This window comes from Aurantibacter sp., from assembly GCF_039941195.1.
In the GTDB taxonomy this organism is placed as follows: Bacteria; Bacteroidota; Bacteroidia; order Flavobacteriales; family Flavobacteriaceae; genus Aurantibacter_A.
The window spans coordinates 1-57,274 of sequence record NZ_JBDVFA010000062.1 but is presented as its reverse complement, the minus strand read 5'-3'; the positions used below and the strand labels follow the sequence as shown (position 1 = coordinate 57,274).

The following is a 57,274-nucleotide window of genomic DNA, read 5'->3' as shown; positions in this document are numbered from 1 at the left end:
AAGGTATTGAAAAATTTGAAGGTTCCGGTGTGTATTACAGTGCTACTTCTATGCATGCGAATATGTGCAAGAACAGTGAAATTGGTATTGTTGGCGGTGGTAATTCTGCAGGGCAAGCAGCGTTGTTCCTAGCAAACTACGCACACAAAGTATATGTGATAATCAGAAATGAGGACATTGGCGCTAAAATGAGTGATTACTTGGTACAACGCATTATTGCATGTGAAAACATCCAAGTTTTGACGAGCAGTAATGTCGTTCATGTTGATGGCGACACTTATTTGGAAAAGGTTGACATCAAGAAAAATGAAAGCTTGGTTGATAATAATATTAATTATCTTTTCACTTTTGTAGGAGCAAAACCGTGCACCGAATGGCTACATAATATTATAGATACCGATGAAAAAGGCTTTGTTCATACAGGATTAACAATTTGTGATAATGCCTTAAGTTGCGAAGCGGAATATGAACATAGAAAACCGTACTCTTTTGAAACAAGTCAACCCGGACTTTTTGCCGTTGGCGATGTACGTTCAGGTTCTGTTAAACGTGTAGCATCAGCAGTAGGTGAGGGCTCTATTGTGGTGAGCGATATCCATAAGTTTTTAGCTATGGAGAATCAACCCAAAACTGTAAAATAACCATAGAATCATGCCAAGAACTATCATCGAGAATATCGTTATCGCCCAATACAAAGACCAAACCTTTTTTGAGTTTTGTAAGTACACTACCATTCGTTTTTTTGAAATTGTTTATTTTGAAAAGGGTACGGGGACGATTAAAATAAATGGTAAGACTATAAGCTATTCTTCTAACAGTATTTTTGTTTTTATTCCCGATGATATTTATATCGTAAATCCTGAAACGGCAACTTCAACCATTGCAATAAAGTTTTTAAAGAGTTTCTTTAGAAGTACATCTCCACAAAATGTAAATCTTCCCGTGAACGATTGGTTCCGTAAAATTGAGGAAATCTTGAATAGTGAAAGTCACCAACTTCGCGAAATGCAATTCGAAACCGATGCCGATAGGTCTCACTTGGTTTCTTTGGTAAATATGGTGGCTACGGAATATCTGAACAAACAATCCTTCGATATATTTATCATTCAGAATTCATTGTCCGTTATTCTGCACCTTATTGCAAGAAACATTCAATTTATAAACACTTCAGAATCTGTAAAAGAAGTAAAATCATCTAAAATTCAGCAAATCATAAATTACATTCATAGTAATATATATAATTCTGACTTGCTACACACCAAGAATTTGGCGGAAGAATTTCACATGGCGGACAATTATATTAGTGAATACTTCAAAAAACATACAGATGTATCATTGAAAAAATACATCATCAACTACAAATTAAAGCTCGTTGAAACCCGATTGAAATATACCGATTTACAGTTTTCTGAAATTGCTATAGAACTCGGTTTCACAGATTCGAGTCACTTGAACAAAACCTTCCAAAGTTATAAAGGGATGACGATTGGGGCTTATAAAGCTAGTATATCGGCATAACTAACTTTTAAAATACATTTAAAGTCAGTATTAGTATCGGTTTCATAGCATCGGTACTAATACTGACTTTTTTATTATAGCTACCTAAAAAAATACCATTTACCTCATTTTTTACCAAAAGCACTTTGTTTTTTACCCATTTGAAAGTGTATGTCCAAGATACCTTTGTACTGTAATTAATACTGAATACAAATCAACTAAAACATACCATTATGAACTACAAGAACTTTCAAACATTTACAGCAGAACAAAAAGGAGCAATTTTAACAGTGGACATCAACTTCGGACCAGTAAACGTACAGGGACAAGAAATGTTAGCCGATTTAAGCAGCTTATGTTTACGATTAGAACGAGACAGAACAGTAAAAGTAGTGGTGTTTGAATCTTCAAATGAAGGATATTGGGTATGTCATTATGATACCGATTTATTAAAAGATTTATCTACGGAAGCAGTACCAAGAAACGAAATACAGTTATTAGACTTACAATCTGTTTTAGAACGATTAAGTAATGTACCACAAGCTACCATCGCAAAAATTGAAGGATTTGCAAGAGGAGGCGGACACGAAATGGCATTGGCATTAGATATGCGTTTTGCTGCACGTGGAAAAGCAACTTTCATGCAAATGGAAGTAGGAATGGGTATTTTACCTTGTGGTGGCGGAGCTTCGCGTATGGCAAGACAAGCAGGATTAGGAAAAGCATTAGAAATTATTTTAGGTGCAAGAGATTGGGATGCTGATGAAGCCGAAAAATTCGGAACCATCAATAAAGCTTTAGATGCCGATAAAATTGGTGCTTATGTAGAAGCTTTGGCAGAACGTATTTCAAAATTTCCAGCAGATTCCATTGCCGCATGTAAAAGAGCAGTATATGCATCGGTAGACTTGCCAATTAAAGAAGCTTTAAAAGAGGAAGCATATCAATTATTTCAAGCAACAAGCAAAACTCCTGCTGTAAAACGTTTCCAATACGCAGATGATAACGGAGCGCAATTTGACCATAACAACCAAAAGAACTGGGAGCAAATGGTAATAGATATTCAAGAGGTGAATTAAGCACGCTATGCGCAAAACGCTTTACGCCGAACGCAGGGCGCAATCTAGAAATATGTATTAAGCGTGCCTCGCAGAGTGAATGTCGCGAAGCAAACAACGAATAACGAAATAAATAAAAGAAGATAGAAATGAAAGCAATGTTACTAAATGAATACGGAGAAAGTGCAAATTTCGAAGTGTCAGAAATAGCAAAACCAGCAATAAAAGCAAATCACGTATTAGTGAAAATAGCGGCATCAAGTGTCAATACTATTGATATGATGATTAAAAATATGGGAACGGATTTACCATTATCACCAGCTGCACCAGCCTTATTAGGTATGGATTTCTCTGGAACAGTTGAAGCTGTTGGAGAAGGAGTAGAGGACTACGCAGTAGGAGACGAAGTATTCGGTTGTGCCGGCGGATTAGCAGATTTACCAGGTACATTAACGGAATATATTGTTGCCAATAGCAGTTTAATTGGTCACAAACCAAAAGACTTGACTATGCGCGAAACTGCTGCTTTACCATTAGTAGCTATTACAGCATACGAAGGATTAACAAGAGCAGGTGTAAAAGCGGGTCAGAAAGTATTGATCCATGGTGGTTCTGGTGGTGTTGGTCACTTAGCAGTGCAATTGGCGAAGTACTTCGGAGCAGAAGTTTTTGCAACTGGGACGGGCGACAAACAAAAAGAGATTGTTGAAAAATTCGGGGCTACCTTTATTGATTATATGACGGAAAAAGTAGCAGATTACACCGCAAAATATACTGATGACGGTTTTGATGTAGTATTTGATACCGTTGGAGGTCCAAACCTTACCAATTCTATTGAAGCAGTTGCCCTAAACGGACACATTTCTACGACAGTTTCTTTATTGGAAATCGATTTAACTCCGTTGCACTTTAAGGGCGCATCATTGCACGTAGTTTTTATGTTGATTCCGATGTTGCATAACTTCAAGAGAGAAAAACACGGTAGTATTTTAGAAAAATTAGCTGAAATTTCTAACGAAGGTCACTTAACCCCGATTGTTGATGAAAATCAATTTTCATTAGAACAAGTTGGTGATGCTTATGCACACTTAGCCAGTGGTACAGCAATTGGTAAAGTTGTAGTTGAAAACTAATAATAGTTAATAAAATATGCAGTAGGATTAGAGTTGCACTCTCTAAACATGTCGATTAATATGTTTTGTTGAATGCCCCAGAAATGGGGCATTTTTAGTTTTATACCCTAAACCTTGAAAATTACCTAAACAACCATTTTTACTACCAAAAAATTACCGCTCTTCAGGCTTAAATTTGTAGTGTAATTAAATTGTATCGTAAAAAAGTAACAACCCACCAACCATGTACACAAAACCAAAATACCCCATAGCAGTTGTATTTAGATGGACTAGACGATATATTTATATGTTCTTTTTTATCTCGTTAATACCGGTAATTTTATACGAAGTTCTTGGTTTTAATTGGTTGACACTGCCATGGCAACCTATTGGACTTATTGGTACCGCTCTTGCTTTTATTACAGGTTTTAAGAACAATGCTTCTTATGACAGACAGTGGGAAGCTAGAAAAATCTATGGCGGCATCGTAAACGCATCAAGGCTTTTTGCTACAATGGTCAACGATTTTATCACCTATGAATATGCGATACATGAAAAACCAGATGAAGAATTGTTCAAAGTGAGAAAAGCAATGATTTTAAGACATGTAGCTTGGATGACCTCTTTAAGACATGCACTCAGACAAAAGAAATCATGGGAAACAGCAGCAGTTAATTCATCTGACCGTGAACATATGAAATCTATCAAGGTTATGGAGTTTGAACATTCCTTAGCCGAAGAATTAGAAGGTTATTTATCTGAAGATGAAAAAAATTATGTTTTAGGTAAAACGAATAAACAAACTGCGGTGCTGAATCTACAATCAAAACATATTCGGGAATTAAACACGGAGTGGTTGGTTGATAATTTTCGTCATATGGAATTCAAAAAGATGATTGGTGAATTATTTACACTGCAAGGAAAGTCGGAGCGCATTAAGAACTTCCCATATCCAAGACAGTTTGCAACCTTAAACTCGTTCTTTATATGGATTTTCATTATCATATTACCTATCGGACTCATGCGGGAATTCGATTTAACGGGTGCTTCATTAGTAGCCTCAGGAGCTCATAATTTCATGTATAAGCTCATAGGAGAAAATTTTGTTTGGCTTTCCATACCTTTTAGTACAATTATAATGTGGATATTCTTTGCTATGGAACGGGTAGGAGACACCTCTGAAAACCCTTTTGAAGGCATGGGTAATGATGTTCCTATTACTACAATTTCAAGAGGAATAGAAATAGATATTCGTGAGATGATTGGTGATGACAGCAACGAAATTCCTGGTCCATTACCAGAATATGCTGATACCCAAATGTAGTAAGTAAATTTAAAAATAGAATAACATTAGAAATAGTAATTTCAAAATTGTAGTTAAAAATTATAAAAAGATGAAACATATATTAGTAACAGGAAGTACAGACGGAATAGGAAAATTACTAGCGTTACGTTTAGCAAAAGAAGAGCATTTTGTTGCCATTCATGGAAGAAGTGAAGCCAAGTTAAATACGACTATATCAGAAATAAAGACCGAGTCTAACAACGAGAATGTAGTTGGTTTTCTAGCAGATTTTTCTGATTTATACGATGTAAAAAAGATGGCTGTTGAAGTCTCTGAAAAAATGCCAAAAATTGATGTGCTTGTAAATAATGCCGGTATTTTTAATAGTAAGATAGATAACACCCCTTCAGGAATTGATATTCGTTTGGTCGTAAATTACCTAGCTCCGTATCAATTTACCAATGCAATTTTGCCTTTATTAAAAAAAGCAGAAGCTCCAAGAATAGTGAATTTGAGCTCAGCGGCTCAAACCCCAGTTTCATTGGCTGCTTTAGAAGGTCAAGCAAGCCTAGGTGTAAATGAAGCATATGCGCAAAGTAAATTAGCATTGACCATGTGGAGCTTTGATTTAGCCGAGAAAGAACCAAATATTTTGATAGTAGCCGTAAACCCAGGTTCATTATTGAATACTAAAATGGCACATGAAGCATACGGTCAACATTGGTCACCTGCTGAAAAGGGAGTAGATATTTTGTACGACTTAGCAATGACGAATAAAGCTAAAACTGCATCCTATTTTGATAATGATAAAGGTGGATACGGGCAAGCTCATTCTAATGCTTATGATCATGTGAAAATCGAAGAATTAGTTGGTATCACTAATACCATTTTAGTTAACAAATAATCACCCTACTTTAAGCTAAAAAAAGATAATTATTAATTCTAATAATAAATTAAAAAAGGGTTGCATTTAATGCGACAATTCTAGTTCTTGCGAGATTAATTTTTGACCTAAATGGATAACTTAATTACATTCTCGATAGCCGTGTTTACAGGGTTCTTTGCTATAACTAACCCAATATCGAACATGACAGTTTTTGTATCGCTAACGCAAGGTGCAGACGAAAAAACGAAAAGTGATATTAATAAAAAAGCAAATTTCATTGCTTTTATTATAGTAACTGTATTTGTTTTATTAGGTAAGTATATTTTTGAGCTTTTTAATATTAGCATACCGGCATTTAAAATTACCGGTGGAATCTTGATTTTTTATATTGGATTTGAAATGCTCCAATCTAAAAAGTCAGATGTAAAGAATCTTAAAAATGTCCATATTGATGAAAATATAGCGGTCTCACCATTGGCCATTCCTATTTTAGCAGGCCCTGGAACAATTGTTACCGCAATGAACTTTGTTTCCGATGCAGAGCCAATTCATATTTTTTTAGTTATAGCTATATTTGGTTTTATGAGTTTACTAACTTATTTAACATTTAGACTTAGCGATCTTATTGTTAAAGTTGTTGGTCATAATGTTATTTCAGTTATCGGCAAAATAATGGGTTTAATTATAGCCATCATTGGAACAGGTATGATAATAACTGGAATTAAATTATCATTTAATTTAATGGTCTAATAGTACTAGAAATAAATAGTTATTTTAATCTCATTTTTATTTCCATTGTATTTCTATAGTAACCAATCATGAAAAAAATATTAATTCTATTTTCTCATCCAAAATTTGAAAAGTCGCGTGTAAATAATACACTTGTTAATCATATAAAGGATAAGGATCAAGTTACATTTCATGATTTATATGAACAATATCCTGATTTCCATATCGATGTGGCCAAAGAAAAAGAATTATTAAACCAGCATGATGTTATCATATGGCACCATCCATTTTATTGGTACAGTTGTCCACCATTAATGAAACAATGGATAGATATGGTTCTTGAATTTAATTGGGCATATGGACCAAAGGGAAAAGCATTACAAAATAAAATTTGTTTAAATGCGATAACAACAGGTGGTTCTAAAGAGGTTTATTGCTCTGAGGGATATAATAGCTTTACGGTTAAGCATTTTTTGAGACCATTTGAGCAAACAGCGAAATTATGTGGCATGACCTATTTTCCTCCATATGCGGTAATGGGGACACATAATCTATCAGACGAGTTGTTAGACACTTATACCATTACTTATGGAAAATTAATTGACTTACTGCAAGCTAATCTTACACTTAAAGATTTTGACAAACAGTCTTTTTTAAATGACATTCCACAATTAAAAACGACATAAATAATGACTGGAAGTATACTTTTTGAAGCAATTGTATTCTTGGCGGGAGCAATTATTTGTGTATCTATTGCCAAAAGATTGGGATTAAGTTCGGTTATTGGATATCTCCTAGCCGGTGTTTTAATTGGCCCCTATGTGCTAGGTTTTATAGGTAATGAGGGTGAGGATATTTTACATTTTGCAGAGTTTGGTGTGGTGATGATGTTATTTTTAATAGGACTAGAAATTGAACCTAAGAATTTCTGGAACATGCGTAAGACCATTATAGGAATGGGTGGTCTACAAGTCGGTGGCACAATGTTACTTACATTTTTTCTTTTTAGGTTTTTGGATTTCGAATGGAAAATTGCCTTAGTAATTTCAATGGCAGTAGCACTGTCATCAACAGCTATTGCAATGCAAACTATTAAAGAAAAAGGGTTAATGGGGACTACCTTTGGTACATCAGCTTTTTCAATTTTATTGTTTCAAGATATTATTGTGATATTCATGTTAGGTTTTATTCCGCTTTTAGCAAATTCAAAAGATAATGCTACTGACGAAATAAGTGAAAAAGCAAGTCTTTTAGAAAGTCTTCCCATGGGTTTTCAAACTTTAGCAATTATAGTATCCGTAGCATTAATTATAGTTGCAGGTCGCTATTTAATTGTTCCTATGTTACGAAGAGTTGCTAAAACAGGCGTACGAGAATTATTAATTGCAGCGGCATTGTTGATAGTTTTTGGAATATCGTTTTTAATGGAATATGTGGGTATCAGTCCTGCTTTAGGAGCTTTTTTAGGAGGAGTCGTATTATCTAACAGTGAATTCAAACATGAATTAGAAAGTACCTTAGAACCTTTTAAAAACCTACTATTAGGTTTGTTTTTTATGGCTGTAGGTGCTTCTATAAACTTCATAGTAATTGCAAAAAGCCCATTAACTATCGGCGGGCTATTAATTGCGGTTATTATATTAAAAGCTGTCATTTTATTTGTAACGGGTTATTTTTTTAAATTAAAATTAGATCAAAAACTACTATTGACTTTTAGTTTAGCACAAGTGGGTGAATTTGCTTTTGTTCTATTATCATTTGCTTTCGGACTCAATATTTTAAGTCAAGAACAGATGGATATAATGCTTGTAATTACTGCCCTAAGTATGTCCTTAACACCAATTATAGGAATCATAAATGAACGTATTATTCTTCCAAAAATAGGAACAAAAGAATCTGTTCAGCGCCCAATGGACCATATTGCAAAGTCTCAAAAAATAATATTGGTTGGCTTTGGTCATTTTGGAAGTACCATAGGCAGATTTTTACGTTCACATGGTGTAGAAGCTACAATATTAGACCATGACTCTAATCGCGTTGATTTCTTGCGTAAAATGGGTTTCGAAGTGTACTATGGTGATGCTACTAGAGAAGATTTATTGGAATCTGCCGGTATTGCTGAAGCCAAAATAATCATCTGCGCTAGCAATAAACTCAATGTCTCAAAAGCAATTAGTAAAATAGTGTCAAATAAATATCCACATGTTGAACTCTTGATTCGTACTAAAAATAGATATGACGCCTATGAACTATTAAATCTTGGTCATGAAAATATATATAGAGAATCACTCGATACATCATTGAAATTAGCTAGAGATGTTTTAAGTAAAATGGGCTTTAGAAAATATACCCTAAATCGACAAGTTCAGAATTTCATTAAGTATGATGAAGATAGTTTAAGAAGATTGGCCAAAGAATCTAAAAGCGATGATCAGTATATTTTTAAGGCTAAAAAAGAACTAGAACAACAAGAGAAATTCTTAAATGAAGATTTTAAAAGAGGTATCGTAGATTTTGATAATCATTGGGATAGCGAACATATCCGTAAGGCATTAAATAGGGAATAGACCTATTCTAATATTTATTAATATGCAAAATACAATCTTCACCATCAATGAAGCTAGGAATTAATCAAATACTAACTTAAAGATCTAATTGCATCCACATAGGCCTATGATCTGATATATAGTACCGTAGGTATTTTTTAAAATCAGAAATTGAGTTCTCCCAAAGTTCAGGAAAAATGGCATCATCAAAATCAAATACGCCATGTGTAACAATCTTAGACTTTATTGAAGGTAAAAAAGCAATTTGATCATACATACTATCATTAGAGATATTGGAATATACGCGTGTAGAATGTTCCGGTAATTTAAGTCCTCGTTTAATTAATGCTTCATAAACTACATCTCCTTTTTCAATCATAGGAATATTAAAATCACCCAAAGCAATTATATTTTTAGAAAATGCATTTTTAGAACCGTTCCTAAGATCTGCATATCGCCCAACTGCATAAGCTTCCAAAGCTCTTCTTTCAAGGTCTACTTTGCTTTTACCACCTGAAAAAGAATGAATAGTGATTAAAATGAATGTTTCATTTTTCCATTGGAATGAACATAAATAGGGATTTCTGTCAAAGCCAGTAAATTTAGACGTAACACCCTTTAATTTTATATAAGCATGGTCTTTAGGGGGTACAGAAATTTCACCTACAAGTTCTAACTGATTAATTAAGGAACTATCATAAATAAAAGCAGAACGCTCATTATTACCGCCTTTATCTGAAAACACCAAATTATAATTAGAGGGCATAAAAGATTCTATTGCTCGCAGTCCTACTAGGTTATCATTAACTTCTTGTATGGCAATTACATCAAACCAGTTTAGAATTTCGGCTAATATTTCATAATGGTCTTCCATTCGTATTTGAAGCCCTAAATTGGCAATATTCCATGAGCCAATTAATAATTTGTCATTGGATTTATCTGGTATATTTCGGGTTATTTTGTGGTTTCTTAAATGCTCTATTTCTGTTGCTACATTAAAAGGATGTACAAAATTCGGTTTTTCATAAGCAGGCATAACGGTACGCTTTTTTAGATTTGCTTTGGTAAGTTACCATCTATCTTATTATATTTTACAACTTTTGTACGATTGGTTATTCACCTTGTATAAATGGAAAAAAGAAGTTTTTAAAATAGGAGAAATTTTGAGCGTTTGTCAATTTTCATGCACCTATCTTTGTCCAAACTTTACTTGAACTATATTCTGAATAAGAAAGTTTAATAAGTTATACTAAAATTGATTTCAGCATCAATATAATCATCTAAAAAGTAATGGCTAATTCTATTCGTAATCAAGAAGATATACTAAAGAAATTACATATTTCTGCATTAAATCCAATGCAAAAAGAAGCACTTAATGTTATGCTTAAATCGGATGCTACAATTTTACTTTCTCCTACTGGAACTGGTAAAACATTAGCTTTTTTATTACCATTATTAGAAACGTTAGATAGTACTAATAAAGACATTCAAGCATTAATTTTAGTGCCATCTAGAGAATTAGCAATACAAATAGAACAGGTAGTACGTGCAATGGGTTCTGGTTTTAAGGTCAATGCAGTTTATGGTGGACGACCTATTTCTAAAGATAAAATTGAATTAAAGCACCCCCCCGCCATTTTAATAGGCACACCTGGTAGAATAGCTGATCACTTTAGTAGTGACCGCTATTCTAAATTATCAATAAAAACACTTGTTTTAGACGAGTTTGATAAATCATTGGAAACAGGTTTTGAAATTGAGATGAGTGAAATTATCAATCAATTACCAAACCTTAGAAAACGTATTTTAACTTCGGCCACAAATGGTGTAGAAATACCTGCTTTTGTTGGAATAGATAAGCCAGCTGTAATCAATTATCTTGAAACTAAAAAAGAATCCAATTTAGCCATTAAAACAGTACTTGCAATAGACAGCGATAAGTTAAGTACACTAGTAGAATTACTGCGACACATTGGAAATCAACCTGGTATAATATTTTGTAATTATAGAGATAGTATAGATAATGTTAGTGAATATTTAGATAAAAATAACATAAATCACACGTGTTTTTCAGGAGGAATGGAACAGCGTGATAGGGAACGTTCACTTATAAAATTTAGAAATGGTAGTTGTCAAATATTATTAGCTACTGATTTGGCAGCTAGGGGAATCGATATTCCAGAAATGAGATTTATTATTCATTTTGAATTACCAAGGGCAATAGAAGAATTTACCCATAGAAATGGTCGTACAGCTCGTGTTAATGAAAAAGGAACTGCTTATATTCTTCAAGGCAAAAATGAACGTTTACCCGAATTCATTGTAAAAAATACACCAATAGACATTTCTAAAAAAGCAAAAAATGATTCGCGAATATGGCAAACATTGTTTATTTCGGGTGGACGAAAAGATAAAATATCTAAAGGTGATATTGCTGGTCTATTTTTTAAACAAGGTGGTATTACTAAAGAGCAACTGGGTATTATTGAATTAAAACAAGATTGTGCATTTGTTGCAGTTGAACAATCAATAGCAAAAAAGCTAGTAAATAGATTGAATAATTCGCGATTGAAAAAGAAAAAAGTTCGCGTAACTTTCCTTTAAGGTTTATATTTTAAAGATAAGTTTTATATATATAATTAGGCTTAATGATGAGTAAAGAATCGAATACTGAGAACGAAGTAACCTTAGAGGAAGTTGAAAAATGTATTAATGTATTGGAACGTTTAGTTGCTAATACAAATCAAATATTTGAGATTCCTAAGGATAGAAGAACGGCCTTAATAATAGCTTCTGGTCAGTTTTCCAGACCTAGTAGAGAAGAATTTTCTCGAAGAAAGAAAGACGCTAAGAAAGCAGCTAAAAGAAAACAAGCGGCAAAAGATAGAAATGCTCGTAACCAAACAGGAATAAGATATGCTCGTGAGGCTGCTGTATTTGTAGCTCCTAAATTATTAGGGGCAGCAGATTTATCTAAAAAAGAAACACCAGAATTAGAATCTCCAAGAGATTGTTATGTGTGTAAAGCTAAATTTACTAAGCTGCATCATTTTTATGATACCATGTGTTCTGAATGTGGGGATTTAAATTATGCCAAACGTTTTCAGACTGCCGATGTAAAAGGTCAGGTCGCTGTAATAACGGGCTCGCGATTAAAAATCGGTTACCATATAACTTTAATGTTATTACGTGGTGGGGCCACCGTAATTGCTACTACAAGATTTCCAGTAGATTCCGCATTACGATTTTCAAAAGAAGCAGATTTTATGGAATGGGGGCACCGTTTAAAAATTCATGGTCTCGATTTAAGACACATTCCTAGTGTTGAGATTTTCTGTAATTATATTGAACAGAATTATGAAAAACTGGATATATTAATCAACAATGCTGCACAAACGGTACGCAGACCTGCTGGTTTTTATGCGCATTTAATGCCCAATGAAGAGCGACCTATTGAAAGTTTGCCAAAATTTGCTAAAGATTTACTTACAGATCATAATAGTTGTTTAGAAGAATTAAGTGAGTTAACAGCCGCTGCGTCATCAAATAAGAATATGCCTGTATCTTGGCACGGACCTGAACCAGGTATTGGACTACGATCTTCTGCCAAGCTATCTCAAATACCCTATAGTTTTGATGCCAGTTTGGCTACTGAAGAAGTTTTTCCAGAAAGCGAATTAGATGCTGATTTACAACAAGTAGATTTGCGAAAAACCAATAGTTGGCGATTAAAGCTAGGTGCTATTGAAACTACAGAAATGGTTGAAGTACAGCTTGTAAATTCTGTTGCGCCATTTGTGTTATGTAACCGACTATCGGAATTAATGAAAAAGGAAAATACCGGTCAGAAACATATTATTAATGTTACGGCTATGGAAGGTAAATTCCATCGTTTTTTTAAAGAATCCAGGCATCCACATACGAATATGGCCAAAGCGGCTTTAAACATGTTAACACATACAGCCTCTGGCGATTTAGCAAAATATGGAATTTATATGAACGCTGTAGATACTGGCTGGGTAACCGATGAAGATCCTGCAGAATTGGCTAAAAAGAAGCAAGAAGTACATGATTTTCAACCACCTTTAGATATTGTTGATGGTGCTGCTAGAGTAGTGGACCCATTATTTGATGGAATAAATACTGGTAAACACTGGTGTGGGAAATTTTTAAAAGATTATTTTCCAATTACCTGGTAAATTTCAATTTTACTTTTGGATGATTTTGGAATGTTCCATAAAATGATTTTCTAATCGCTTTAACTGCGGATGCATCTTTTCTGCATAGATTACAAACTGACATTTTTTAATACTAGCTGCGGTTGTTATTAAACTTGTAGTCTCACTTTTTACAGATAGGAATTCAGCATCGTCAATACTACAAATTTTTAATTCCGATATACTAACTCCATTACTAAGAAAGAGCTTGTGTAGGGTTTTTGGCGTGGTAATAAGGATATCTATTCCCATATAAATTTCTGACTTCTGAACATCAATATGCAGTTGTTCATAGCTCGCATATACCCGTAGTGTGCTGTATTTTGTATAATTTAGAAAGGCATTATACAATTCCAAGACTTTCTCTTTATTCTCAACAATTACTACCGCTCTTGGAGCGTTACCAACGGCTTCACATTTTAATTTTTGCAAAGTAGTAATTATTAATGTCGTCGTTTTACCTGAATCTTTCGCACCAATACAAAATACATTAGCACCACTTTTTATTACTGGAATACAGCTTTTCTCAAAGGAAGTAGGTGAATCTATTGATAAACGTTCAAAAGATTCTAATATATGAGGATGCAATTTTTTAAACGCCATAGTGCTAATAAAATTCAAGTATCTATTTAGTCAACAAATTTTGAATGGTAAATATACAGACAAGAAAGGCGAAATACTGCTATTCATTAAATTATTACAATAGTTTAATTTCTATTCTGCTATTCGAGACTTCTCGGTATCAGCCCCAGTTCTAGTACTAGTTTGTTTTACTTTTTTATTCCCGAAAGGGTAAGTATAACCAATGGTGAAAATTCTTGAAAAACCAGATTCAGGGCTATATGTTACATCAAATTCATCTCCAAAAGCTTCTCTTGTTATGGTGCCCGCTTTAAACCGAATATTCATACTTTCAAAAATATCGGTAACCGAAAACTGCAAGCTACCTCCGTTTCTAAATTCTTTTTTCAATCCGCCATTAATAGTCCCAAAACCTTTATTATTAGTACTTCCATTAAAATGTTCTGAAGTATACCATCCCGATAATTCAAGTGATATATTTTTAGGTAGTTGTATGGTTTGGCTACCATTAAAGTTATAATGCAAATAATCATGTGTTATCTGGTTATCAGTATGCAAAAGCTTAAATTTTCTAAAACCTATAGTGGCATTGAAGTTTATGTTCCACCAACTTGCGATTCTAATGGGTATGTTTGTTTGAAAATCCAAACTTCTTTGATAATCTAAATTTACGGGAGCGATAACGGCTAGATTACTTTCAGAATTACGAGTAACTTGAAAACGAGCTATTGGATTTACTTCATTAGATGCCAATAGACCAACACTAAAAGAATGCAAATTATAATTGATGTTAATATTATCGGAAATTGCAGGGAGCAATTGCGGATTGCCACTAAACACCGATGTTGGACTATTATAAACTAAAAAGGATGCTATGTCAGCATAATTAGGTCTTGTTATACGTTTATTATATGAAATATTAAGCGCTGTAGTATCTGAAAATGAATGTGTAATAAATACAGTAGGAAATGCTTTTCCAAAGCTTCGATTTAAATTAGAGTCATCAAAATCTTGATTCCAGTATTCATATCGTAAGCCTATCTGCGCCCTAGTCTTTTCGCTTAACCTAGAATCTAGAATTGCGTATATCGCTCCTATTTGTTCTTCATTTTCTATAGTACTAATAAAGCGTTCGTCAGGAACAAACTCATCATCTTGTAAAATTTCTATGCTTGCATCATTTAATGTTTTAGATATGGAACCCTTTAGTCCACTCTCAACAAATAAATTTTCATTGAATTGATGTTTATAATCTAACTTCACTACACCCACTTTAATATCAGTTTCATTAAAACCCCTATTACCTAGATTATAAATCTCGTTTTCTGGCTGATAGGCAACTCCATTTTTATCAAAATAAGAGCTTTTAACCATGTTAGGGGAATTGGTGGTGTATTTTATATAATCGGCAGTAATTGCAAAGGTGTCATCCTCATTGGTTATTTCATAAAAACTGGAGATATTCAAGTTTTTGAGAATTCCGTCCCCGTTTAAGGATATTTGAGCATCCAAGTATGGATAACCTGTAAATTTATACAAACCCCTGTTTTTAGTTAAGGTAAGAGGTTTAGAAGTGTTCAATAGAATATTTGCTCCCCAAGTAGATACCTCTGAAAGTTGTCTTTCATAACCTAAATTAAAATTATGGTTTCTATTAATCAGCTTGGTTCTACTCGTAAGATTAACCGAAGTAGAGCCACCCAAAACAGGTATTTCTGTAGTGCCAATTGCATTAAATCCGCTAAAAGTATCATCATAAGAAAAAGTATAGGTGCCAAAAAAGTTAGCCGATGCTCCTCCATAATTAATTGAAAAGCTCGTAGTTTGTTTAGGTCCTACACCGTAACCAGAACTTACATTTAAATTTCCTTGCAAACCTAAATATTCATTTTTAGAGGTTACAATATTTATTATGCCAGCATTTCCATCAACATCATAACGCGCAGAAGGATTCGTCAATAGTTCTATCTTCTCAATATTATCAGCACTCATACCATTTAACATGGCTATTAAATCTGCAATCGGAATTCTTTGTGCTTTACCGTTTATCATAATTAAAGTACCACTTTTTCCATTTAAAGAAAATGTATTATTATACTGGTCTAAAATTACGCCCGGGGAGCGCTCTAGCAGTCGTAAAGCATTGCTACCTTTAGTCATTACACTTGCTTGTACATTGATTACACTTCCGTCCTGAGTACGTTGTATCAGTTGTCGTTGTCCTCTTACAGATACTCCCTCTAACTGTGTCACTTCTTCTTTTAAGAGAATAGGAGGAAAGCTATACTCAAAAGGAATTTCAGAGACAACAAATGTTTCTGAAACCCAAGATTCATAGGACAAAAGGCTTACTTGTAAAGTAAAATTTCCTAGTTCAGAAAAATCAATACTAAAGTATCCATCTACATCACTTAATGCTCCAGTAATTAAAATATTCTGATTTGTATCGTGTATTGTAATATTTGCAAAGGCAACCCCTTCATTAAATATATCTACAACCCTTCCTGTTATTTGTGCTGAAAGATTAAAAGTTATTCCGAAAAATACGAATGCTGCTATTAACCTGAATTTCATTTTGCTGATTTTAAGGCAAGTAGCATTTATTACACCTTGATTAAAAATGAGATTGATGAATGGCTGTAAAACAGTTACAACGGGTATTTACAGGTCAATAATCATCCATGCTGTGAAATTTGCATATCAATGTTTACCTGTTGTCAACTTAAAGCTACCTGACAGCAAGTTCTGTCTTAATCATTTGATATAAAGCAAGTAGCATTGTATCTTGGTGGGTAAGACTAGTAAAAACAGCCATGCCTACCGATAACCAAAATTCATTTGTTGCCTTCTTAGAGCACTATAAATTACATCATGTACTTTTCTGGGCCTGCTATCATTTTGTATGGTGGACAGTCTACACCAATAGTGTAACAGAGGTCATAGCTTCTTTTGAACATACCCATACCATCATCAAATATTTAGGATATGTAATTGTTCAAGCATTTGGTGTTTATTTCTGTCTTTATGTGCTTATCCCAAAATTTTTGGTCAAAGGTAAATACCTTCAATTTTTTGTTTTAGTTGCTTTCGTTGTTATAGCTATGACAAGCTTAATCACGGCGAACTATTTTTTTGCAGCTCAATTTTCAGAAAAATCTGCTTATGAACTTTTTAATATAAATCTACCGCAGCCATCCACTATATTTTTACATAACGCATTGCCGTCCTGTATATCAGCTACTACCTTAGGGATGAGTATTAAGTTGGCAAAGAATTGGATAGAAGCCCAAAAACGACAACAACTTTTGGAGAAAGAGAAATTAGAAACAGAACTAAAATTTTTAAAATCTCAGTTTAATCCTCATTTCCTGTTTAATACGATTAACAGCATTTTTGTATTAATCAATAAGAACCCCGAAATGGCATCGGAATCACTAGTGAAATTTTCGAGTTTAATGCGGTATCAACTGTACGAATGCAATAGCAACCAAATACCCTTACGAAACGAACTTGCCTATATTGAAAGTTTCATTGAATTAGAAAGTTTACGTCAAAATGAGAATTTTCACTTAGATATTCATATTCCTAAATTAATAGAAGAGTCACCGACTGTCGCTCCTTTTGTATTAATTCCATTTATAGAAAATGCATTTAAACATGTTTCTGAAGATGGAGAGCTTCGCAAATGGCTTTCATTATCAATTACAATTAAAGACAACAATTTAAAATTTCAGCTAAGTAATAGTGCCAACTACGATGTGAATTATCATTTGCCTGAAGGTGTAAATTATAGCGGACTTGGACTCAAAAATGTAAAACGAAGATTAGCTTTACTCTACCCGAATGCCCATTCTTTGATTATAAAAAAAGGGAAAGACACGCACACCGTAAATTTAGATGTTACACTTGCAAAAGAAAATAGTATCCCGTTAAAAAAGATATCTGTATGATGCGATGTATTGTTATAGATGATGAACCTTTAGCTAGGGAATGTATTACCAATTACATTGACCAGATTGATCTACTTACCTGTGTAGAAACAGGAACATCAGCTTTAGATATTCCTCGAATTTTAGAAGAAACGGAAGTGGATGTACTCTTTTTAGATGTCCAAATGCCACTTATGAACGGACTGGAATATTTAAAATCTAATCCCAATGCCCCAATGACAATATTAACTACGGCATTCCCAAATTATGCGATTGAAGGATTTAATTTAAATGTTCTTGATTATTTATTAAAGCCCATCTCTTTTAACCGATTTTTCACAGCAATAACCAAAGCAAAACATCAATATCAGTTATTAAACCAAAATGGAACTCCTCCAACAAAAGAGGAGGAGAGTAGTTGTTTCTTTATTAAATGCGACGGTAAATATGAGAAAATAAATAATGATGATATACTCTTTATTCAAGCCATGCAGAATTATGTTATCATTCAGACTACAAAAAGAAAATACATTACATTACTTTTTTTAAAAAATGTAGAAGAGAAGTTGAATTCAGATGCTTTTATTCGTGTTCACAAATCGTATGTTGTGGCCATTGATAAAATTGAAGGAGTAGCACAGCACGAACTACAAATAGCATCACATAAAATTCCCTTAAGTAGAAATTACCGAAAAGCAGTTGTTCCTAAAATTCTTGGGGATAATCTTTGGGATAAAAATGGCAACTAACTGTATAGTATTAGAAATACTCCAAGCATAATACCTGCTAATGGCACTAATTTTTTACGTTTATTTTGCTCTTTAAACAACAGTCCACCAACTACAACTGCAATTAATATTTGACTTCGTTTTATGGCTGATAATAGCATTATTAAGGCTTCTGGGTCTTGTAAAGCTTTAAAGTAAAAATAATCAGCTATTACCAATAAAATACCAACAAGAGGAATAGTCCACCGCCAAATAAAAGCTTTTCTTTTTTCAGCATTTGGAAACCAAGTTATACTTAAAATAATGAGTAGAATTAATACTGTATAAAAACTAAACCAAAACTGTAAAGTTTGTGGGTTTAATGCCAAATTTTGAATTAAAAACTTATCGTATAAACCACTTGAAGCACCTAAGAATGTGGCACCTATAATAGCAAATATCCATTTATTTCGTTTAAAATTAATTCCCTCTTTCTTACCAATTCTTGAATATAATAAAACAGAAAAGATTATAAGAAAAAAGCCTATCCATTGCCAAAAGTTGGGTTTCTCTTGATAAATGGTTATTGCTCCAATAAAAGTAAAAAAAGGTCCAGCAGAACGTATTGGAGTGACTATCGTAATAGGTAGATGTTTTAAGGCTTGGTACGCCAAAACCCATGAAGCGGCCATTATTGCCGATTTTATAGCTATAAATCCATGATTTTCAATTGATATTTCGGTAATATACAATTGAATCTTTATCATATATTCCGGATAAAATGCTGAACCAAAATAAAGAGGAAGAAGTAACAAAAAACCTGAAGAAATGGTGCCTAGTAGTACAGGAAAGACTTCATTTCCTTGTACTGCATGCTTTTTACATAAATTATGTAAGCCTAAAAATAATGCCGCTAAAAGTCCAAGATACATCCACATATAGCGCGCGAAGATATTGGTTTTATAAAGTTCAATAACAGTATTATTAAACATTATATTTTAATTCCATCTTCTTTTGTAAAAAAGCGAAACAAATAAGGGTTGCCAATAAATGACAACCCTTGTAAAAAAATATAGTGTTTCTTTCTATGAAAGACTTTCCAATAACTTTTCTGCAACTAACTCTGAAGATGCAGGATTTTGACCAGTAATTAAGTTACCATCTTTTATAGCGTAAGGTGCCCAATCATCAGCTTTTGAATAAGTACCACCATTTGAGTTAAGCATATCTTCAACTAAAAATGGTACAACATCTGTAAGTCCTACAGCCGCTTCTTCTGTGTTGGTAAATCCTGTTACGTTCTTACCTTTTACCAATAGTGAGCCATCATTATTTTTTACACTTTTTAACGCAGCGGGAGCATGGCAAACAAAGGCAACTGGCTTTTTCTGACCATTAAACTTTTCAATTAATGCAATAGAGTTTACATCGCTAGCTAAATCCCATAGCGGACCATGTCCACCTGGATAAAACACTGCATCAAAATCATCCGGATTCATATCGGATAACTTTTTAGTATTTGCAATTTTATTCTTGGCTTCCTCATCCTTATTAAAACGATCAGTATCTTCTGTTGCCGCATCGGGCGAATCACTACTTGGATCTATAGGAGCAGCCCCACCTTTAGGGGTTGCTATTGTAATATCCGCTCCTTTATCAAGAAGTGAATAATAAGGGTTTGCGAATTCTTCTACCCAAAATCCTGTTTTTTTACCTGTATCTCCTAATTTATCATGAGATGTTAAGACAAATAATATTTTCATTTTACTATTTTTTTAATTTATACATTATAAATTATTCAACTACTGTGACTAGATCTTCTATTGGTTTTCTAACCTTAACCAAGTTAGCTAACCAATCTTCATCTTCCTTTCTATAACCAAGTGGTAGTAATACAGTACTACGTAACCCCTTTTCTCGTAATCCTAATATTTTATCAACTGCATCTGGTTCAAAACCTTCTAAAGGGGTTGCGTCTACACCTTCAAAGGCAGCTGCAGTTAATGCTTCAGCGAACGCAATGTAAGCTTGTTTCGCAGCATGATTAAAGTTCACTTCAGCATCTTTATTTGGATAGCTGCTTAATAACATTTGTCGATAATTCTCCCAACCTTCATTTTTAAATCCACGAATTTCATTCGTTAAATCGAACATATAATTAATCCGTTCTTCGGTATACGTGTCCCATGCAGCAAATACTAATAAGTGCGAGCAATCTGTAATAACAGACTGATTCCAAGCGACTGGTTTTATGTGCTCTTTTACTTCTTGATTTTTAATTACAAATATTTCAAAAGGTTGAAGTCCGCTCGAAGTGGGTGCAAGGCGAGCAGCTTCTAAAATTCGTTCTATTTTGTCCTCTGCTACTTTCTCTCCATTCATTGCTTTAGCAGCATATCTCCAATTCAATTTGTCTAATAATTCCATATAATTTATTACTAATTTTTAGATATTCTTTCTATGTCATTTGATGTAATAATGACATCGGCATTACTTGTACTATTTGCTAAATTCAGCATGGCTTGTGCTATACTATCTGCATTAATTATTTTATATTTCTTTAGTTTTCCAATAAAAAATGGTTGAATAATTTTAAATACTACTAAACCAATTTTTTCTAGTAATCTACTTTCATTACGTTTACCACCAATTAAAGAAGGTCTTAATATAAAGGAGTTTTTAATGTTAAATCGCAATACATCTTGTTCCATTTCCCCCTTTGTTTTATTATAAAACACCTTACTATTTTTATTTGCACCCATAGCTGAGATAACAAAAAAAGTAGGTATTCCATTTTCTTTAGAAATTTGCGCTGCCGTTACGGGAATTCCATAATCAATTTGCCTATAAACTTTTTTATTTGGAGTTTTTTTAGCTGTGGTGCCTATACAACAATAAACTTCATCAGCCTTAAAGTCAACTTTAAAATCTTTTAGGTTAAATAGGTCACCGATATACTGTGAAACCTTTTCAGGCAAATCTTCTATTTTAGTGCGTGAAAACAATTTAATATGCTCATATCTATCATCGTCTATTAATTTTTGGAGTAGCCTATTCCCAGTTAATCCTGTTGCACCCAATATTATTGCTGTCTTCTTCATTTTATTTACAAACTTTTATACTGCTCCATGCAGCTTCATATGCCTCTTCTATATGATTAGCATCTAAAGTTATTGCTCCTCTCTTTTGAGATATCATTAAAAATGATAGAGGATTTATAGCGTAGGCGTATAATAGATAATCAGATATTGGTTTTATTATCCCCTCATTTTTTCCACGAGCCCATAAATTTAATAGTGGTTGTAAGTGCTTAATACCTTCTTGTCTGCTGATTTCATCAATCATAGGAGTATTATCGCATTGTGCTAAAAACATGGCACTTTCGCATTCCTTTAATTTAAAATCTGCAATACGTTTCCATATCAATTTAAAACCTTTTTCTATAGGCATATTTTCATCATAAGTCTCAAAAGCATACTTTGTGTACTCAGCCTTAACTTCAACATAAGTCTGATTAACCAGGTCTTGTTTATTTTCAAAATACAAGTAGATAGTTGCTGGTGATACATTAGCCATTTTAGCAATTTTACTCATAGGTGTTGCATGAAAACCATTATTGTTTACTAACTCTATGGTTGCTTTTATAAGTGCATTTCGCTTTTCAATACTTTTTTGAAGTTTAGCCATTTTCTTTAAAAATCAATTACAAAGATATTAAAAAATGAACGTTCATTCTTTTATTTAACAAAGGTTTAATTTTACCAAATTAGTAAAGATATTAACTATAAATTAGTCATTTATTAACTATTATTAATTATAAGTACAATTTATTGCCATTATCTTTGTTTACTAAATATCATTAACGATAAAAAATAAACACAATGACAACTGGAACCGTAAAATATTTTAACGATATCAAGGGATTTGGTTTTATAACAGAAAACGGAGTTGAAAAGGACTATTTCGTTGATATTTCCGGGATAATAGAAGAAATAAGAGAAGGAGACGAAGTTAAATTCGATTTGCAATCGAATACTAAAGGATTAAATGCAGTAAATGTAACTGTCATATAATTAAAAAAAAGTAAAGCTCACTTAAACAGTCGGCTTTTGTCATTTTAAATAGTCATATTTAAATCGACTAAATTTTAAAAATACAGATTTCTTTATTTTCCTATTCAGTTTTATATAATGGTAAATAAACCAACTTGGAAATAGGTACACCAAATAATACTTCTTTTTGGCATAAAGGAATGGTTTTATACGTAATAGTAGCGGAAACATACTATCAGGACTAATTATGAGGTTCTTCAATAAAGCGACTTTATTTTTTGTGTACTTCTGAGGAGATATTTTAAGTCCGTTTGAAAAATCGCCAACATTGGTATAAAAACCTTCGGCTATCTTCATTGCGCTGGCAATCTTCCTTTTGGAAGCGAATAGACCAATGCGCAAGGCATAATCAGTCATTGCATTTTGTACCACAGCATCATCGTAACATATGGTGTCTAAATCCTTAATTAAATTTGTATACTGCGCAAACATGAATTCCTGAATTTCAAAAATATGCTCATCATAAGTCTTTTTTTCAATTTCATGGTGAAACTCATTGGTAAAAGTATCCAAATGATTGTAGGAGAGGGTAGAACCATGCCCAGCAGAAAGTAATTGCTCATTAAGCTCTGTATTACCTCTTAAGATGTTATCATTATATGTGGTGTAAGGGAAAACAGAAAAATTAAGCCCCCATCGTGTAGTTTCTTTTTGAATATCATAAACTTCATTTAAGCCAAGATAATGACCATGCACTTCAACTTTTTTATCAAAATAATCATAAAGACATTCTTGCATAGAACCTCCCCAACCAATATCAGCTAAATGCATCCCTTCCGTTAAAAAATCTATCCCAAATGAATCTAGATAAGTATTAAACGCTTTTTGTTGTCCAAACCTATTTTTATCATAAGCAGCTCGAAAGGTTTCATTGGATTTTATATTTTGATAAACTTCGGAGTCTAAAAAATTTGGAATAACCTCATTTCTTATATCCTGAAGGTTAATTTCTCCTATAATCTTATCAATAACTTCATCATTGAATGTGAAATTACGTAAAAAACTTACCGGCGATAAATGTGGATATTTTCTTCTAAGAAAAGTGTAATTCTCTTTATCAACATCATTTAACGCCACTAACATTGATGCTTGACGTGATGTTTTAAAATAATGTGTTGTTATATAATCTTCTTTTCTTAATGCAAAATGTTGTTGGTAATAATCAAACATCCTTTTTAAGAATAAACCTTCTCTCGCTAAAAAAAGAATATTTCCAATTCCTGATTTTTTCAAATGATGGTATAGCCGTTCAATATATACCGCATAAAATAAAATATAATCACTGTTAGCCGGTACATTTTTATTATTACAATATTTATATAATTTTTTAAGAAGTGCTGCATAATCTTTACGATCCGATCCTATTAAATACCGCTTTTTAGTCTTCGACTCTTTTATATTGGGAATATAAATAGTACAAAGTCCATGTGCTTTTGCATTATGTATATCACTTTTTTCATTATCCCCAATCATTATAACACTGGTAGGAGCTAGGTCTAATTCTTTAAGTACAATAGGGTAAAGATTTCCGGTATGTTTACTTTCATTAAAATCTGCAGAAACAAAAATATCTTCAAAAATATGATTTACTTTATGATGTTCTAGAAGGTTTTTTATTATCTCTTTTGAAGTATAAAAATCGGAAACACAATAAATCTTGTATCCCTTATCCTTTAAAGATTTTAGTAGTTCAGTTGTTGAATTATTAAGGTATTGTACATTTTTTTCTGCTCGTGTTTCAGCAAGTTTAAAATAGGTTGAAAAATCTTCAATTGATTTGTTCGTTAATTTTGAAGTTGCCGTGAGTCGGTTATATATTTCACTAATTAATTCGGTATAAAGTACTTCATAATAATACTTACCATGTTTTTTAGCTAAATATTCAGCCGCGTCTTTTCGTATAAAATAGAGCTCGTCAATAGTTAAGTCCAATCCTAATTCCCTAATCATGATTTTCGCCCAAAGACGAAATACTTGATTTGGGTGCACCGTTCGGTGTACGATTGTATCAAAAAAATCAACAAATATGTTTCGAACGGCTGTATTGCCTTCGATTTCATTCAAATATTGTGTTCCCATTAAAGATTTTACCTTTAACCAATAGGGGGGAAAGTAGGTACAGGAATGAGGAGGGGTGAAAATAATAATTTATGTTGAACTATTCAAAATAGTATCAGCTAATTATTTTTAATAAGAGCTGACGATTTAATTATATACTTACACTTTTAATGTTTTAGAAGAATTATCCTAACTTTAATGTTTGACTCTATAATCTTCTTATTTTATGTATTTCAACAAATCAAATCAATGAAAAACTTTCCATTTTATCTTATTTGTCTACTATTTATTATTTCTTGTAAACGACAGTCTCCAAATACAGAAGAATTAGACAAGAAGGTAGTATCAAAGACTATTAATGCATTAAATAGAAGTGAAATTGCAAAAGGAAATAAAACGATTGCAATTATCGGTGCAACACTAGTAGATGGCACAGGAAACAAACCATTGGAAAATGTACTGGTTATAATTAAAAATGATTTAATAGACTTTGTAGGTGAATTTTCTGAATCTATTATTCCAAATGGTGCAGAATTAGTTAATGTTGAAGGAATGACTTTATTACCTGGATTAATTGATGCTCATTATCACGGGGAATCTGAAAAAATTAGCAATTTGTTCTTAAAAAAGGGAATCACTTCCGTAAGAGATCCCGGTGCATGGAATTCTGCCTATGATATTGCGCGAAAATCGGGTAAAAGCATTCCACGACTTTTTCTAACTGGTCCTCATATAGATAGTTATCCACCAGCATATCCAAAAAATTCTTTCTTAATTCAAGATCCTGAAGAAGGTAGACTTGCAGTTAATAAATTTGCAGATGAGGGAGCTACAGCCATTAAAGTTTATTATAGACTATCGATAGATAAAATTAAAGCAATCTGTGAAACAGCTCATGAACGAGGTATACCGGTTACTGCTCATTTAGAAATATCTAATGCCGTTGATGCAATTAATGCAGGATTAGATGGAATTGAACATATAACTTCTTTTGGAACTTCTTTACTTAGTGCAGAGGAAGGTGAAAGGTATAAAAATTTAATTTTAGCTGATAACAATGCTAGAAGAAAAGGACGTTACGAAGTATGGAATTCTTTAAATATTGATAACAATCCTAAAGTTGACTCTATAGTTTCTTTTATAGTTAAGAAAAAAACTTTTATTAGTCCTACATTGGCCGTTTTCGAAAAAAAATACGATAAGGCTGATAGTTTAGAGGTAAATGCATTTACCAATATGCTAAAGTTTGTTGGTAGATTAAATAAAGGAGGAGCCAAGATTGTCGTCGGTTCGCATACTTATGCGCCTTATGCAGAATTTGGTAATGCTTATTATCAAGAAATGGAACTTTTAAAAGCTGCAGGGTTAACAAATATGGAAGTAATTGTTGCTGCTACCCATGAAAATGCTAAATTTTTTAGAGTAGAAAAAAGGCTAGGTACTATCGAAAAAGGTAAAATTGCAGATTTAATTTTACTAAGAGAAAATCCTTTAAAAAATTTAGAAGCAATGAATACTGTTGAAAAAGTAATGCTAAACGGAGTTTTCCAGGAATTCTAAAAAAACAGTTAAGGTTTCTGATATGTGACGAATGTCATCTTTTTTTTAATAATAATATCTCAAATTTGATACAAGTACTAATTTAAAACTTGTGCCATGAACACTGTAATAGATTTTGAAAGTAAAAAGGAATTTAATGTATTTGTTGCAAGTACTTTCTCAGACTTAAAACAATATAAGGAAACAAACAATAAGAAGGATTTCAACGAACTTTTGTTAAAAACTTTCTCTCAAGTAAAGCGCTATACAACAAAGAGATTGAGTGACGCCATTGCAAAGGATATTCTTCCAACAGGTAAATACAAACCTGATGATTTTATAGATCAATTGTTTATTGAAGTATATGATCATTTTGATTGGGTTAAAAATAGTAAAGATTTACACCCATTTCTATTTAGAAAGGTAGATGAACTATTGGAAGACAAAATTGCGTACGAAGAATTTGATGATTATTTCTTTTCAAACATTGACGATTTCACAAAACCCGAATGGGATGAAATGGAAGAAAATTTTAGCACCGACGGAGATGGAGATTTTGTGATGTTAGAGGAGTTGGATGATATTTCATATAATAAAAATGATTATTTATTAAATCATGTTTTTATTGAAGATAAAAGTGAGGAATTAATAACTCAACTAGATAAGAGTATAAGTGAGGAAAATGTTATGAAGCATGTAGCTATGGTATTTCATAACTTACCTGTGTCGATGCAGAAAGTATATGAATTGGCAACAGATTTTCAATTTAGCCTAGAGGAAATTGCAATAATCAGAAAACAAAGCTTAGACGAGGTAAGTGAAATTTTAGAAAAAGCCAGACAAGTTCTTAAGACTAGTCTTTTAAATAGATTTTTATAATTAAATATGTTCGTATGACTTGATGTTGAAAGCGTATCTGTTGTAGTAGTGTTTTACGAGCCTGCGGAAATGCTTGTAGCTCCCAATGAAACTATTTATGTTGCTGATTACAAAAACAATAAAATTCGAGCTATCAAATAAGCGGTAATTAATATAAATCTCCGATTTGGATTAATAAAAAAGGCTAACTAATATTTATTAGTCAGCCTTTTTATTTTACAAACATATATTTTATTCCGTTTCCGAAGCCAAAACATCTGCCAACTCTAATTTTTCATCCATCTCATTATTAGCCGGTAATGAATCTTTTAAAGCTGTAAATTCTTTTATACGTTCCATTTCGTCTTCTTCACCAGAAAAATATGGAAACACGTCGATAATAGGTGATTCAGAAATAGCAGGTACGGTATAATCTCCCATAGTGCCTTTCATTAGACCAATGGTGTTATCATAAGCCTCCTTTACATCATTAGCTTGAACTAATAAATACATATTAGTTTTACGCTCTTTACCACTTTCTTCATCAAAAGCAATTAAAGAAACTTTTGACTTGAACCATCTATCAGAATTCTCAAAGGGATGAATTTCAGCGTAATTCGCTACTTTTATATTAGTGATTTTAATTTCTTCACTATCACTCAAATAAGCCGACATTTCTTCAGTAATTCTACTTTCTGCTTCTGTATAAGAAATTGCATCTACTAAAAAAGGTTCTGTTTTTACCTTTTGTGTTCCCGATGCTTCATCTAATTTTCTATATTTTACTTTACACTCATACCAAGTTGCACTCATACTATTTTGTTTTAGGGATGCCAAATATAGCGCTTCGAAATAGGCTAAAATGTAAAAAACTAGAATAGATATTCACAATTACTCTGGGCAAAATCTACTTCTTTTAACATGAGCTAGTTAGGCTTTTTTTAGGAGTATTTTAATACTTCAATACCCTGAATTTTTAAAATTATAAAAGCAGTTAACCTAACTTTGCACAATAAAATGAATTTTAAAATTTCATTATTAATCTGAAGTATTACTACTAATTTTTAGATTTATGAGTACTCAAAAAACTAGCTATTCCATTTTAGAACTTGCTTTGGTATCTGAAGGACATTCGCTTAAAGAAACCTACACTAATGTTCTCAATTTAGCACAACAGGCTGAACAATTTGGATACAAAAGGTATTGGTTAGCTGAACACCATAATTCATCTAATATAGGAAGTAGTGCAACCTCAGTACTAATTGGCTATGTAGCAGAAGGAACAAATACAATACGCATTGGTTCTGGAGGAATAATGTTGCCCAATCACTCACCATTAATAATTGCTGAGCAATTTGGCACACTTGCTTCATTATATCCAAATCGAATTGATTTAGGTTTAGGACGCGCTCCTGGTACAGATAGGGAAACAGCTCAGGCTATTCGATCCGATTTTATGCAAGCTGCACAATCATTTCCATTAGAATTGGAAAAGATAGAACGATATTTTTCTAAAAACAATGCAGGTGCTAAGGTACGAGCAACCGTAGCAGAAGGGGTTGACGTGCCAATTTATATTTTAGGCTCAAGCACAGATAGTGCACATTTAGCCGCAAAAAAAGGTTTACCGTATGCATTTGCAAGTCATTTCGCAACAACTTATTTAAATGATGCATTAAACATATATCGCAATGAATTTAGGTCTTCTAATACATTACAAAAGCCATATGTTATGGTTGGGGTAAATATTATAATTGCTGAAACCGATGAAGAAGCACATCAATTAGCAACCTCACTAATACGATTAATTGTAGGCATTTTTACAGGAAAACGTGATTTGGTACAACCACCAACTACCATGACTAATGATCTGAAAGAAATAATGCAAAATCCACAGGTTCTTCAAATGCTCAAATATTCATTTATTGGTAGTAAGGCTACCGTAAAAGCAAAGGTCAAGTCGTTTATAGAGCAAACTAAGGCCGATGAGCTTATTGCGGTAACTAATATTTATGATATAAATGATAGAATTCGTTCCTATCAATTTTTTACAGAAATTATGGAGGAGTTAAATTTGGAATAATAAGAAGTCCAAGTATACAATTGTTATACATAATCCAGTTCCTTATAGTAATTTAAAATTTTCTATCATAAACTTAAATTTCCTATTAAAGCAAAATCTCCTTTTAAGCCAAAACTTATACTTTTAAATTCATAATAAAAAGATGTCATTTGTGCATATTCACGAATAAAAAAGCCTTCAAATAATCATCTAATAATAGTATTCAGAAATAGCAGGTCATTTATAAAATGAAATATTCTTTTTACTATTTTAAAGAATCTTGAAAAATGAACGTAAATTAATTAGAACTGAAATTCTAGCGGGCATTAGCTCTTTTCTAGCAACTTTTTATATAATTATCGTAAATCCTGCAATACTTTCTATTGCCGGAATGCCATTTTCTGCGATTGTTACATCTACAATACTAGTTGCCGCCTTCGGAAGCATAATGATGGGGGTTTATGCTAAAAATCCCATTGTAATAGCACCAGGAATGGGCTTAAATGCATTTTTTACATATACAGCAGTATTAGGTTTAGGTCTAAGTTATCAAGCTGCATTAGGAGCAGTGTTTTGGGCAGGAGTTCTATTTTTCATTTTAAGCATACTAAAGCTGCGAGACAAAATAGTCATCGCCATTCCACAAACTTTACGTTATGCAATTGCCTCTGGAATCGGATTATTCATCTCTTTTATTGGTTTCCAAAACGCTGGTTTTATTGTATATAACAAAGCCACTCTAGTAGCTCTAGGTTCTTTAAACGACCCTCTAATTATAACTTTTTTAATAGGATTAGGAGTTACTGCAGTATTGGTAGCTCGACAACTGAAGGGTGCAATAATTCTAGGTATTATAATTACCACAATATTGGCTTGGCCAATTGGTCGTTGGTGGGGTGATGCAACCCTGGTAAATTACGGAACATCAACCATAGTTAATTATTCTGGAATATTTGCAATGCCAGACTTTAGCTTACTTTTTAAATTAGACTTTATTGGGTCTATTCAATACGCATTTCTACCAGTAATATTTGTATTTGCGTTTACGGATTTATTTGATAGTCTCTCTACTTTTGTCGGACTCGCTGAAGCATCAGGCTATAAAGATAAAGATGGAAATCCTAGAAATCTTAAAAAATCATTGACCATAGATGCAGTTACCACCATTTTTTCTGGTTTGGTGGGAACCAGTTCAGGAACCGCTTATATAGAATCTGCAGTAGGCATTCGTGAAGGTGGTAAAACCGGAATTACGGCAATAACGGCAGGCCTATTATTCTTACCATTCTTATTTTTCTCACCATTATTATCAATCGTCCCGAGTATATCAAGTGCTATTGCTTTAGTCTTGGTTGGTTCTTTTATGATGAAACCATTGGCTAAAATCAATTGGAATATCCCGGACGAAGCCATTCCAGTATTTTTAACTACAATTCTTATGCCTTTAACTTATAGCATTACGACCGGTATACTATTTGGATTTCTAAGCTATACCATACTTAAATTATTCACCGGCAAGAAAGAAGAAATAAATCCAATACTTATAATTATAAATCTATTATCACTCATTTACCTATGGCTTTAAAACAAATACTTATTTATCTACTAATTGTTGTTACCTACAATTTGCAGGGACAACGCATGGCGGTAATGGGGGCTATGGATGAAGAAATTGAATTATTAAAGAGTTCACTTAAAAATAAGAAAGAGATTGAAAAGAATGGAGTTACATTTTTTACAGGAAAAATTAATAGTAAAAAAGTAGTGCTTTTAAAAGCGGGTATAGGTAAAGTTAACGCCGCCTACAGCACAGCAATTCTATTAGCAAATTTCAAAGTGGATGGTCTTATATTTACAGGAGTTGCGGGAGGTTTACATCCCGATATTGTCCCCGGTGATATTGTTATTTCAGATAAGTTAGTTCAATACGATTTTGGAGAATTGGTTAATGGTAAATTCGAAACTTGGCCTACCCGAAATTTAACCAAGAAAAATGAAAAAAATCCACTTTATATCGAAGTAGATTCATCTCTATTCCAAAAAAGCAAAAAAATAGCTGAAAATATAGATCTACAGCCATTAAACGGCAATACTCCCAAATTTTATATAGGTACAATTGCCACTGGAGATACCTTTGTTAGTGACCCAGAAAAGGCAAAAGAGTTGTATTCTAATTTTAACGCTATTGCAACTGAAATGGAAGGAGCGGCGATTGCGCAATTGTGCACTATGGCAGATTTACCTTTCATTATTATTAGAAGTTGTAGTGATAATGCAAATTCGCAAGCACATACAGATTATTTCAAATTCGTAAAGGTAGCAGCCATTAATTCAGCTCAAATGGTAATCGAATTGCTCGAACAATAAATATGCTAATTCTAAAATACTATTCATGACACAACGGAGAAAATTTTTAAAACAAAGTAGTCTGGCAATGATTTCATTACCATTCATGTCATTCAATGCGAAAAAAGATTGGTCTTTAGATGTATTAAAGGCAACAGATCTTAAAGATGAAAATTATTGGAAGACTGTTCGTAAACAATTTCCATTAAAAGAAGGACAAACTTATTTTAATAATGGAACAATGGGTCCAACCCCAGGTTATGTTTTAAATGAGATGATTAATCATATGATGCACTGGAACATTGAAGCAGCTACTGTAGATTACAAAAATGGTTCAGGTCCTAGTTTATTGTCTGGATATTTCCCTTGTCAAAAATTACGCACAAAATTAGGTCATATTATTAATTGTGACTTTAAAGAAATCTCTTTGACTCAAAATGCAACATTTGGAATGAACTATGTTGGCATGGGACTTAATTTAAAAAAAGGAGATGAATTACTAAATACAAATCAAGAGCATGGCGGTGGTTTTGCTACATGGCAAATGCTAGCAAAACGAAAAGGATGCATCTATAAACAAGCTATATTACCCGAACCAGCCAATAATCCAGATGAGATTTTTAATACAATTTTTAAAGAAGTTACAAAAAAAACTAAAGTTATCGCTATACCTCATATGGTGTCAGGTTTTGGTACAATAATGCCGGTAAAGGAAATTTGTATGGAAGCTAAAAAGCGTGGAATTTTCACGGTACTTGATGGTGCGCAATGTGTTGGTCAAATACCAGTTGATGTTAAAGAAATCGGTTGCGATGCATATTATTCAAGCTTACACAAGTGGCTTTTGGCACCAGCAGGTAGTGGTTTGCTTTATATCAATAAAGAGGTAGTAGGTGATATTTGGACTACAATTTCTAGTTATAATTGGGAAAATCAAGATGATCATGGTTTTCGTTTGATGCAGAATGGTTCAGGAAACCCAGCCTTAATGACGGGTTATGAGGCTGCAGTCGATTTCTTTACTACAATTGGACAAGATGTCTGGTATAGTAGAATTAAAGAACTTGGTATGTATTTACGAAAAGGTCTAAAAGAAATTCCAAGTGTTACGATATATTCTTCTTCCAATGAAGCGATGGCTGCAGGAATAACTACTTATGGTATAAAAGGCAAAACCGGACCTGAGTTACAAGCTTATATGTGGGAAAAAGAACGCTTACAACCACGTTCAGTTGGAAGTAAATTTCTTCGACACTCCGTGCACATTTACAATTCAAAGGAAGAAATTGATAAAACACTGGTTTTATTAAAAGAATTAAATTAATACCTGTGAACCTTTTAATAAAAGACTATCAAATTAAATAAAATGAAAATTTATTTTTGATTTTGTTATTTAAAAACACATTCGATTTTAAATAAATTAAAACTTTATACGAGATTACTTCAAATTATACTTATACATTCACTCTTTATTTTAATAGTCGTTTAGAAGTCAATTATTTGCAAATTATGGACAAGTTAAATTTGGAATAATTAGTATAAGGGGGGCACTATAATAATATTAAAAGTTGCTATTAACTAACCAATATTCTTGCAAATTACTATTGTGTATATTTTTTTCTAATATATTAGATAATAGCTTTTTATAATATCGAGTTTTATATTTAAAAGCTAACTTTGAAATTATAGGTACTAATCCTGTAATGTCCACTGGTTTTAAAGTTTCGATTGGCCACTTTTCACCTTCAACTACGGGTATTAAATAATTAAGAGCTAATGATAAACTCTTTTTATTATCACTTTCATAGTGCCACATATCCATTCCTACCTTATCTCCCAATTCAGCAATGGACGAAAGGGCTTGTAAATTAAGACAACTATAAAAAAATGACTTAGTCCTAGCTAATTCATGTATTTGTCCGCCTTCATCATTAAGCATATCATCTAAACTTTTTTGCGCCAATACTACTGTATTTTTTGTAAGTTCTATTTCACCTAAATAATACGCTAACGACGCTACCTGATATTTATACCACGAACCATGATTATTCTTAAGTAAACTTCCTTGAATTCCAATTTCACTCTCCGTAAGCCACTTTAAATAATCTGTGAACCAGTGAATCATTTTTGTTTGATAATCTTTGTTCCAATGTTTGGATACAGAAAGTAAGTTTATGGCATCAGGAATATTATTTACGATAGATCTTCCATCTAAAATCCCAAAAGGTCTGTTATTAGGGTTTCCAGGAACACTTTGTGCAAACTCTAAATGAGGATTCATTAAAGTTTCTGGGTTAATAAACCAAATCTTAAGCATGTTAATTGCCCGACTTGCATATTTTTCGTCATCGGTAAAATAATATGCTAAACTCAGCTTCCATATGCTTTTTCCCATAAAACCTAACCTTTTCCGATCAACGGCTGCGGTTTGTGTATCGGGATTCGTTTCACCATCATGTCGAACCCAAGGTAAGCCATCTGCAGTGTCTTCATTTGGCCACCAATATCTACTAATACTGAGATAATCGTGTTTGTCTTTTGTTGGAGGTAATATAGTTTTATCCATTACTGTAGGCATTTTACCTTTGAGCAGTTCTTCAGCCTGTTGTAGTAATTTTTTATAAGCTGCAAGTGATTCTTTAGAAGCAGTTCTACTAGTTATCATCTTTTTTGATGTGGCTAATCTGGTCGAATCAAGATGTAATAAAGGATTCGAAATAGCATATACGCAATAAGAACCCATGTAAATCAATATGACTAAAACTGAACGTACCATATATTTCATAATTATAATCTATTGAACGGACTATTGTAAAAATATTAAATGCTGACTAATTATTTCGCAATTTTAAACCGTTTAATTGGGCATTCACTATTTGTTATAAAAAAGAGTGTTTATTGCATGATAAAGAAATTGCTAATTACTATTTTAAAACTTTTATCATTATGAATTTTGGATTTAACCAATCAGAATTAACTATAACAAAACTAGATTATGAATTCAGCTAAGCATATTTACTTCATATTATTGTTTATTGTTTTTAGTGCCTGTAAAGAAAAAACCATTTCTAACGAAACATATAGTGTTTCAGAACTAACAATCAGTGAAATTCACAAGGCTTACGAACAAAAAGAACTTAGTAGTGTTCAACTAGTTGAAACATACATTACGCGAATAAAAACCTTAGATAGCACACTAAATTCAATTACAACAATAAACCTCGAAGCATTAGGAATAGCAGAAAGCTTAGATAAAGAATATCAACAAACCGGAAAGCTTCGTCCATTACATGGTATTCCAATAATCGTAAAAGACAATATTAATACAGCTGGTTTACCGACAACGGCAGGAGCTTTAGCGTTAGCAGATTTCATACCTGAGGAGGATGCTTTTATCATTAAAAAACTTGTAGAAGCCGGTGCTATCATCATTGCAAAATCAAATATGGCAGAATGGGCTTTTAGTCCAATGCATACTGAAAGTTCAACTGCTGGGACTACTCGCAACCCATATAATATAGCATTTGTACCGGCAGGTTCCAGTGGTGGTACCGCCGCCGCAGTTGCTGCCAATTTTGGAACCATAGGATTAGGAACGGATACAGGCAATTCTGTTCGCGGACCATCCTCTCATTGCGCTCTAGTAGGTTTTAGAACCACTTTAGGTCTTGTAAGTAGAAGTGCAATTGTACCATTGTATCTTAGAAATGATGTCGTTGGCCCTATGGGAAGAACAGTAGCAGACGCCACCAAAATATTAGAAGTAATTGCAGGATATGATAGTGAAGATCAACTCACAAAAAATTCAAATGGTAAAATACCTGAGAATTATTCTCAGTATCTTATAGAAGATGGATTAAAAGGTGCGCGCATTGGAATTTTACGCGAGTTGAGTGAAGACAATCCCCATCCGGAAATCAAAACATTATTTGAAAAGGCTATATCAAATATAGATTCCTTAGGTGGAATAATTGTAGACCCATTAATAATTCCAGGTTTTAAGGATCTAAGACAAAATCAATGGTGCGCTACTTTTACAGAAGATATTGAGGCATATTTAAGTAAATATGTAAAAAGCGACACTCTAAAAACTATAGAAGACATTATACGCATAGGAAGTAATTCTGAGTGGGCCGGAGAACGCGTAAAACGGAATGCTGCTCATAGTGGTAGATGGGAAGATTCTGAAATAGCGTGTTTAGATGTGTATACCGATTCACGGCGTATTGCTTTTAGAGAAGCCATCGAAAACATGATGGATTCCTTAGAGTTAGATGCAATCGTTTATCCTTCATGGAACAATCCTCCTGCACATATCGAACTATTTTCGGAGGAATATAAAGGTGATAATAATCAAATAATTAGTCCACATACAGGTCAACCTGCATTTACAGTACCCATGGGTTATACGAGTGAAAACCTACCAGCTGGACTTCAATTTTTAGGAAGGATGTATGATGAACCAACATTAATTAAACTAACATATTCCTATGAACAAGGAACACTACATAGAAAGCCTCCCACCAATTATAAAGATTAATTCAGAATTAATTATTGTTTAAATGTATATCGCTGTTCTGCCGTTGAAGAAGCATTTAAAAGTTGATTAAAAGTTCTTATATTACTAAAATCACGTGTTATTTCGCCAGAAACAGCAATTCCAGAAACACCCGTTTCTAATAGATTAGAAACATCTGCAGTAGTAATACCTCCAACTCCAAGAATTGGAACTTCAGTTTGTAGCGCATCAATTATGGCAGCATACCCATTTAACCCTAATAAAGAAGGTAAATTGTCTTTGGTTTCTGTAAATCGAAAAGGGCCTAAACTAATATAATCAACTTCTTTTACTATTAAATTTTCACAGTCTTGCAAAGTATTTGCAGTACCTCCAATCATTTGCCAAGAATATAGATTTTTTCTCGCTAGGGTAGGACTACTGTCCAATTTTCCCAAATGCACCCCATCAGCTTTAATTTCATGGGCAATTTTATAATAATCATTAATTATTAATCTAGTCTGAAAATGAGCTGTTATTTCTTTCGCCGCCTGCGCTACTTTTAAAATCTTTTTTTCGGATACATTTTTTAAACGTAATTGAACCAATTCCGCTCCAGAAGTACAAGCCTTTTGAATATTATCGAGTACAACTTTAGGTGAATTTCCCTGCGTTATATAATGAAGTTTAGGAATAATCATAATTGAGAAAACTATATTCAGGCAAATATATGCTTTAAAGAAAGAATCGATTTAAACAATTATACCCCATAGTTCCTTTTTAATTAGTGGTTTCACCAACAGGATAATGGAGTTCAACCTTATCGTGCATAGTATATAAGCGAAATTTATCACCATCAGGGACTAAAATACCACTAGATTTATTTTCACCCATTATAGGGTTTTCATCATATTTTGTCCAATGAATTAAATCTTTAGAAGCTGCAACATTTGTAGACCATTCGTGCCAATCTTTAAAAGCAGTGCTATGGTAATAAGCATAATACCATCCTTTATATTTTATTATTTGATTTACAGCTACTCCGTATTGATCATAATTTTCAGGTCCCATTGCAATTACAGGATCATCTTGCACATTTGTCCATATATTTAAATCTTCAGAGGTCGCCAACCAAATACCTAAATCCCCTCGTTCGTAGAATAAATACCATAAATTATTTTCTCTCCATACAGTTGGTGTTCCATATGCGCCTTCACTTAAAGGATCACCATTAGTCGTTCTAATATCTAAAGAACCGTGATCTTCCCAATTTATACGATTTTTAGAACTTAATCTATGGGCAATATCACCTTTCCCTTCTGCAAACATTTGATACGTATCGTCTACTTTAATAACCATCATGTCTTCTGTCCAACTATCGTTGAATATAGGTTTATCACTGTATCGTTTCCAAGAAATCCCGTCAGTAGATGTTGCATATCCTAAAGCTAGAGGCTCATTTTCAGAATTAACACCTGTATACCACATATGATAAATCTCATCTTCTTTTAAAATATACCCTCTTTCTCTAATATTTTGATCCCAAGTAGTTTCACCAGTACCTTTAAATACTGGATTTTCTGTATAAGTTTCAAATTTCACTAATTCTTCGGGAAAAGGAATAGCTTCTTTGTCAATTGTATCCTTTAAGGAAGCATCACTATTTTCAGTATTCTTTATCTTTTTTTGTTGACAAGAACAAATTAAAAGTATTGCTATAAGAGATATTGCGAGTGATTTCATCCAAAATGAATATTTTACAAATTATTAATTTTATTAACCTTGAAGATACTAAAGTCCATTTAAAAAAAAGGTTTATTTATAATAAACACGAACTAAATAGAGCTATTATTTTTTAATCTATTTTAAAGTAATAACCTTATACTAATAAACAAAAATTTGCTTCATCTATTAATATTCCTGATTAGGAGATAAATTAACCTTGTTCGTCTATTTAGCTTTACAACAATACTAGCATAAAGTACATTTGCCTACTCATTAACTATATAATATAAAAACATGAAAAAAATAGTACTATCATTAACTATTGCAATGGCTATATTTAGTTGTAACAGCGTAAAAAATGTTAATACTTCATCGATGGCAGATGCAGCAACTTTACTTAGTTCTTTAAGTTCCAACTCCACAGTACAACAGGTTTCAAGTCTTTTTAGCTTATTAGACAGCAATAAAGACGAAGCTATAAGTTCAACCGAAGCTATCGGTTCTGTAGCAGAAAACTTTACCACATTAGACACGGATAGTAATTCAAGTTTAAACCTTACTGAATTAACAGGGTTACTAGGATTATTGAAATAATTATAATATTTGAATTAGCTAAAAAAGAGGGTATGCATTTTAAATGTGTGCCTTTTTTTGATTTGATATAATAATAAGTTGTTTACAATAAAATGATATCTATAAAAATATCCTTTTCGTAGATACAATTTGGCCAAACTTCTATTTGCTTTCTTAGATAAAGTAATGACTTATACATTTGAAGTATAATTGAAGACAAGAATATATTATTAATTTAAAACTTAAATTATGAAGACATATATAAAGAAAGCGGTATTACCATTTTTGTTCATGATAGCGATTACCGCACAGGTTTCCGCACAAACGAGAAGTACTGCTACAAAATCTAGTAAAAAAGAAACAGTATCAAGAACTGCAACGACTAAAAATAGTACTGTGACCAAAAGAGTTTCTAGTACCAAAGTAACCTATAAAACGCCTAAAAAGAAGGTAGTTTCCGTACGAAATGTACCAAATAAAACAGTTATTTCTAATAAAGGTCAAAACTATTACTATGCTAATAATAAATACTATACGCAGTCTGGAGGTCGATATATTGAGATAGCACCTAAAGTTGGATTTAAGGTAAAGGTTTTACCTCAGAATTATAAAAAAGTAAGATTTAACAACCGTGATTATTACAATTCACATGGTATTTTTTATATCAATATAAATAATCAATACGAAGTTGTAGAACCTGAAATTGGAACTTTGGTATATGAATTACCAGATGATTACGAAAAAGTCTCCATTGACGGTCAAACTTATTACGAATACGCAAATATACTTTACGAAAAGGTACAAGTAAACGGAACTAGAGCCTATGAAGTAATAGGCATTATCGATATGGAATAAAAGTTTATTGGTTGATTGTTAGTTAAGGTGGGTAGCTTATAAAGCTATTCACCTTTTTTTGGTGTAAATATCATATAGCCATAGTTTAATATAAATAATAGCTGAAGTATAAATTATACGACCTAGGACTATAGAACTACTAATAATGATTGTTATTTAAGTGTAGTTATAAATTAAGTGCATTCTCATTAATAATTATCTTCATCAAACTTGATATTTAAACTGAAATAGTTTATGTTAGGCATAATAGGATATCTATAGGAAAAAATGATATCTTGCAAAATAATTAAAACTTACCCTTAAATTTAAGAATGGCTAAATCGCAGCAAACATTTAACAAAACAGAAAAAGAAAAGAAACGTTTAAAAAAACGCGAAGAGAAGAGGAAAAAGATGGAGGCTCGTAAAGCAAAAGCTAAAGAGTCTGATAAAAAAGGAATTCAGTTTGCCTATGTTGACTACAATGGAAATTTAACTGATACGCCCCCAGACCCATCTTTAAGAGTTGAAATAGATGTAGAAGATATTGCTATTAGTGTACCTAAGACTTTAGCTGAAGATATTGAGGAAGTTGATCCAGTACATAAAGGAACTGTTTCTTTTTTCGATAGTTCTAAAGGTTTCGGTTTTATTATTGATGCTGAAGATCAAGAAAAGTATTTTACACATGTAAGCGGCTTAATTGATGAAATTGCTGAGAATGACAAAGTTTCTTTCGAGCTTGAACAAGGAATGAAAGGTCTTAATGCAGTAAAAGTTACTTTGCAAAAATAAGATTTGTTCTACGCGTTTTTCTTTAAATTTTATTTTTAATCAAGTCCTATTATTTGTTACTAAATAATAGAGGAACCACCTATGTTCTTATTTTTCGTACAAAGCATAGGTATTTCCCTTCATAGTAAAATTTTAATTTACCGTAGTTATAACCGATATTTGATACATACATGTCAATCTAAATTATTTTGACTTAAATGATTTGTATTCATGAGGCTAATTCTTTTTATTCTAATTGTAGTAGTGGGTTTCAATAATACGTTGCAAGCTCAAGTTCCAGAAGCTAATTTATTAGTAAAGATACATGAGGTGACAACAACAGAAATGAATTCTATTTCAAATCCCTTACAAGGTTCATTTTCCTTCAACACCAATTTGAATAAAATGTTTGTATTTAATGGCACTGAATGGACCGAAATGACTACTATAGAATCCGAGGCTTATCCAGGTCATTTTATTATTAATAGTAGTGGTACTCAAACCATATCAGGCCTACCTTTTGCGCCTAGTTATATTATATTTTCTGGACACCCCAATATTCAAACTACAACTATAAATTCAGATAACGGAGTGGGGAACAATAGTAATACCACCGTAAATACTTTTGGAACAATGAGCGGGTATTCACGTAATGATGGAGGAACAATTAATCAGCAGGTTACCTTTGTTGGTGGTAATGCATCATCAATTAATGATATTTCAAGATATGCCAATACAGGAGAATGCATTGGTGTTCGCTATGCAAATTTCAATGGAGATAATCTAGGCCTAACCACTGCAATCCTAACAGGATTTACCTCAGACGGGTTTACCATTAATGTAAATAACCATACAGATAATTTAGTAGTAATGTTTACAGCCTTTAAATAATTAAAATATAAGTATTTGGAATATTTCATGTCCTAGGGACATATTAATTAAATTGAATTAAACAATATTTAAATGAGAGCAATTTTCCATATAGTATTCATGATATCGACGTTATACTCATTAAAAGCTCAAGCTCCACAAGCTAATGACTTAGTTAAAATTCATGAAGTAACTACAACCGAGATGAACAATATAACTAGTCCTTTAGTAGGTTCGTTCGTTTTTAATACCACGCTCAATAAAATGTTCTTTTTTGATGGAACTACTTGGTCGCAGTTCAAATCTGGACAAACCTCTTACCCAGGTCATTTCATTATTAACGGTACAGGTTCACAAACGATTACGGGTCTTCCTTTTGAACCCAAAGCCATTGTATTTGCAGGACATCCTAATATTGAAACAACATCAATTAATTCAGACAATGCTGTTGGAAACAATAATAATACTTTACAAAATTCTTTTGGCACTATGAATGGGTATGCTAGAAATGATAATGGAACTATTAATCAACAAGTGATTTATGTTGGTGGTAATGGTAATTCTATTAATGATATTTCAAGATATGCAGATGACGGGGAATGTATAGGGGTTCGTTATGGGAATCAGAATGGAGACCAAGTTGGTCTAACCACGGCAATTCTTACAGCCTTTACAACAGACGGATTTACAGTAAACGTAAATAATCACTCAGACAATCTAGTCATTACCTTTACGGCATACGAATAGAAAAAAGAGGAATACTTATTTATTTCTACTGTATAGTATACTGATACAAATTCCCTCCTTCATGATTCGAACGTTCATCAGAAAGCAATAAAGTAGTATCATCTAAAAAGCAAATCGACTCCAATTGTGAACGTACAGCCAAATCTATTTGCTGAATATTTCCCTCTAAAATATTCTCAAAATTAAAATCAGTAATAAGCCATATTAATCCATTACTTAGTAATGCAATAGTTTTACCGTCTGATGAAATATCTGCGGAAGTAATCGAACAGCTATCTTGTTCCAAACAGGTAGTCCATTCTGCAATAAACGTTGCCTCGTATTCACCTTTTTTATCTGGCAAACGATAGAGCATAGTTTTACCATCATAAGGCCTACTTCTATTTTTAGTAATGACATAAAGAAAACCATTCCAGTGAAAAAACGCCTCCGCATCGAAATATAATTTTGACTTTTTGGGAGGAAATTTATTTTGATTAGGATAATTAAATTCTATTTTTTCTGCAGTTATTTTATCACCGTTTTCTTTTTCAGGATTAGGTAATTTGTAAATAACCAAATTTTTACGCTTATTCGTGTTATTTCCAAAATCACCAATGTAAAGATTACCATTTGTATCAGTGGTTAAATCTTCCCAATCATGGTTTTTCCCATTTTTAACTTCTAATTCTTCTTTAATATCTCCTGATAAATCTACCTTATATATTTTGTCATGATTCCCGCTATCTTCAACAACCCATACAGCTTTTTGGTTATAAGTAGCCATACCTGAGCTTTCTTTCAGACTACTCGGCATGTCTGCAATCACATTCAGTTTACCCATCTCTTGGCAATTAACTTGTGTTATAATATAAAATGCCATTAAAAAGCGCTGAACTAAAATCATACTCATTTAAAATTTAAACAATTAAGTAGTGAAATTTTTCACTTAATCAATATACTCCCAGGGTAAATAATCCTATAAAATTTCAGAAAATTAGTAGAATAGTAAATCCTTTTAATTTTCTATAGTTCAAAGTTATACTTTGTAAATTTGTAGAAGGTTAAAATTAGATTAAAATGAATCGAGAAAGGTTTATGCAAGAAGCTGTTAACGCAGCATTAAAGGGAATGCAAAACAATGAAGGAGGGCCATTTGGATGTGTAGTTGTTAAAGATGGAAAAATAGTTGGAAAGGGTAATAACAAAGTTACTTCAACAAATGACCCAACGGCCCATGCAGAAGTTACTGCAATTAGAGACGCCTGTAAAAATCTAAATTCATTTCAATTAGATGGTTGTGAAATTTATACCTCTTGCGAACCTTGCCCGATGTGTTTAGGTGCTATTTATTGGGCCCGACCAGATAAAGTATATTATGGCAGTAGCCAAGCTGATGCTGCCAATATTGGCTTTGATGATGCATTTATTTATAAAGAGATTCCGTTACCCTATGAGAAAAGAAGTATTCCTTTTGAGCAATTACTACCTGAAATAGCAATAAAGCCATTTCAAGAATGGACTAAAAAAGTTGATAAAACAGCATATTAGAAAATCTTCATAAATATTTTACTGATTTAGATTCTGTGTATCTTTATAAAGATGAAGCTACCCAATTTTAAAAAATATCTTATAGAGAAAGGTGGATTATCTGAAGATGATTTTAATCAGATTAGGTCCTTTATTCAGACGAAAAATGTTTCTCAAAATCAGTTTTTGTTATCTCAAGGAGCAGTTTGCTCACATTTTTTCTTCGTAGAGTATGGAGTACTACGGTTTTATGCTCTTAACTCAGAAGGCAAAGAAAACATTTTACAATTTGCTACGGAAAACTGGATTGTTAGTGACCGAGGAAGTGTATTCTATCAAGAACCATCAACTTACAATATTGATGCTATTGAAGATACCTTAACAGTTATGTTGGATGAGAACTTTGTGAATGAAGTAGCAAAAGTCAATCCTAATTTTAGAAAACAAAACGAGATTTTACTTCACAATCATATTCGACATTTATATAAACGAATCAGTTTATTATTAGGAGCATCGGCAAAAGTCCGTTATTTAGACTTTGTGAATACGTATCCAGATATTATGTTACGCGTACCACAATGGATGATTGCATCATATTTAGGAATAACTCCTGAAAGTTTAAGTCGTGTTCGTAAAACGCTTGCAAAGGAAAACTTTAAGGCATAAGACAACAATTCACTTCTTATCATAGGTCAATGCACAACTTTTAATTCAATGGTAATTTTACAGTATTAAAATAATTGAAATAGTGTATTAAGTGATTTTTAAATTACAATATCATGAAAACAAGAAGCATAGAAAAGGTAGTACAACCAGGAAGACCACATTTTGTAGGAGATGGTTTTAGAGTACATAATTTTATACCGGGCACATCGACCATGAAGCGTATGGATCCATTTATTATGATGGATTATAATTCAAAGTTTAATTTCCCACCTACCGATATCCCAAAAGGTGTTGGTGTACATCCACATCGCGGGTTTGAAACTGTGACTATTGCATATAAAGGCAGGGTTGAACATGGTGATAGTGCAGGAGGAGGCGGAATAATTGGAGAGGGCGATGTACAATGGATGACGGCTGCATCAGGTGTATTACATAAAGAATTTCATGAAACAGAATGGAGTAAAAAAGGAGGTGAATTTCAAATGGTACAATTGTGGGTAAATTTGCCAGCGAGGTATAAAATGAGTCCTCCCAAATATCAGGCAATTCCGAACTCAGAAATTCTCAAAATAACTTTACCTGATAGTGCTGGAGAAATTGAAGTTATAGCCGGGGAATATGAGGACAAAAAAGGGCCTGCATCTACTTTTTCACCAATTAATATGTTTAATGTAAGGTTAAATAAAGGAGGTAAAACACAAATGTCATTTCCACTGCATTATACAACAGCCTTGGTAATTGTGGAGGGAGATGCAAGAATTAATGAAAGTACAGATGTCCTTCAAGATCATTTTGTAATGTTTAGTAATGATGGTGAATCATTCTCGATTGAAGCGAAATCGGATGCTACTATTTTAGTTCTAAGTGGGGAACCTTTAAACGAACCTATTGCGGCCCAAGGACCTTTTGTAATGAACACTCGAGAAGAATTAATGGAAGCTTTTCAAGATTTCAAAACAGGAAAATTTGGGTATTTAGAAGCATAAGTAAAATGAAAAAAGCAGCTCCATTGGAGCTGCTTTTTCTTATAGTTTTTAATTCAATTTAATTGAATTCTCTTATGGATACATCTTTGTAATAGATCTCAGCAAATTCAGACTGTAGTAAAATTTTGCCTTTTTTAAGACTAGCATTGGTTCCATAATTTACTACTTCACCATTTACTATATGTACACAAATGCCATTAAATGATAGTACTTCAACCGTATTCCATTCGCCTTTTGGCTTTTCATTGTCTTTAGATTTTACCATACTCGAATAAGCCATTGGTTCATTTTGTTTCCCATCTACTTCAATAGTACTATGACCTATCAACCAAAAATCTCCCGTATCACTTTCTTGAATTTGACATTCAATCGAATGCGGCCAAATTTTATTTACTTCATTTTCTGGTATATGATAACAAATTCCGCTATCTCGTTTCATATCCAAGCGTGGAGGCCATCTTTTTTCGCCCCATTTAAATTGTAATTTTAAATGGTAGTTTTTATATACTTTATCGGTAATAATATACCCCATTTCTTTTCCTACTACTTTTAAAAGTCCATCTGATACACTAAAAATATGTTCTGGATCATTATTCAAGCCTTTTGACTCTAAAAATTTATCCCATCCCTTAAAATCGTTTGGTTGTAACATAGTCGCAAAAAGTGAATTCGATTCAACCGGAGTTACATTTTCTATTAGGAATACATAATCTTGATAATCACCATTAGCAGCCTCCTCATAACAAACCAAATACGAGTTTTTAATAAGTATTCCCTCTTTATTTTTTACAGGATAAATCCTCGTTGCGTGTGCAGCACGATTGGGAAAATTAATCATATTCCAGATATCTTCCGTAAAACTATTATGCGTGTGACTTACCACGTAAAAGCCAAAAGTTTCTTCTTTAGGGTCAAAAGCAGTTTTCCCTGATTCCAATTCAGGATACAAAGCTTGGTGTTCATGAAAGTCTTCACTATCTGCCAATATTCCTACTTGTTTCAATTCTGGTCCTTCAGCAGCAGGTAAATAATAACCAAAAGGAATAATAGAAGGAGGTGAGTAACGTGCAATCGGGGTAATAGTGACATCACCAGCTGATGCTTTTTTAAAAAGAGAAGCTTCAATTTCTTCTCCTTGCAATTCAGCCTTAGTATGGTGGGGTAAGCTAGTCCATCCAATATCGGTCCCAATATCTAACAAATCTAGAACACTTGCCAATGCAGCTTCATTTTTTCCTTCTAAGGCTGGTATAGCCATTCCTCGGAGTCCGATTTCAAAAGATTTTATGCCCTTTCCGTTAATTTTCAATGTAGCTCTAGAAATCCCATTAGCTTTCTTGCTTGGCTCGAAAATAAATTTTACCACCGAATTTTCAGAATTTTCTCCGATTCCAATTGTGGTTGAAAGGTGTTTAAAATTTTCAGTATGCTCTCCAAAAATTTTAACCTTAATAGCATTGGGATATTTGGAAGCTACAATAATAGAGTCCGTTTTACTGGTTTGTCCTTGTACAGATGAGAAATAGTAACCCTCTTGAGCATTGAGCTTTACAGTAATTAAACTTACTAATAAAAAAAAGAAACTGGTTTTCATAAAGTTGGGTAGTCGATTAATATGGGAATATAGGTAACTTTTTAGAATTCAGACATTAGTATTACCATAGCAGTGGTCTTTGTTGCTAAAAAATAAATTCTATTAAAACTTTTAAATAGAATTAATGAACTAAACACTCTTCACATTTACCTTGAATTAACAACTGAGAAAATTCTATTTTTCTATTCGGTATTTTTGGTAGTGCCACACTAACACTTAAACAATCTACTCTTCCACAACTAAGGCATTGAAAATGTGGATGTAAGTCTTGGTGCTCAACAGCCGTACACCCATTGCATTTTGCATACCATTTATGACCTTCTTTTCCAAGAAAGGAATGCAAAACACCATCGTCTTCCAATTTATCAAGTACGCGATAAATAGTTGTTTTATTAAACGAAGTACCTAACTGTTCAATTAATTTTTTTGCAGAAATAGCAACTGTACTATTACTAAACTCATTAAGTAATACTTCTACGGCCTTAGTTTTTCTAATCACACCCATAAAACAAAGATAACGCAACTGGGTTGCATTAACAAATATTATAATTACATTTGCAACTCAGTTGTATTAACAATACTAATAATGATATTAATAAAACAAAAATCCGATATTTTAGGAAGCTTTGCAAGTTCGTTGTGTTTAGTCCATTGTATTGCCACTCCTTTTCTTTTTATAGCTCAAGCAGGTTCTGTCACCTGCTGTGATGGTCCGCCTATCTGGTGGAAATTTATGGATTATTTATTTTTAGCTATTTCATTTTTCGCCATTTTATGGTCTACTAAAACAACAATTCTCAAATGGATTAAACCTTCACTCTGGCTAAGTTGGTCTGTATTAGCAGCAATAATACTAAATGAAAAACTAGAATTATTTCATTTACCTGAAGCTGTAATTTATGCGCCTGCTATTGCTTTGGTGATATTTCACTTATACAATAGAAAATACTGTAAATGTAACACTGATAAATGTTGTGCTAATGAAGGATAAAAATCAATTGGAAATAGTAGGGGATAATCATTTTTCCTCAAGCATAGAAACTCCTTTGAGACCTAATGCTTTTGATAAAAGTGATAATGAGAAAATAGAAAATATTCAGCATCATTTTTCAAAAATAATGGAAGAGTTGGGTTTAGATTTAACCGATGATAGTTTATCTGGCACTCCATACCGTTTTGCTAAAATGTATGTAAAAGAATTGTTTTATGGCTTAAATCCAAAAAACAAACCTAAGCTTTCAGTTTTTGAGAATAAGTATGAATATAAGAAAATGCTTATTGAACAAAACATTACAATAGATTCATCTTGCGAGCATCATTTCTTACCCATTACCGGGCATGCGCATATTGCATACATACCAAAAGATAAAGTTATTGGTTTATCTAAAATTAATCGTTTGGTAGATTATTACTCGCATCGCCCACAGGTGCAAGAACGTTTGTCCTTGCAAATTTTAAAAGACCTCCAAGAAATTTTAAATACGAGAGATGTGATTGTTATGATTACAGCCAAACACCTTTGTGTGTCTTCGCGGGGTATAAAAGATAAAGATAGTTTTACAACTACTATTGAATATGATGGCGAATTCAATAAACCTAAAATAAGATCAGAATTTTTCAATGCATTACAGAAAGGCAACAAATTATAAAATCAACTAAACGATACAGTTATGGAAATCAAAGAAACCGTAAACAAACATTACGCCACTGCAAAAACTGGAGCCGAAATAACCGATAGTTATTTATCTCTTTTGGAAACAGAGTATAAATCTGATCTAAAAAAAATGTTATTCGCTACATCGGTTTGTTCTGATGATGTTAATGTTTCAACAGATTTTCGTAAAGTATTGAGCCGACCTTTTACTATGGGTGGTTTAGGCGGATTACCTTTTTCTGGATTTACAGGTATGGTGGCTTTTTCTCACCACATTCCAGATGATGGAGATGCATTTATTTTTTACGGTCCTCATATTGGTATTACTGATGATGGAGAACTAGGTCGTATGCGTAGAATAGGTCAATCGCGTCTTACAAATAGTTGCGGCGCATTAATGCTTGCTTTAGAACGGTTTAACAAAAAAGATGAAGAACCAATTTATGTACCTCAAAACGTATACTACGATCATCAACAAGTTCAATTAGAACAATCATTAATGCCTTTTAAACATGATATTATTCATGCTGACAATCCAAAAAAAGCCATAACTGACTATACTTATGTTGCCATAGATAAACAAATAAAACAGCTGGTAAAAATGAGTTTAAGTGAATTCTCATGTAAAAGAATTTTTCTACTTGGTGGCGTAATCATAAATACTAGCGAAGAATTTAATGATTATGTAGATGTTAGAAATTTTGATGTTATAGACACCGATGAGCCAAACAATTTTAAATCGGTATCTATTATGGAAACAGAGGCATTCAAAAACTTATAGTTTTTATATCATCATTAGTTACGTTTTTTTAATGCAAAATAACCTATTTCTTTTATGTCCTACAGATAATTTAGAACCCATAGTTAACTCAAACTATGGGTACAATAATTATTTTTACACCTCATTGGGAAATACATTTTCAAAGGATATAAGAACATTAGAGAGCCTTAAAAAATTAATAAAAGCAAAAAATATTGGAAACATATTTTTTATACTCTCTAGTGAAAATGAAATTATTTTAGATGCATTGGAGTGTCAATTTTTTAAAAACATAACGGGCTTAGAAAAGCTATATAGAAAAATTGAAGAACAAAAAAGGCACACAAAATTTTGGGGCAATAACCAATTTCAGAATTTAGTATTTTCGTATTATATAAATTTTAAAATTAACGAGCTAAGTAATGAGTTAAGCCCTTTACATTTCCAATCCATTTGTATTAAAGGGCAAATTTACAACCACCACGTAAATAGATTTTATCCCATTTATTCAAATTTAATTTGCAAAGAAAAATTCCATTTTAATTAAAAGAGGTCGTTTCATATAATCATAGACATTTGATTTTTTTCTACAGAAAAATAGGACTAAGCACTGTTATTTAATATGGTAGTACAATCCTAGTAGTTATTATTAAAAAAAGATTCTACCAAACCTAATTGAAGTATAAATTCGTAAGAAAACCACTAATATAATGGAAGCTATTATTACCGTAGTTGGTTTTTTAGGTGCCGGAAAAACTACCTTATTAAAATTTCTGATCAATAGCTATATTGACAAAGGTTGGGATCCCTTTATTATTCTCAATGATTATGAGAATGCCCAAATGGATGCACAACAACTAACTAAAAAATTGGATTTAAAATCCATTAAGGCGCTTAGTGGTAGTTGTATATGTTGTAGTGGGATTATGGAACTTAGAAATACTGTAAACAGAATACCCGATCGAAAAAACGGCATCACATTAATTGAAGCAAATGGAACTTCTGACGCTTGTTCTTTAATGGAATTTCTTAGTGTTGGCTTAAGCGACAGGTATTTACCTCCAATTCAAATCTCTGTTGTTGATGTTAAAAATTGGCAGAAAAGGGGAGAACACAATGAATTAGAAGCCAATCAAGTTCAGGTTTCTTCGCTTCTCGTATTAACACATGTAGAAAACACATCAAAGAGTAGACAGGCAATGGTAATTAAGGAATTGCAAACACTAAACCCAAAGGCTAAAATTGTAACCATGGATGATTTAGACATTTTGTTACTTCCCGAACTTTTACCCATAACGAATTCGGCTCAAAAAATGGAGCATCAAAAAGCACATTGGTCATCTTGCTCTGTAGATTTACCTTCTTTACCACATATTAATTGTATTGATGAAATTTGCAACCAACTACCAAAAAACATTTTAAGAGCAAAAGGATGTACTAAAATTGGCGACCAAGAAAATTACACTTATTTTGAACGAACACCTGATGGTGAGGTGTTTATAAGACCTTTTAATGGAATTCCAATTACAGGGTCAAAACTATTAACCATAGGGCCAGGAAGTGAACCTTCTATATTAAAAAAAGCAATTCAATTCAGTCTTAAATTATAAATCAATATGAAACAGATAAATACTCTGGCATATATCTTAATAAGTTAAAATAAGGCTGATTTTACAAGTATATTCTTACTTATATATATCTAAAATGATTTGATTTAAACAACTATTGCAACTCAGTTGCGTTATATCAAAAAAGGTAATATATTCGCGCAATATTTTTCATTTTAATGAAGCTTAGTCCTATAAAAAAAAATATTACTTATTTTTTGCTTGTTCTTTTTCTAACAACGAAAATGACAGGACTTCATGTAATTTCACATTCAGATGACGAGAATGAGAAAGAATCATGTACTATTTGTGACCATGCTATTGCAAACAGTTTAACACCTACAATTTCTTCCGATTTAAATGAGTTTGAAATTGAAAACAGTCATTTTTTTATTGATAGCACTATAACTACTAATTATAGTTATATAGTTTCTAATACAATATTAGCAAGAGCACTCTTTTCTAGACCTCCCCCTTTTTCAATTTAAGTTTTCTATACATTTTATTCTTTACAAATACTATTAGAAATAAACTCCTTTAAAATTTAAGGAGATAGCATTTCAATTTATTCTCTACATCAATAAATGTATAGGTTTTGTCTTAATTCTTATTAAAGAATAACAGTTCAATTCTTACAGTAAATCCAAATATGTTTCATAAAATTCTGAACATAGGACTATTTTTTAGTCTGTGCTCGATAACATTCGCACAAGATACTTATCAAATACAGGGTATTGTGTTACACGCCAGCAATTTAACACCTGCACAAGGTGCAAATATCGTTGGGAAGAATCTTTATGCAGTCTCAAGAGCAACAGGTGAGTTTGCCATAAATAATGTGGCCGAAGGCTCATATACGTTTACAATTTCTCACATTGGTTGCGAACCTAAAACCATTAGTGTTACTGTTGGACCAAAAATGGAAGAGCTTAAAATTTACTTGCAAGAATCTACTACTGAGCTTGAAGAAGTAAAAGTTAGTGGGAAATCAAAAAAACGGGAACTCAAGGAAGTCCCTATAGTTTCCCAAACGGTTTCAGAAGAATTTCTGAATAACAATAGAGAAAATAGCTTAATGCAGACCTTAAGTAAAATTGCCGGTGTTAGTACCATCAATATTGGTTCTGGTCAGTCTAAGCCTGTTATTAGAGGCCTAGGATTTAATAGAGTGGCTGTTGTTCAAAACGGTATTAAACATGAGGCCCAACAATGGGGTAATGATCATGGCTTAGAAATAGATCAACATGGAATAGAAAATATACAAATTATAAAAGGTCCGGCTTCCTTATTATATGGGTCCGATGCTATTGCTGGTGTTGTAGACATACAATCAAATCAAATTCCTTTACCCAATACGTTTGGTGGGGAAGTTAATATTCTAGGAGAAAGCAACAATGACTTATTGGGAGTTTCAGCTGGTATTTCGTCTAGAAAAGATAAATGGTTTTATCGTGGTAGATTAACTTATAGAGACTATGGAGACTATAAAGTACCAGCAGATAGAATAAATTATGAAAACTATGTTTTTGAACTAGATGATCATAATTTAAGAAATACTGCTGGTAACGAGGCCGATGCAAGTTTGGGTATCGGTTATGTTGCAGAAGGAATAAAATCTGAAACCGTATTTAGTAATGTAAATGCTAAAAATGGATTCTTTGCGAACGCACATGGTTTGGAAGTACGCACTTCTAGTATAGATTATGACAGTTCTAATAGAGATGTTGATCTTCCGTTTCATAAGGTTAATCACTTTAAAATAACTAACAATACAGCTATAAGTGCTGGAGATCATAACTTACATATTGATCTTGGCTACCAAAACAATAATAGAGAAGAGCATTCAGAACCAGTTCCTCACGGATATATGCCAACACCACCCGATACCAAAGAAAGATTATTTATTAAAAACACCTATTCCTTAAATTTTCGTGACGATTTTAAACCGAATAAACAACATGATGTGGTAGTAGGTTTAAATACTGAATACCAAAATAATAATATCGGTGGATGGGGCTTTTTAATTCCAGAATACAACCGTTTTACTGCTGGTGTTTTTGGGTATGACCAGTTTGAGGTGAATTCTAATTTTCATGTTTTGGCCGGTTTACGTTATGATGTTGGTAGGGTAGATACCAAGGCTTATTATGATTGGTATCCTTCCACAATAAACAATGATGATGGATCTACATCCTATATACAACTCCAAAGGTCTAAAAATAAGACTCTTGATTTTGGCAGCCTCAGCGCTTCTCTAGGGTTGAGTTATATTCAAAATAAAACCAGTTACAAAATAAATGTTGGTAGAAGTTTTAGAATGCCGTTAGCTAATGAATTAGCATCTGATGGTGTTAACTATCACATGTACCGTTATGAAAAAGGGAATCTAGATTTAGATCCAGAAATATCATATCAGTTAGATCTAGCAGTAGATCATACCGCAAATAATTTTCGTGTAGGTGTTAGTCCGTTTGTAAATATATTTCAAAACTATATTTACCTCAATCCAACTTCAAGCTATTACGAAACCATACAAATCTATGAGTATACACAAGCTGAAGTATTTAGAATAGGAGGAGAATTTAATGCAAGTACTACCATTGTTAAAAACTTACAAATAGATGCATCATTAGAATATGTGTATTCCAGGCAAAATAGTGGTGCAAAAAAAGGTTTTACATTACCATTTTCTCCGCCTTTATCCGGCTTAGTATCGGCCAAATATCAATTTAAGAAACTTTTATTTTTTCAAAAACCTCAGTTAATAGCAGATTTTAGAATAACCGCGGCACAAGAAGAAATTGTTCCTCCCGAAGAAAAAACAGAGGGTTATCAAGTATTAAATATGTCTTTTTTAGCAGCAATTAACGCGTTTAAAAATAAACAGCCACTAGAAATGCGTGTAAAACTAAATAATGTATTCGATTCCAAATATTTTAATCATACAAGCTTTTACAGACTAATAGATGTACCAGAACCTGGCAGAAATATCTCATTATCTGTAACAATACCTTTTTAAATAATCAGTAATTAAAATTAAACACTATGAAAACAATTAGTATGAAATCAAATTTTAAATTTTTAGCAATCGCCGCTTCGATCGGACTCTTTTTTCAATCATGTAGTGATGATGATACAACGGTTGACTTGAGTGCTCCAGTAATTTCCGATTTTGAGTATGGCGAAGGTCATCATGACGAAGAAGGAGATGAAGATCATGACCATGAAGAAGAAGCATTTGCTTATAGAGGTTCAGACATTCATATAGAAGCAGAAATTACTGCCGAAGCTACTGTAAGTAGCATTACTGTTTCTATTCATTCAGATGAAGTAACAGCTTCAGGGGATGAAGTAGATTGGGAATTTGAACAAGTATATACAGATGCTGACTACCTAGTTATTAATCCTACTTTTCATGAACATATAGATATTCCAGCAAATATTCCTGTAGGAGAATATCATGTTGAATTTTTGGTAACTGATGAATTAGGGAATAGCACAGAAGTAGAAGGGCATGTTGAAATTATGGATACCATTACTATTAGTGGTTTTGAAATGGATGAAACAGTCGCTAGAGGAGAAGATTTCCACGTTGAGTTTATGATTGATGCGGCGCACGGTATACATAATATTACTGTTGATGCTCATGCGGATGGTGTTACACCTGGTGATGGAGAAGTAGAGTGGGATTATGAGGCAGAGTATTTAGATGGATATCATGAAGAAACTGAGGCAGAATTTCATGAGCATATTGATGTGCCTGCCACTGCACCTGCAGGAGAATATCATATCATTTTCACTGTAGAAGATGAAGATGGTAACACCAAAGAGTATGAAGCTCATATTGATGTTACTGCATAATTAAATAATTAATACCGCATAGTGTTAACCTAATACTATGCGGTTTTAAATCTTATAAAATGAAGATTAGCTTAAAATATTTATATTTTGTTTCGCTTATGTTGTTAATGGGGGCATGCTCTGATGATGATGGTGTTGAAATAGATGAAGAGAAACCAACCATAACCGTTAATTATACTGGAGGTTTTCCTCAAGGTTGTGCTTTGCTAACACGTGGCGAAACCTATAATTTTAAAGCTATGGTTACTGATAATAGTGCTTTAGCTGCATATAGTATAGATATTCATCATAATTTTGACCATCATACGCATGATGATCAGGTAACAGAATGTTCGTTAGATGATGTAAAACAAGCCACAAACCCTTTAATTTTTGTAGAAAACTATACCATAGAAGGCGGTTTAGTTAGCTATGAAATTAATGTGCCCATAACAATTCCTTCAGATGTTGAAATTGGTGATTATCATTGTTCATATTCAGTAACTGATGAAACCGGTTGGCAAAGTAGAACATCAATTGATATAAAAATTATAGAATAAAGAGAGTCCCATAACTTTTAAAAGCGTAGGTATTTATGCACTGGAAACTTAAGAAGAAAAGATATATCATTTAATTGAATTCATTACTTTAGTTCTTTATTTAATTTGTAGGCTTTTCTCCATAAACTACAATAAATTATACCAATGATAAGAACTTTCCTTTATGTTTCAGTAGTTTTAATTTTAGTAACAACCTCCTGTAAGACAGAGAAAAAAGAGGACTTTAAAATTACACGTTCCAAAGAACTAGCGATTAAAAATAAAGTGCACAATCAATTATTGGATATTGAAAAAGAGCAGGGATGGAGCTTACTTTTTGATGGTAGAACTTTAGATGGTTGGCATCTATTTAATAAACCAGATTCCACCCAATTCTCTGCATGGGAAGTAAGAGACGGAATGATATTTTGTAATGCTACAGATGAAAGTAAAATATTTGGAGATATAGTTACCGATAAAGCTTATGAAAACTATGAGCTACAATTCGATTGGCAAATGGCACTCAGAGGCAACGGTGGGGTATTTATCAATGTACAAGAATCCCCAGAATATAAAGCTACGTACAACACCGGTATTGAATACCAGTTGCTAGAACCAGAACATATGGATACCAAAACTCCATTAAAAAGACCTGGCACAGTATGGGGATTATCACCACAATTAAATACGGTTGAAGCCAAGCCAGTTGGGCAATGGAATACGACGCGTATTATACAACAAAATGGAAAAATTCAGTTTTATCTCAATGGTATACTTACGGCCGAAGAAGAACTAAACTCTGATGAGTGGAAAAATAAAATTGCCAATTCAAAATTTAAAGATGCCCCTGGTTTCGGTAAAGCTAGCCAAGGCAAAATTGCATTGCAAAATTGGTATTTTGAATCTTGGTTCCGTAATATAAAAATTAGAGAATTATTATAAATGCAACCACTAAAATTTTATAGTTTACCGATGTTTTCATTCTTGTTAGCGGCATTTTCCCTGCCTTCTGATGATTTTCAAGAATCTCATTTCGACAAAATAGCATCTGACAATTTTCATAACTTTTATAGGTTGAATGATAGTTTATACCGCTCAGAACAACCGAATAAAAAAGGAATGAAAGAATTGGAGGCAATGGGAATAAAATCCATTTTAAATCTGAGACGACAAAAAACAGATAAAAAAAAGCTAAAAGGTCTTACTCTGGAATTAGAACGTATTCCATTAAAAGCTTCCAAATTAAACTTTGATGACATTTTTAATGCGCTACAAAGTATACAACAAGCTGAAAAGCCACTTCTAATACATTGCTGGCATGGATCTGACAGAACAGGAGCTATTGTTGCTGCATCGAGAATGGTATTTGAAAACTGGAGCAAAGAGCAAGCTATTGCAGAATTTACAGATGAGCATTTTGGCTACCATCAAAAAAGGTTTCCTAATTTATTAACCTTACTGGAATCTTTAGACGTTGAATTGCTCAAAAAAAAGTTAGCCGAAGATAAAATATCACAGCGCTAATAGGAGGGAAGTGAAATCAAAAAATATTTCGTTTAGTCTTCAAAAAAACAAATTAAATAGAAAAGAACCTCGTTAAAAATAACGAAGTTCTTTTTTATATTTTATTAAATCGAATCTATTCCTTTATTACCTTAAACGCATGCTCTAATCCGTTTTGCAGTACTCGAATAATATAAATACCATCAGGGTAAGCAGAAAGATCTAATTCTGGCTCAGTTTCATCACTTTCTAAAGAAATAAGTACATCGCTGGCGAAATCAAATACCGTAATAGACTTAATACCAGGAGATAATCCAGATATTTTAAATCTTCCAACTGTTGGATTCGGATAAGCATATGCTTCAGCAGTAGCAATGGTTATGGGTTCTTGTTCAGTATTTACATTGTCGGATACGCTGTCTATAGTTCCATCTTCATACATTGAAAATATTTGTTCTGCTGTAAGTGCTTTGTTAAATAACCGTACATCATCCATATCACCTTCAAAATATTCTTCTCCCCATCCGGACCATCCCAACCAAGCCTCATCCTTATCTCTTAAAGTACCAGGTAAGGATTCACTATGAACATTTTCGCCATTTATATAATATTCCATAGTACTGCCATCATAGGTACAAGTAATCATTTGCCAGTTATTGTTTTGAATATTTCCAGCACTAACAAGCTTCTTACCATTCTCATTTGTAGTTACCTTAAAGGCCAGTTTGTTTTGTTTAATGAACATCATAAATCCACCAGATGTAGAACTACCAACAATTCCTTGATATCCTCCTTCTGCATTACTTGGGTTTATCCATGCAGAAACCGATAAACCGGATTGTACGTTATTATCAATATCGGGTAGACTAATACGCTTATCTGATCCATCAAAATACACAGCACTACCAATATGACCATCCGTTTTATGTGTATCGAAGGTCAAGCCATTTTTAAGCGTTCCAACCAAGCCTTTATTACTAATATCATTAGCATTTATTCCATTTTGCTCATCAAGTGGCCAATGTCCAATCAATTCATCCAGTTCATTTTCCACTTCTTCTTCTTCTTCTTCT

Annotated in this window: 56 protein-coding genes; 39 read left to right on the top strand and 17 right to left on the bottom strand. The window is 32.8% G+C overall.

Translation table 11 applies throughout. The features are described from left to right. From ABJF52_RS10815 to ABJF52_RS10775, 9 genes are all read left to right on the top strand, one after another. The coding region (locus ABJF52_RS10815) for an NAD(P)/FAD-dependent oxidoreductase (RefSeq protein ID WP_348149906.1) at positions 1 to 641 on the top strand (641 nt) is incomplete at its 5' end. Positions 642 to 651: 10 nt separating this feature from the next. After that, a complete protein-coding gene (locus tag ABJF52_RS10810) occupies positions 652 to 1,518 on the top strand; it encodes an AraC family transcriptional regulator (protein ID WP_348149904.1) in 867 nt (288 codons plus the stop codon). A gap of 212 nt (positions 1,519 to 1,730) precedes the next feature. Further along, positions 1,731 to 2,576 carry an enoyl-CoA hydratase/isomerase family protein gene (locus ABJF52_RS10805; protein WP_348149902.1) on the top strand — a complete coding sequence of 282 codons (846 nt, stop codon included), beginning with the start codon at positions 1,731 to 1,733 and terminating at the stop codon, positions 2,574 to 2,576. A gap of 128 nt (positions 2,577 to 2,704) precedes the next feature. Beyond that, entirely contained in the window at positions 2,705 to 3,688 is a 984-nt protein-coding gene (locus tag ABJF52_RS10800) for a zinc-dependent alcohol dehydrogenase family protein (RefSeq protein WP_348149900.1), read from the top strand. Between the two features lie 223 nt (positions 3,689 to 3,911). Then, positions 3,912 to 4,991, top strand: a complete 1,080-nt coding sequence (locus tag ABJF52_RS10795; RefSeq protein ID WP_348149898.1) for a bestrophin family ion channel — start codon at positions 3,912 to 3,914, stop codon at positions 4,989 to 4,991. A gap of 70 nt (positions 4,992 to 5,061) precedes the next feature. Continuing rightward, positions 5,062 to 5,856: an SDR family NAD(P)-dependent oxidoreductase gene (locus ABJF52_RS10790; protein WP_348149897.1), complete on the top strand. Its 795-nt coding sequence runs from the start codon at positions 5,062 to 5,064 to the stop codon at positions 5,854 to 5,856. A gap of 111 nt (positions 5,857 to 5,967) precedes the next feature. Further along, the gene (locus tag ABJF52_RS10785; protein ID WP_348149895.1) at positions 5,968 to 6,588 is read left to right on the top strand and encodes a MarC family protein; all 621 of its coding nucleotides are present in this window, start codon (positions 5,968 to 5,970) and stop codon (positions 6,586 to 6,588) included. Between the two features lie 68 nt (positions 6,589 to 6,656). Next, complete coding sequence (locus tag ABJF52_RS10780) at positions 6,657 to 7,253, top strand: NAD(P)H-dependent oxidoreductase (protein ID WP_348149893.1); 597 nt, start codon at positions 6,657 to 6,659, stop codon at positions 7,251 to 7,253. A gap of 3 nt (positions 7,254 to 7,256) precedes the next feature. Beyond that, positions 7,257 to 9,134: a monovalent cation:proton antiporter-2 (CPA2) family protein gene (locus ABJF52_RS10775; RefSeq protein ID WP_348149891.1), complete on the top strand. Its 1,878-nt coding sequence runs from the start codon at positions 7,257 to 7,259 to the stop codon at positions 9,132 to 9,134. Positions 9,135 to 9,210: 76 nt separating this feature from the next. On the opposite strand, the gene ABJF52_RS10770 is transcribed toward ABJF52_RS10775, so the two are convergent. Further along, positions 9,211 to 10,149: an endonuclease/exonuclease/phosphatase family protein gene (locus ABJF52_RS10770; protein WP_348149889.1), complete on the bottom strand. Its 939-nt coding sequence runs from the start codon at positions 10,147 to 10,149 to the stop codon at positions 9,211 to 9,213. Between the two features lie 254 nt (positions 10,150 to 10,403). Between ABJF52_RS10770 and ABJF52_RS10765 the strand changes: the two genes are divergently transcribed. Both ABJF52_RS10765 and ABJF52_RS10760 read left to right on the top strand, forming a co-directional pair. Beyond that, positions 10,404 to 11,717, top strand: coding sequence for a DEAD/DEAH box helicase (locus ABJF52_RS10765; RefSeq protein WP_348149887.1), 1,314 nt, complete (start codon positions 10,404 to 10,406; stop codon positions 11,715 to 11,717). Positions 11,718 to 11,764: 47 nt separating this feature from the next. Further along, positions 11,765 to 13,312 carry an SDR family oxidoreductase gene (locus ABJF52_RS10760; protein ID WP_348149910.1) on the top strand — a complete coding sequence of 516 codons (1,548 nt, stop codon included), beginning with the start codon at positions 11,765 to 11,767 and terminating at the stop codon, positions 13,310 to 13,312. A gap of 9 nt (positions 13,313 to 13,321) precedes the next feature. Here the strand turns inward: ABJF52_RS10760 and ABJF52_RS10755 are convergent, their stop codons facing one another. Next, entirely contained in the window at positions 13,322 to 13,933 is a 612-nt protein-coding gene (locus tag ABJF52_RS10755) for a DEAD/DEAH box helicase (protein ID WP_348149885.1), read from the bottom strand. Positions 13,934 to 14,044: 111 nt separating this feature from the next. After that, entirely contained in the window at positions 14,045 to 16,486 is a 2,442-nt protein-coding gene (locus ABJF52_RS10750; protein WP_348149883.1) for an outer membrane beta-barrel protein, read from the bottom strand. Positions 16,487 to 16,725: 239 nt separating this feature from the next. Between ABJF52_RS10750 and ABJF52_RS10745 the strand changes: the two genes are divergently transcribed. Together ABJF52_RS10745 and ABJF52_RS10740 are read left to right on the top strand one after the other, a co-directional pair. Beyond that, entirely contained in the window at positions 16,726 to 17,862 is a 1,137-nt protein-coding gene (locus tag ABJF52_RS10745) for a histidine kinase (RefSeq protein WP_348149881.1), read from the top strand. Continuing rightward, a complete protein-coding gene (locus tag ABJF52_RS10740) occupies positions 17,859 to 18,590 on the top strand; it encodes a LytTR family DNA-binding domain-containing protein (RefSeq protein ID WP_348149879.1) in 732 nt (243 codons plus the stop codon). Before ABJF52_RS10745 ends, ABJF52_RS10740 begins: the two co-directional genes overlap by 4 nt. Here the strand turns inward: ABJF52_RS10740 and ABJF52_RS10735 are convergent. The 5 genes from ABJF52_RS10735 to ABJF52_RS10715 all read right to left on the bottom strand — a co-directional run bounded on the left by ABJF52_RS10735 (position 18,587) and on the right by ABJF52_RS10715 (position 22,235). Next, the gene (locus tag ABJF52_RS10735; protein ID WP_348149908.1) at positions 18,587 to 19,486 is read right to left on the bottom strand and encodes an EamA family transporter; all 900 of its coding nucleotides are present in this window, start codon (positions 19,484 to 19,486) and stop codon (positions 18,587 to 18,589) included. The genes ABJF52_RS10740 and ABJF52_RS10735 overlap by 4 nt on opposite strands. A gap of 147 nt (positions 19,487 to 19,633) precedes the next feature. Further along, positions 19,634 to 20,311 carry a type 1 glutamine amidotransferase domain-containing protein gene (locus ABJF52_RS10730; protein ID WP_348149877.1) on the bottom strand — a complete coding sequence of 226 codons (678 nt, stop codon included), beginning with the start codon at positions 20,309 to 20,311 and terminating at the stop codon, positions 19,634 to 19,636. Positions 20,312 to 20,342: 31 nt separating this feature from the next. After that, positions 20,343 to 20,975, bottom strand: a complete 633-nt coding sequence (locus ABJF52_RS10725) for a nitroreductase family protein (RefSeq protein ID WP_348149875.1) — start codon at positions 20,973 to 20,975, stop codon at positions 20,343 to 20,345. Positions 20,976 to 20,986: 11 nt separating this feature from the next. Continuing rightward, a complete protein-coding gene (locus tag ABJF52_RS10720; RefSeq protein ID WP_348149873.1) occupies positions 20,987 to 21,628 on the bottom strand; it encodes an NAD(P)H-binding protein in 642 nt (213 codons plus the stop codon). A 22-nt stretch (positions 21,629 to 21,650) separates the two neighbouring features. After that, positions 21,651 to 22,235: a TetR/AcrR family transcriptional regulator gene (locus ABJF52_RS10715; RefSeq protein WP_348149871.1), complete on the bottom strand. Its 585-nt coding sequence runs from the start codon at positions 22,233 to 22,235 to the stop codon at positions 21,651 to 21,653. 194 nt (positions 22,236 to 22,429) lie between these two features. Here ABJF52_RS10715 and ABJF52_RS10710 point away from each other — a divergent pair, with 194 nt between their 5' ends. Beyond that, on the top strand, positions 22,430 to 22,621 hold the full coding sequence (locus ABJF52_RS10710) for a cold shock domain-containing protein (protein ID WP_348149869.1): 192 nt from the start codon (positions 22,430 to 22,432) through the stop codon (positions 22,619 to 22,621). A 39-nt stretch (positions 22,622 to 22,660) separates the two neighbouring features. Here ABJF52_RS10710 and ABJF52_RS10705 read toward each other — a convergent pair whose 3' ends face one another. Then, positions 22,661 to 24,739, bottom strand: coding sequence for an HAD-IA family hydrolase (locus tag ABJF52_RS10705; RefSeq protein WP_348149867.1), 2,079 nt, complete (start codon positions 24,737 to 24,739; stop codon positions 22,661 to 22,663). Positions 24,740 to 24,967: 228 nt separating this feature from the next. On the opposite strand from ABJF52_RS10705, the gene ABJF52_RS10700 reads away from it, so the two are divergent. After that, positions 24,968 to 26,278, top strand: coding sequence for an amidohydrolase family protein (locus ABJF52_RS10700; RefSeq protein WP_348149865.1), 1,311 nt, complete (start codon positions 24,968 to 24,970; stop codon positions 26,276 to 26,278). A 96-nt stretch (positions 26,279 to 26,374) separates the two neighbouring features. After that, positions 26,375 to 27,136: a sigma-70 family RNA polymerase sigma factor gene (locus tag ABJF52_RS10695; RefSeq protein WP_348149863.1), complete on the top strand. Its 762-nt coding sequence runs from the start codon at positions 26,375 to 26,377 to the stop codon at positions 27,134 to 27,136. 231 nt (positions 27,137 to 27,367) lie between these two features. On the opposite strand, the gene ABJF52_RS10690 is transcribed toward ABJF52_RS10695, so the two are convergent. Continuing rightward, positions 27,368 to 27,928 (bottom strand): DUF4494 domain-containing protein, encoded by a 561-nt coding sequence (locus ABJF52_RS10690; RefSeq protein WP_348149861.1) that lies wholly within the window; start codon positions 27,926 to 27,928, stop codon positions 27,368 to 27,370. A gap of 259 nt (positions 27,929 to 28,187) precedes the next feature. On the opposite strand from ABJF52_RS10690, the gene ABJF52_RS10685 reads away from it, so the two are divergent. From ABJF52_RS10685 to ABJF52_RS10670, 4 genes are all read left to right on the top strand, one after another. Next, the gene (locus tag ABJF52_RS10685) at positions 28,188 to 29,198 is read left to right on the top strand and encodes an LLM class flavin-dependent oxidoreductase (protein WP_348149859.1); all 1,011 of its coding nucleotides are present in this window, start codon (positions 28,188 to 28,190) and stop codon (positions 29,196 to 29,198) included. Positions 29,199 to 29,457: 259 nt separating this feature from the next. Then, a complete protein-coding gene (locus tag ABJF52_RS10680) occupies positions 29,458 to 30,762 on the top strand; it encodes an NCS2 family permease (RefSeq protein ID WP_348149857.1) in 1,305 nt (434 codons plus the stop codon). Continuing rightward, on the top strand, positions 30,753 to 31,544 hold the full coding sequence (locus ABJF52_RS10675; RefSeq protein ID WP_348149856.1) for a 5'-methylthioadenosine/adenosylhomocysteine nucleosidase: 792 nt from the start codon (positions 30,753 to 30,755) through the stop codon (positions 31,542 to 31,544). The genes ABJF52_RS10680 and ABJF52_RS10675 overlap by 10 nt, the downstream gene beginning before the upstream one ends. A gap of 25 nt (positions 31,545 to 31,569) precedes the next feature. Beyond that, positions 31,570 to 32,847 carry an aminotransferase class V-fold PLP-dependent enzyme gene (locus ABJF52_RS10670; protein WP_348149854.1) on the top strand — a complete coding sequence of 426 codons (1,278 nt, stop codon included), beginning with the start codon at positions 31,570 to 31,572 and terminating at the stop codon, positions 32,845 to 32,847. A gap of 237 nt (positions 32,848 to 33,084) precedes the next feature. On the opposite strand, the gene ABJF52_RS10665 is transcribed toward ABJF52_RS10670, so the two are convergent. Next, complete coding sequence (locus ABJF52_RS10665) at positions 33,085 to 34,308, bottom strand: alginate lyase family protein (RefSeq protein ID WP_348149852.1); 1,224 nt, start codon at positions 34,306 to 34,308, stop codon at positions 33,085 to 33,087. A 210-nt stretch (positions 34,309 to 34,518) separates the two neighbouring features. On the opposite strand from ABJF52_RS10665, the gene ABJF52_RS10660 reads away from it, so the two are divergent. Beyond that, positions 34,519 to 36,063 (top strand): amidase, encoded by a 1,545-nt coding sequence (locus ABJF52_RS10660; protein ID WP_348149850.1) that lies wholly within the window; start codon positions 34,519 to 34,521, stop codon positions 36,061 to 36,063. Positions 36,064 to 36,074: 11 nt separating this feature from the next. Here the strand turns inward: ABJF52_RS10660 and thiE are convergent, their stop codons facing one another. Next, the gene (gene thiE, locus ABJF52_RS10655) at positions 36,075 to 36,722 is read right to left on the bottom strand and encodes a thiamine phosphate synthase (protein WP_348149848.1); all 648 of its coding nucleotides are present in this window, start codon (positions 36,720 to 36,722) and stop codon (positions 36,075 to 36,077) included. A gap of 79 nt (positions 36,723 to 36,801) precedes the next feature. Then, positions 36,802 to 37,764, bottom strand: a complete 963-nt coding sequence (locus ABJF52_RS10650; protein WP_348149846.1) for a hypothetical protein — start codon at positions 37,762 to 37,764, stop codon at positions 36,802 to 36,804. A 276-nt stretch (positions 37,765 to 38,040) separates the two neighbouring features. Between ABJF52_RS10650 and ABJF52_RS10645 the strand changes: the two genes are divergently transcribed. The 5 genes from ABJF52_RS10645 to ABJF52_RS10625 all read left to right on the top strand — a co-directional run bounded on the left by ABJF52_RS10645 (position 38,041) and on the right by ABJF52_RS10625 (position 41,543). Further along, positions 38,041 to 38,340: a hypothetical protein gene (locus tag ABJF52_RS10645; protein ID WP_348149844.1), complete on the top strand. Its 300-nt coding sequence runs from the start codon at positions 38,041 to 38,043 to the stop codon at positions 38,338 to 38,340. Positions 38,341 to 38,568: 228 nt separating this feature from the next. Beyond that, positions 38,569 to 39,174 (top strand): DUF6515 family protein, encoded by a 606-nt coding sequence (locus tag ABJF52_RS10640; RefSeq protein WP_348149842.1) that lies wholly within the window; start codon positions 38,569 to 38,571, stop codon positions 39,172 to 39,174. Positions 39,175 to 39,485: 311 nt separating this feature from the next. Next, positions 39,486 to 39,947: a cold shock domain-containing protein gene (locus tag ABJF52_RS10635; protein ID WP_348149840.1), complete on the top strand. Its 462-nt coding sequence runs from the start codon at positions 39,486 to 39,488 to the stop codon at positions 39,945 to 39,947. Between the two features lie 210 nt (positions 39,948 to 40,157). Continuing rightward, on the top strand, positions 40,158 to 40,817 hold the full coding sequence (locus tag ABJF52_RS10630) for a hypothetical protein (RefSeq protein WP_348149839.1): 660 nt from the start codon (positions 40,158 to 40,160) through the stop codon (positions 40,815 to 40,817). 72 nt (positions 40,818 to 40,889) lie between these two features. Further along, positions 40,890 to 41,543, top strand: coding sequence for a hypothetical protein (locus ABJF52_RS10625; RefSeq protein ID WP_348149837.1), 654 nt, complete (start codon positions 40,890 to 40,892; stop codon positions 41,541 to 41,543). A gap of 25 nt (positions 41,544 to 41,568) precedes the next feature. On the opposite strand, the gene ABJF52_RS10620 is transcribed toward ABJF52_RS10625, so the two are convergent. After that, positions 41,569 to 42,435 carry a hypothetical protein gene (locus ABJF52_RS10620; RefSeq protein WP_348149835.1) on the bottom strand — a complete coding sequence of 289 codons (867 nt, stop codon included), beginning with the start codon at positions 42,433 to 42,435 and terminating at the stop codon, positions 41,569 to 41,571. 167 nt (positions 42,436 to 42,602) lie between these two features. Between ABJF52_RS10620 and ABJF52_RS10615 the strand changes: the two genes are divergently transcribed. The 3 genes from ABJF52_RS10615 (at position 42,603) to ABJF52_RS10605 (ending at position 44,704) form a co-directional block, all read left to right on the top strand. Beyond that, entirely contained in the window at positions 42,603 to 43,073 is a 471-nt protein-coding gene (locus ABJF52_RS10615) for a nucleoside deaminase (RefSeq protein WP_348149834.1), read from the top strand. 51 nt (positions 43,074 to 43,124) lie between these two features. Beyond that, complete coding sequence (locus ABJF52_RS10610; protein WP_348149832.1) at positions 43,125 to 43,718, top strand: Crp/Fnr family transcriptional regulator; 594 nt, start codon at positions 43,125 to 43,127, stop codon at positions 43,716 to 43,718. Positions 43,719 to 43,831: 113 nt separating this feature from the next. Then, positions 43,832 to 44,704, top strand: a complete 873-nt coding sequence (locus ABJF52_RS10605) for a pirin family protein (RefSeq protein WP_348149831.1) — start codon at positions 43,832 to 43,834, stop codon at positions 44,702 to 44,704. A 58-nt stretch (positions 44,705 to 44,762) separates the two neighbouring features. Here ABJF52_RS10605 and ABJF52_RS10600 read toward each other — a convergent pair whose 3' ends face one another. Both ABJF52_RS10600 and ABJF52_RS10595 read right to left on the bottom strand, forming a co-directional pair. Continuing rightward, complete coding sequence (locus ABJF52_RS10600) at positions 44,763 to 46,298, bottom strand: DUF1080 domain-containing protein (RefSeq protein ID WP_348149829.1); 1,536 nt, start codon at positions 46,296 to 46,298, stop codon at positions 44,763 to 44,765. A gap of 121 nt (positions 46,299 to 46,419) precedes the next feature. Further along, on the bottom strand, positions 46,420 to 46,803 hold the full coding sequence (locus ABJF52_RS10595; RefSeq protein WP_348149827.1) for a transcriptional repressor: 384 nt from the start codon (positions 46,801 to 46,803) through the stop codon (positions 46,420 to 46,422). Positions 46,804 to 46,884: 81 nt separating this feature from the next. Here ABJF52_RS10595 and ABJF52_RS10590 point away from each other — a divergent pair, with 81 nt between their 5' ends. From ABJF52_RS10590 to ABJF52_RS10545, 10 genes are all read left to right on the top strand, one after another. Next, the gene (locus ABJF52_RS10590; protein ID WP_348149825.1) at positions 46,885 to 47,289 is read left to right on the top strand and encodes a MerC domain-containing protein; all 405 of its coding nucleotides are present in this window, start codon (positions 46,885 to 46,887) and stop codon (positions 47,287 to 47,289) included. Next, complete coding sequence (folE, locus tag ABJF52_RS10585) at positions 47,279 to 47,947, top strand: GTP cyclohydrolase I FolE (RefSeq protein WP_348149823.1); 669 nt, start codon at positions 47,279 to 47,281, stop codon at positions 47,945 to 47,947. Before ABJF52_RS10590 ends, folE begins: the two co-directional genes overlap by 11 nt. A 21-nt stretch (positions 47,948 to 47,968) precedes the next feature. Next, entirely contained in the window at positions 47,969 to 48,733 is a 765-nt protein-coding gene (locus ABJF52_RS10580) for a hypothetical protein (protein WP_348149822.1), read from the top strand. Positions 48,734 to 49,422: 689 nt separating this feature from the next. Beyond that, entirely contained in the window at positions 49,423 to 50,322 is a 900-nt protein-coding gene (locus ABJF52_RS10575; protein WP_348149820.1) for a GTP-binding protein, read from the top strand. A 242-nt stretch (positions 50,323 to 50,564) separates the two neighbouring features. Beyond that, positions 50,565 to 50,807 (top strand): hypothetical protein, encoded by a 243-nt coding sequence (locus ABJF52_RS10570; RefSeq protein ID WP_348149818.1) that lies wholly within the window; start codon positions 50,565 to 50,567, stop codon positions 50,805 to 50,807. Between the two features lie 161 nt (positions 50,808 to 50,968). Further along, positions 50,969 to 53,338 carry a TonB-dependent receptor gene (locus ABJF52_RS10565; protein ID WP_348149816.1) on the top strand — a complete coding sequence of 790 codons (2,370 nt, stop codon included), beginning with the start codon at positions 50,969 to 50,971 and terminating at the stop codon, positions 53,336 to 53,338. A 26-nt stretch (positions 53,339 to 53,364) separates the two neighbouring features. Continuing rightward, entirely contained in the window at positions 53,365 to 54,180 is an 816-nt protein-coding gene (locus ABJF52_RS10560) for a DUF4625 domain-containing protein (RefSeq protein WP_348149814.1), read from the top strand. Positions 54,181 to 54,239: 59 nt separating this feature from the next. Then, entirely contained in the window at positions 54,240 to 54,719 is a 480-nt protein-coding gene (locus ABJF52_RS10555) for a DUF4625 domain-containing protein (protein WP_348149812.1), read from the top strand. 144 nt (positions 54,720 to 54,863) lie between these two features. Beyond that, on the top strand, positions 54,864 to 55,640 hold the full coding sequence (locus ABJF52_RS10550; protein ID WP_348149810.1) for a DUF1080 domain-containing protein: 777 nt from the start codon (positions 54,864 to 54,866) through the stop codon (positions 55,638 to 55,640). After that, a complete protein-coding gene (locus tag ABJF52_RS10545) occupies positions 55,641 to 56,222 on the top strand; it encodes a dual specificity protein phosphatase family protein (protein WP_348149808.1) in 582 nt (193 codons plus the stop codon). Between the two features lie 115 nt (positions 56,223 to 56,337). On the opposite strand, the gene ABJF52_RS10540 is transcribed toward ABJF52_RS10545, so the two are convergent. Continuing rightward, positions 56,338 to 57,274: LamG-like jellyroll fold domain-containing protein (locus ABJF52_RS10540; protein WP_348149806.1), on the bottom strand; the 937-nt coding region annotated here is incomplete at its 5' end.

Bases quoted from the DNA above. Each gene is read 5' to 3' on its own strand.
- ABJF52_RS10810 (WP_348149904.1), top strand. From the start codon at position 652: ATGCCAAGAACTATCATCGAGAATATCGTTATCGCCCAATACAAAGAC.
- ABJF52_RS10805 (WP_348149902.1), top strand. From the start codon at position 1,731: ATGAACTACAAGAACTTTCAAACATTTACAGCAGAACAAAAAGGAGCA.
- ABJF52_RS10800 (WP_348149900.1), top strand. From the start codon at position 2,705: ATGAAAGCAATGTTACTAAATGAATACGGAGAAAGTGCAAATTTCGAA.
- ABJF52_RS10795 (WP_348149898.1), top strand. From the start codon at position 3,912: ATGTACACAAAACCAAAATACCCCATAGCAGTTGTATTTAGATGGACT.
- ABJF52_RS10790 (WP_348149897.1), top strand. From the start codon at position 5,062: ATGAAACATATATTAGTAACAGGAAGTACAGACGGAATAGGAAAATTA.
- ABJF52_RS10785 (WP_348149895.1), top strand. From the start codon at position 5,968: ATGGATAACTTAATTACATTCTCGATAGCCGTGTTTACAGGGTTCTTT.
- ABJF52_RS10780 (WP_348149893.1), top strand. From the start codon at position 6,657: ATGAAAAAAATATTAATTCTATTTTCTCATCCAAAATTTGAAAAGTCG.
- ABJF52_RS10775 (WP_348149891.1), top strand. From the start codon at position 7,257: ATGACTGGAAGTATACTTTTTGAAGCAATTGTATTCTTGGCGGGAGCA.
- ABJF52_RS10770 (WP_348149889.1), bottom strand. From the start codon at position 10,149: ATGCCTGCTTATGAAAAACCGAATTTTGTACATCCTTTTAATGTAGCA.
- ABJF52_RS10765 (WP_348149887.1), top strand. From the start codon at position 10,404: ATGGCTAATTCTATTCGTAATCAAGAAGATATACTAAAGAAATTACAT.
- ABJF52_RS10760 (WP_348149910.1), top strand. From the start codon at position 11,765: ATGAGTAAAGAATCGAATACTGAGAACGAAGTAACCTTAGAGGAAGTT.
- ABJF52_RS10755 (WP_348149885.1), bottom strand. From the start codon at position 13,933: ATGGCGTTTAAAAAATTGCATCCTCATATATTAGAATCTTTTGAACGT.
- ABJF52_RS10750 (WP_348149883.1), bottom strand. From the start codon at position 16,486: ATGAAATTCAGGTTAATAGCAGCATTCGTATTTTTCGGAATAACTTTT.
- ABJF52_RS10745 (WP_348149881.1), top strand. From the start codon at position 16,726: ATGCCTACCGATAACCAAAATTCATTTGTTGCCTTCTTAGAGCACTAT.
- ABJF52_RS10740 (WP_348149879.1), top strand. From the start codon at position 17,859: ATGATGCGATGTATTGTTATAGATGATGAACCTTTAGCTAGGGAATGT.
- ABJF52_RS10735 (WP_348149908.1), bottom strand. From the start codon at position 19,486: ATGTGGATGTATCTTGGACTTTTAGCGGCATTATTTTTAGGCTTACAT.
- ABJF52_RS10730 (WP_348149877.1), bottom strand. From the start codon at position 20,311: ATGAAAATATTATTTGTCTTAACATCTCATGATAAATTAGGAGATACA.
- ABJF52_RS10725 (WP_348149875.1), bottom strand. From the start codon at position 20,975: ATGGAATTATTAGACAAATTGAATTGGAGATATGCTGCTAAAGCAATG.
- ABJF52_RS10715 (WP_348149871.1), bottom strand. From the start codon at position 22,235: ATGGCTAAACTTCAAAAAAGTATTGAAAAGCGAAATGCACTTATAAAA.
- ABJF52_RS10710 (WP_348149869.1), top strand. From the start codon at position 22,430: ATGACAACTGGAACCGTAAAATATTTTAACGATATCAAGGGATTTGGT.
- ABJF52_RS10705 (WP_348149867.1), bottom strand. From the start codon at position 24,739: ATGGGAACACAATATTTGAATGAAATCGAAGGCAATACAGCCGTTCGA.
- ABJF52_RS10700 (WP_348149865.1), top strand. From the start codon at position 24,968: ATGAAAAACTTTCCATTTTATCTTATTTGTCTACTATTTATTATTTCT.
- ABJF52_RS10695 (WP_348149863.1), top strand. From the start codon at position 26,375: ATGAACACTGTAATAGATTTTGAAAGTAAAAAGGAATTTAATGTATTT.
- ABJF52_RS10690 (WP_348149861.1), bottom strand. From the start codon at position 27,928: ATGAGTGCAACTTGGTATGAGTGTAAAGTAAAATATAGAAAATTAGAT.
- ABJF52_RS10685 (WP_348149859.1), top strand. From the start codon at position 28,188: ATGAGTACTCAAAAAACTAGCTATTCCATTTTAGAACTTGCTTTGGTA.
- ABJF52_RS10675 (WP_348149856.1), top strand. From the start codon at position 30,753: ATGGCTTTAAAACAAATACTTATTTATCTACTAATTGTTGTTACCTAC.
- ABJF52_RS10670 (WP_348149854.1), top strand. From the start codon at position 31,570: ATGACACAACGGAGAAAATTTTTAAAACAAAGTAGTCTGGCAATGATT.
- ABJF52_RS10665 (WP_348149852.1), bottom strand. From the start codon at position 34,308: ATGAAATATATGGTACGTTCAGTTTTAGTCATATTGATTTACATGGGT.
- ABJF52_RS10660 (WP_348149850.1), top strand. From the start codon at position 34,519: ATGAATTCAGCTAAGCATATTTACTTCATATTATTGTTTATTGTTTTT.
- thiE (WP_348149848.1), bottom strand. From the start codon at position 36,722: ATGATTATTCCTAAACTTCATTATATAACGCAGGGAAATTCACCTAAA.
- ABJF52_RS10650 (WP_348149846.1), bottom strand. From the start codon at position 37,764: ATGAAATCACTCGCAATATCTCTTATAGCAATACTTTTAATTTGTTCT.
- ABJF52_RS10645 (WP_348149844.1), top strand. From the start codon at position 38,041: ATGAAAAAAATAGTACTATCATTAACTATTGCAATGGCTATATTTAGT.
- ABJF52_RS10640 (WP_348149842.1), top strand. From the start codon at position 38,569: ATGAAGACATATATAAAGAAAGCGGTATTACCATTTTTGTTCATGATA.
- ABJF52_RS10635 (WP_348149840.1), top strand. From the start codon at position 39,486: ATGGCTAAATCGCAGCAAACATTTAACAAAACAGAAAAAGAAAAGAAA.
- ABJF52_RS10630 (WP_348149839.1), top strand. From the start codon at position 40,158: ATGAGGCTAATTCTTTTTATTCTAATTGTAGTAGTGGGTTTCAATAAT.
- ABJF52_RS10625 (WP_348149837.1), top strand. From the start codon at position 40,890: ATGAGAGCAATTTTCCATATAGTATTCATGATATCGACGTTATACTCA.
- ABJF52_RS10620 (WP_348149835.1), bottom strand. From the start codon at position 42,435: ATGAGTATGATTTTAGTTCAGCGCTTTTTAATGGCATTTTATATTATA.
- ABJF52_RS10615 (WP_348149834.1), top strand. From the start codon at position 42,603: ATGAATCGAGAAAGGTTTATGCAAGAAGCTGTTAACGCAGCATTAAAG.
- ABJF52_RS10610 (WP_348149832.1), top strand. From the start codon at position 43,125: ATGAAGCTACCCAATTTTAAAAAATATCTTATAGAGAAAGGTGGATTA.
- ABJF52_RS10605 (WP_348149831.1), top strand. From the start codon at position 43,832: ATGAAAACAAGAAGCATAGAAAAGGTAGTACAACCAGGAAGACCACAT.
- ABJF52_RS10600 (WP_348149829.1), bottom strand. From the start codon at position 46,298: ATGAAAACCAGTTTCTTTTTTTTATTAGTAAGTTTAATTACTGTAAAG.
- ABJF52_RS10595 (WP_348149827.1), bottom strand. From the start codon at position 46,803: ATGGGTGTGATTAGAAAAACTAAGGCCGTAGAAGTATTACTTAATGAG.
- ABJF52_RS10590 (WP_348149825.1), top strand. From the start codon at position 46,885: ATGATATTAATAAAACAAAAATCCGATATTTTAGGAAGCTTTGCAAGT.
- folE (WP_348149823.1), top strand. From the start codon at position 47,279: ATGAAGGATAAAAATCAATTGGAAATAGTAGGGGATAATCATTTTTCC.
- ABJF52_RS10580 (WP_348149822.1), top strand. From the start codon at position 47,969: ATGGAAATCAAAGAAACCGTAAACAAACATTACGCCACTGCAAAAACT.
- ABJF52_RS10575 (WP_348149820.1), top strand. From the start codon at position 49,423: ATGGAAGCTATTATTACCGTAGTTGGTTTTTTAGGTGCCGGAAAAACT.
- ABJF52_RS10570 (WP_348149818.1), top strand. From the start codon at position 50,565: ATGACAGGACTTCATGTAATTTCACATTCAGATGACGAGAATGAGAAA.
- ABJF52_RS10565 (WP_348149816.1), top strand. From the start codon at position 50,969: ATGTTTCATAAAATTCTGAACATAGGACTATTTTTTAGTCTGTGCTCG.
- ABJF52_RS10560 (WP_348149814.1), top strand. From the start codon at position 53,365: ATGAAAACAATTAGTATGAAATCAAATTTTAAATTTTTAGCAATCGCC.
- ABJF52_RS10555 (WP_348149812.1), top strand. From the start codon at position 54,240: ATGAAGATTAGCTTAAAATATTTATATTTTGTTTCGCTTATGTTGTTA.
- ABJF52_RS10550 (WP_348149810.1), top strand. From the start codon at position 54,864: ATGATAAGAACTTTCCTTTATGTTTCAGTAGTTTTAATTTTAGTAACA.
- ABJF52_RS10545 (WP_348149808.1), top strand. From the start codon at position 55,641: ATGCAACCACTAAAATTTTATAGTTTACCGATGTTTTCATTCTTGTTA.